This is a genomic window from Paraburkholderia domus (genome assembly GCF_905220705.1).
GTDB lineage: Bacteria > Pseudomonadota > Gammaproteobacteria > Burkholderiales > Burkholderiaceae > Paraburkholderia > Paraburkholderia domus.
The window spans coordinates 114,385-172,055 of the sequence record NZ_CAJNAT010000008.1 but is presented as its reverse complement, the minus strand read 5'-3'; the positions used below and the strand labels follow the sequence as shown (position 1 = coordinate 172,055).

Sequence of the window (57,671 nt, the reverse complement as noted above, 5' to 3'; positions counted from 1 at the left end):
CGTCGCCACGCCGCAGTGCGCAGAAGTGGCCCGAAATCAAGAAGGACATACCGTGAAAAACTGTTCGTTCGCCGCCCCAACCACCGACGCTTTCTCTGCCTCCGTGACACCCATCGCATCCGTACGCGGCACGCTGCGCAAGCTCGTGCTCAGCGCAACCGTCGCCGTGCTCGCGCTCGGCAGCGCGTCGGCTTTCGCCTGGTCGCAGCACGGTACCGCGTACACCTCGCGCGGTACCTACAACGGCGCGCGTTACGGCTCGTGTGGCGGTGGCAGTTGTTCGCATGCGGGCGGCGTGGCCGGTCCCTACGGCGGCCTGGCGACCAACACCGGCACGGTGACCCGCAACGCACCGGGCCAGTTCTCGAATTCAGGCACCGCGACGGGACGCTACGGCAACCAGGTCCAGCACAACGGCGATACCAACTGTGCAGGCGGCACGTGTTCGCACACCGGCAACCTTACCGGACCGGACGGCAAAACAGCCACCACGTCGGGCGATGTGACCAAAACTGCGCCTGGCCAGTATTCGTCGTCCGGATCGATCACGGGCTCGAACGGCAATACGGTCAACCATTCAGCATCGACCAGTTGCGCGGGTGCTTCGTGCTCGCGTTCCGGTACGGTGACGGGGTCTGATGGTGGGACCGTCAATCATTCCGGCACGGCAACGCGTGTCGCACCGGGCGTCGTTACGACGTCGACGAGCGCGACAGGTACGTACGGCAACACGGTGACGACAAGCGGGACCGTCACGACCACCGGCGTCGTCACGACGGGCAGCACGACGGTCGTCGTCGCGCCAAAGCCAGTTGTTGTCGTGCCGCCTCCGGTTGTGTATGTGCCGCCGCCTCCGGTTGTCTACGTTCCGCCGCCCCCGCCGCCTGCTGTGTATGTTGCACCGCGCGTTGTCTATGTGACGCCTGCGCCGCGCCCTGCAGTGTGGGTGCCGGGACACTGGGTGGGGAATGTCTGGGTGCCGGCGCACTGGTCATGAGTAAAAACGTGCGGGCGAGAACGAGCGAGGCGGCCGGGCAAGCCGGTCCGGCCTGGATGAGCGAGCAGGGAAGTGCGAAGGCGGTCCGGTCACGTTTCAACGCGGTACGCACACGGACGTTATGCAAGGTAAGCGCGTTGGCAACGATGATCGTTGCTGCAGGCGTGGCGATTGCGGTGGGTGAGGGCATCACGAATATTGAAACGCACGCCGTGCACCGAGCGATTGAACCCGCACAGGACTGTTCGGCAAAATACGCGGCGTTGCTCGACCTCGCCGAATTGGCGAGACGTGATGGCAAATCGTCCGAGGTCGTGGTGCGCGGGTTGAGCGACCGCGGCGGCGCAATGAGCGGATGTTTGCGGGCGGCCGGGAACGCCGGGGCGAGATAGACGGGCGAATGGCCGGAGCGGCCATTCGCACCTGTCAAAGACGGTCTTCCGAAGAAGCAATGCCTTGACCAATCGCCAGTCGCTATCGCCCCTGCTGCTGCAGATACTGCCTGACGTCGCTCATGGTCACACTTCCTTTATGACTTGTATCGATCTGGTCGAAGTGCTTGGCGACATAGCCGAGTCCCTCGGTCTGGGCTTGAGCTTTCGTGACCGCCGCGCCATTGCTAAGGGCCGTGTTCGCTCCCAGCCGCGCTTCGAGCCGCTGTTGAGCTTCCTGCTGCAGTGCCGTGCCGGTCGACGGCGCGATGGGGGCGGCACGGTTTTGAGGAAAGAACGGACCGTCGACGCCCTTGGCCCCGCTTGGCGGCGTCGCGGGCGCCACCGCTTGCGGCGGTAACGCATGCGCGCTGCCAATAAAGCAGCCGAGGGCGATCAACGGGGAAACACGCCGCAACATATCGAAAAGAGACATGATGACTCGCATTGATTGAGTGAATAGAGTATCGCGAACGAGGCACATCGCGTCAGTTCAGTCAGGGTGCCGTGGCTTGCGCCGTGGCAGTGGCGGTTGGCTGACTGGCGGGGCTTTCGTCACGCCACGGCGCGGGCAGCGTCCAGAGCGCGAGTGCATCCGGAAGCGGCGTTCCCCGATAAAAGCGCACCAGATCCCGTTTCATCAGCGGGCGGGCAACGTCATCCAGGTAGATCATATGGCCGCCCTGGAAGAAGTTGACCTGCAAGTCCGGATTCAGACCGGGTACCGTTTGCAGCCGCGCCAGTTGCTTCTCGGTATTGAAGAACGGTGTGGCCAGATCATGAAAGCCGTTTTCCGAGAGCACCTTGAGTTGCGGGTTGAGCGTCAGCGCGCCTAGCAGATCCGGGATCGTGTCAGGCAGAGGCTGTCCGTCGTGCGAGAAATCCCAGACATTGATGATGTTGTCGTTCAGCGGCAAATAGGTCGCGTTCGGCGCCGTGTATCCCAGGTAGTCAGGCATCTGCGTCGCCAGCGCCGTGGTGAACGGCTGGGAGATCAGGATGTCGGATGGGTCCCCGTCGTTTTGCAGACGCGGATCCGAGTTCGGCAATGACACGCGTCCGTCGTACCGGCCGATCGTCGTGCCGGGCAGGAGGCTCGTCGAGAACGGGTTGGCGCCGAAGTAGCCTTGCAGCGCCTGCACGGTCAAACTGGATGGCAAGGTCCACGCCTGAAGCGTTTTGGCGTTGGGAAACACCGGTGTACCCAGCGCATCCGGTATGCCTAGCTGACTGAGCACCCACGATTGCGAATACCGCCTGAACCGGTTGTATTCGGCCGTGACGAACAGGCCCGCCTGGTACGCGTAAAGGTCCTGATTGAGCGGAGTGGGCGATACCTGGTTGAAATAAGCCGCAACCATGGCGTAGCCGGGGAAATAGCCGGCCAACGTATCCGTATCCAATGCCAGCGCGCTCGTCGAGTTCGTAATGGCGACGGCCTCGATCGCGTCTGCGAAATAGTTCAGGATTGAAGACTGAAGGACGATGCCGGTCAGATGCACGCCCGCCGATTCAAGCGCCAATGCGAGCATATCGGTGCGAGGCGTGCCGTACGATTCGCCGTACAGATAGATCGGCGAACTGCTGCGATTGTTGACCGTCAGATAGCGCTGGATGAAGTCGCGCATGATGTTGACGTCCGCGTCGGTCGTCCAGTACTTCTGGTTCGTATTCGGCAGAATCGCCTCGGAAAGACCTGTTCCGGGCGGGTCGATGAAGACCATGTCCGTGGTGTCGATCATGCTGTCCTTATTGTCGACGAGCGGATAATTCGGCCAGTTCCCGAACACAGGGTCAGGCGTGGCGACCCGCGTCGGCGCGAACGATCCGAGCCGCAGCCAGATCGACGAGGAACCGGGGCCGCCGTTGTAGACGAATGTGACAGGCCGCGGTGAGCCGTTCGTGCTCGGCGCGGTGTACGCCACATAGGACATTGTGGCTTCGGGGTTGCCACTCGAATCGGCGGCCGTCAAATGGCCTGTTGTCGTGGTGTAGTTGATCGGCGTTCTACCTAACGTCCACTGGTAGTGCATGACCGCCGCTTTTTCCGAGGCCTGAGCCGGTGCGAGGCCATCGGTGGCATTGCCCGAATAGGCGACCGGGTCGATATAGGTTTGATTGCCTGTTGGCGCTTGCGACTGCGCGGCCTGTTGCGCGGTGAGTTGTTGATTCGCTGCTGTCTGCTGCATGCTCACAGCCGTGCCGGAGGGCGAACTGCCATCCCCTCCGCCGCAACCTCCAAGCAGCATGATCGCGACCGCTAAAGTTCCCAGTCCCGGCAGCCTGCCCTGGCGATGTTGGCGATGAAGGCTATGGCCGGTAAGACGCTCGTCTCGTTTCATCTCTATCCTTGGTGGTGGGTTCAGATACCATTTCACAAAGGCCGCTCTCGCCGATGAAGATATATCGGAGTTCGAAATATTGATGATGCATTGTCGGCATGCAGCGGTTGAGACCAACTTACTTCAAAGCGCATAGATTCAGATCTCTATGCAAAATGCGTAGAATAACTAAATATCCGGTCTGGATATTCCGGTTCTTTTCGGGATATTTTTCCGCAAGCGGTTATTCCTATATTGGCGGCAGATGAAAAATAGGTGACGCCACCAGAGTTTGTCAAGGATGCAACGGATTTCCGTAATTGTGACTTCGGAAAACGCTGTATCCGTGCGGATGTCAACCCGTTCGGGAATAAGGCCCGTGTGAGTTAATCGATTATTTATTACGAAATAAAATGTTTTTGTTTGTTAATCGTAATAATTGGGCGCACCAACGAACGCATGTTTCCCGCTCGTGCTTGAAGCCGTGAGGTGCCAGCAGGCGTTTATTCGGTTTCAGCGAGCTCCAGCGGAAAGCGGATTTCGAACGTGGTCCCTACGCCTTCGCGTGACGCAAAATCGATCTGACCGCTCAACACGCGGCAAAGCTCCTTGACGATCGCGAGGCCGAGGCCGGTACCGGGAATATCTTCGCCCGCGGCGCGTTCGAATTCGTCGAATACCCGGTCCGTATCCGAAGGCGCAATGCCCACGCCGGTATCCGACACGCGAATCGACCAGTGCTTCGCACCCGCCGCTGCGAACGCAAGTTCGATCTCGCCGGACTTCGTGTACTTCGTTGCGTTGGAGAGGAGATTGACTGCAATCTGCTTGAGCTTGAGACGATTGGACGTGACAGTGGACAGCGCCGGATCGAACGTGGCGCGCAACTTCAGTCCTTTGGCTTCGATTGCCGGACGCGAGGAGGCGACGAGTTCATCGTAAAGTGCATGCACATCAACGGGCTCGCGCGTGAGCTGCGTACTCTCACCGAGCACGACGGAGTACTCGACCATCTGGTCGACGAGTTGTTTCATATCCGAGGCCTGCCGGTTGGCCAGCGTCAACGCCATATCGGCCTTTGAAGGCGCCCGTTCGATCAATTGCAGCGCAATGGAAAACGCGTTCAGAAAATTGCGCAGATCGTGGACCACGCTGCGGGTGATCTGCATGCGTGACTCGTAAAGATCGCCGACCAGCCGCTGCTTGAGTGTCAGTTCATGATTGGCGCGCTCGAGCCTGCCGGTGTACTCGTCGATCTTGCGGTCCCGTTCGCTGACAACTTCACGGATCGACGTGACCGTTACCATGCTGAATGTTTCGGCGACGAGGCGCCGCGCCCGGTTTTCATGGCGGCGCGTGAACGTGCTGTCCTGGCCTGCGAATTCTTCTAGCGCGTCGCTGAGCACCCGATGAAACAGATCGAGTTCGCGCACGAGTTCCTCGATCCGGTAGCCTTGACGCCAGCGGATCATGCCGTGTTTTCTGGCATTGCGTTCGATCGCCGGCTCGACGCGTTCGAGATCTTCGACGTCGAGCGCGCGGCATAGTCCTTCGAGAATTTCCGGCAGGTGATCGGCGAGCTGCTGATAGGTGAGCTTGTCCGCTTCGACGAGGTCGGTGTCGCCGAATACGGCTTTCATCCATTGCTCGGTCAGGCGGGTCCGTTGCTCGCGAACGAAATCGGCAAATTTGCGCAGCGGGCTAGGGCGTGTTTCGGTCATATTGGGTGCGTCGGGATGAAGGTTCTACCCCATTATCACCGCCATTTGCTGATGGTGGAACACCTCTTGCGTAACCAGGGCGAGACGGTCATGACGTTTGAGCCGGCGTCGCATCGACGACACTGTTATTTTGGCGCCACGCCAACTTATTTTTGACGCGCTATTTATATCAGGCGTCATATCATCGCACTCTTTATTTTTGGCGGCGCTTGCAAGACGCGCCTGCGTAACTCTATTGAAAACCATACTGTAGTCGGCATGCGCCATTGGCAAGTCATTGGAATACGCTGCACGCAATAATCAGCAAACAATATTGGACGTTCTCGCCATTCGCGCGCTACCGGCGCGCGAATGCGGTGCCTGTCCGTCCGTAGGTCCTGTTGGCGGTCAACGCGCTCGCCAGTGGGTATCGAACACACACAACTGATTACACCCTCACCGCTAAATCACGGAGCCAACAGGTATGAAAAAATCTTTACTCGCGGTCGCGCTTTCCGGCGCCTTTGCTATTTCGGCGCATGCGCAAAGCAGCGTGACGCTTTATGGTCTTATCGATGCGGGATTGATCTACACGAACAATCAGGGCGGCCATAGCAACTGGCAGGAAGTGACCAGTTCGACGCAAAACACGGTCTTCGGTCTCAAGGGTTCGGAGGATCTCGGTGGCGGCTTGCATGCGGTCTTCAAGCTGGAGCAGGGGTTCCTGCTGAATAACGGCGCTCAGGCTTTCTCCGGCGACGGTTTTGGTTCTCAGGCGTGGGTCGGTTTGCAAAGCGATCCATACGGCACCTTGACGTTCGGCCGCCAGTTTGACGTGATGAACGACCTGGTCGGTCCGCTCACGGCAGGGTCCAACACGTGGGGCGGCAACATGGCCGCGCATCCGTTCGAAAACGACAACCTTGCTGCGGACTCAGTCGTTGTCAACAACACGGTCAAGTACGCGAGCCCGACCTACCACGGCGTCACTTTCGAAACCATGTATGCCTTCAGCAACAAGGCAGGCAGCTTTGCGAACAACCGCTCATACGGCTTCGGCGTTTCGTACACACAAGGGCCTGTCAATCTTGCCGCCGGATACCTGCAATTCAACAACGCGGGTAACGCGGGCGGTGCCGTTACCACGGGCGATACCAGCGCGAACTTCCTCGCGCAGCGCCAGCGTATCTGGTCGCTTGGCGGTAACTACACGTTCGGACCGGCTACCGTTGGCCTGGTCTGGAGCCATACGCAGCTGGACAATGCGTCGGGCGTCTTCTCTTTCGGAACCGGCACGTACCTCGGTGCAAACGACTCTTCCGCCGGAACCCTGAGTGGCTCGTTGCGTCTCGACAACTACGAAGCGAACGTCAAGTATGCGCTTACCCCTGCGTTGAGCGTATCGGGCGCGTATACCTACACGCATGGTGCGTACAACGGCTCGTCGCCGGGATGGAATACGGCGATGCTTCAGACCGATTATTCGATCAGCAAGCGCACCGACTTCTATCTTGAAGGCGTCTATCAGAACGTACACGGTGCGCCTGCGGACTCCGTGCTCGCGCACGCCATGATCAACACGCTTTCGCCGTCGTCGTCGAACTCGCAAGTGGCGGTTACCGTGGGGATGCGTCACGCATTCTGACCTGTCTCGCGTTACGATCCGCAATGACGTATGCCTGCACCTTGTCAGGCATACGTCGCGGCGCGTAGGCTTGCGGCTGACGGCCGGCGTATCCGCTTAAGCACCCGCCTTCAGGAAATCGACAAAGACGCGCAACGGTGCCGGCAAGTGACGACGGCCCGGATAGTAAAGAAACGGCCCCGAAAAACGCTGCCACCACGGCTCCAGGATCGGCTCCAACGCACCGCTATCGAGATGCTGGCGCAGCATGTCCTCGAACAGGTGAATCACCCCCACTCCCGCGACAGCGGTACTGACTGCAAGGTCGATTGCCGCGCCGGGTCTGACAAGGAGCGGTCCCGACGGATTCAACTGCACTACCTCGCCATCACGCTCGAAATACCAGGTCGGCGTGGTGCCGCCGGCAAATTGGCCACGTAAGCACGCATGAGAGAGCAGGTCGCGCGGATGCTCGGGTCTGCCATGCGTGTCGAGATAGTCCGGCGCCGCGGCCGTTGCGAAACGCTGCACGCGTGGCCCGATTGGAAGCGCGATCATGTCCTGCTCGAGCCGCTCGTCATAGCGAATGCCTGCATCGCAACCGATCGACAGCACATCGACAAAGCCATCCTCCACCACGACCTCCACACGTATGTCGGGATAGGCTTTCAGGAACTGGGGGATGATGGTCGGCAATACGATGCGTGCGGCGCTTGACGGGACGTTGAGTTTGAGCGTGCCGGTCGGCTTGTCCCTGAACCGGTTCAGGACGTCCAGCGCGGCTTCCATCTCGCTGAACAATGGCGTCAGTTTTTCGATCAGACGTAGTCCAGCTTCGGTCGGGGCCACGCTGCGCGTGGTTCGATTGAGCAGGCGCATACCGAGCTTCGACTCGAGACGGCGCACAGCAATGCTCAGGCTGGAGGCGGAGACACCGCTGACGCGCGCGGCGTCGCGAAAGCCGCCAGCGCGCGCGACAGAAACGAATGCGGCGAGATCGTTGAATTCCATGGCCGTTGTTCAAAATGTTTAACAACCCGTGCAATTTAGGCTGGATTATCGAACAACGCAATCCCCGCCATACTCCGCTCAACACCTCACATCAAGGAGCGCGCTATGTCGAACTTCACCCCCGTGAACACATTTCCGCTGGCTGGCCACGCCGTGCAACGCATGGGCTATGGCGCCATGCAACTGGCCGGACCCGGCGTATTCGGACCGCCGAAAGACCGTGACGCAGCGATCGCCGTACTGCGCGAAGCGGTGGCGTCGGGTGTCAATCACATCGATACGAGCGACTTCTACGGTCCTCACATCACCAACCAGCTGATTCGCGAAGCGCTGCATTCTTATCCGGATGACCTCGTGATCGTCACCAAGGTGGGGGCGGTCCGTGGCAACGATGGATCGTGGCTGCCGGCGCTCGAGCCGGAAGATATCGAGCGCGGCGTTCACGACAACCTTCGCAATCTTGGTGTCGACGTGATCGACGTCGTCAATATGCGAATCATGGGCAGCGTGCATGCGCCTGCTGAAGGATCGCTTGAAAAGCAGGTCGCGGCGCTTGCCGAACTTCAACAGCGGGGGCTCGTTCGCCATATCGGGTTGAGCAACGTGACCGCGACCCAGGTCGCCGAGGCACAGGGCATCGCGGAGATCGTCTGCGTGCAGAATCATTACAACCTGGTTCACCGGGAAGACGATGCACTGGTCGATGAACTGGCGAGCCAGGGGATCGCCTATGTCCCATTCTTCCCGCTTGGCGGATTCACGCCGATCCAATCGTCAGCGATGTCCACGATCGCGCAAACGATCGGCGCGACGCCCATGCAGGTGGCGCTCGCCTGGCTCCTGTATCGCGCGCCTAACATTTTGCTGATCCCGGGCACTTCGTCGCTCGGGCATCTGCGTGAAAACATGCAGGCAGCACGCTTGAGCTTGACCGACGAGGTGCGCGCTGAACTGGATGCGATCGGCAGAGGGAATGCGCAAGGCTGATGGCCCCTGTTGGATTGCGAACAGCACGCGCATCGGATCGGTGCTATCGATGTCGTTGCGCGGATGGGCCAGCCCGGAAGCGCAGCGCATCGATCAGCACAGCCAAAGCCCGCGAAGATTGACGACGGCTCGGGTGATAAAGATGGTAGCCCGGAAAGGTCGGGCACCAGTCCTTGAGAACCTGCTTGAGTTGTCCAGCGGCGATATGCGGTCGTGCCAGGTCCTCCGGGACATAGGCAAGACCGCATCCGGCCAGCGCGGCATTGAGCATCTGGTTCGTTCCGTTGAACACAAGTTGGCCTTCCACACGAACGTTCAGTTCATGACCGGACTTTTCGAACTCCCAGGCATATAAGCCGCCGTGAGTCGGTAGACGAAGATTGATGCAGTTGTGATCGGTCAGGTCCTGAGGCGCTTTGGGGCGCGAACGTTTCGCGAAGTAGGCGGGCGCGCCGACGACTGCCATGCGCATGTCAGGCGCAATACGTACCGCGATCATGTCTTTCGCCACCTGATCGCCGAGACGTATGCCAACGTCGTATTGCTGCGCGACGATATCGGTCAAGCCAAAGTCGATAACGACCTCGACCTTGATGTCCGGATACTCGGACAAAAGTTGCGTCAGCTTCGGTTGAAGTATCGAGCTCGCCGCGTGTTCGTCCGTGGTGATGCGGATGGTGCCGGCGGGCTTATCCCGAAGCTCGCTCAACGCCGCGAGCTCTTCGTCGATCTCATCGAACCTTGGTCCCACGGTGGCCAGCAGCCGCTCGCCGGCTGGGGTGGGCGCGACGCTTCGCGTGGTCCGGGTCAGCAGACGGATACCCAGCCTCGATTCGAGCCCACGAATGGTGTGGCTTAGCGCCGATTGCGACACCCCCAGCTTCGCCGCAGCTTTGGTAAAGCTGCGTTCGCGTGCGACCGCGAGGAATGCAAGGAGATCGTTAAGGTTTTCGCGTGCCATTCATGAATCTCGCTCATAGGTGTTTGCCGATTCTACCGTCTAGTCACCGGCCTCCGCAGCCAGTAAATTTAGCGTCCTGGGCGATCGAGCCGGCATGGGTTGATGGCGTCCTTGTGCGGCAGATCGCAACCTGGATCTGACCCGGAGATGACTTCATGGCTAATGAACCCACCGCTGCACGCAAGGCATTCGGCGATTTTCGGCCAACACGGCGCTGCCGATCGCACGGCGCGTTTTCGAAAGCCGTGACGCTTGATCGGCCGGTTCGAGTCTTTCAGCAATTTCACTCTCAGGCGCGGCCTGAACGGAGTACACGTAATGGACTATCGGTATCTGGGCCGCAGTGCCCTGAAGGTTTCGCCCCTGTGTCTCGGCGCGATGATGTTCGGTGGCGAGACTGACGAGGCTAGCTCGAAGCGGATCATCGACAAAGCATTCGACCAGGGTGTCAATTTCATCGACACGGCCGACGTCTATCATGCCGGTCGTTCGGAAGAAATCGTTGGGCGGGCCATCGCAGAGCGTCGCGACAACTGGGTGGTGGCCACCAAGTTCGGTTATCCGACTGCGCAGGGGCCGAACGAACAAGGCCAGTCGCGCAAGTGGATCATCCAGTCTGTCGAAGCGAGCCTGAAGCGGCTCGGCACCGACTACATCGACATCCTCTATTTTCACCGGGCGCTGGCCGATGCGCCGCTGGAAGAGGGCGTGCGCGCCATCGGCGATCTGATCCGTCAGGGCAAGATCCGCTACTTCGGCGTGTCCAACTTCCGGGGCTGGCGCATTGCCGAAATCGCGCGTCTTGCCGACCAGCTCGGAATCGACCGGCCGGTCGCCAGCGAGCCGCTTTACAACATCGTCGACCGCACGGCAGAAGTCGAGCAACTGCCGGCGGCGGAACACTACGGTTTGGGTGTCGTCCCGTATAGCCCGCTCGCACGCGGGGTGCTCAGCGGAAAATATGCAGTCGACGCTACGCCGCCGGCCGATTCGCGTGCGGGCCGCGGCGATAAGCGAATCCAGCAAACCGAGTGGCGGCCGGAGTCGCTCAGAATCGCCCAGACGATCGCCGAGCATGCAGCACAGCGCGGCACAACTTCGATTGCGCTCGCTCTCGCGTGGGTTCTCAAGAACCGGCTCGTCAGCAGCACCATTGCCGGACCGCGGACCGAAGCGCAGTGGGACAGTTATGTCGACGCGTTGACATTGCAACTCGGACCGGAGGACGAGAAACTGGTCGATAGCCTCGTTGCGCCTGGCCATGCTTCCACACCGGGCTATACCGATCCTGGATACCCGGTTGAAGGGCGGCGCGTTGCCGGGTCGACTCAGGTCTCGCGATAGAATCGGGCGATACCACGCTGAACTGACGCAGGAAACCGGCAAGTGAGAGCCGATTGAAAACAGTGCGCAAAGCACGTCGGCCGCGTGTGGCGTCATGACGTTGCGTTGACGTCGACCTAGACCTCGGAACTTTTACGCGTTTTCACATCGCCGCCGAGTCGGCGATGCACTCTCGCAGCCATTGATGTGCCGGGTCGCGATGAGAGCGCTCATGCCAGAGCATCGCCATTTCATAACCCGGTACCTCAACCGGCGCCTCGACGATCCTGAGCGCGCTGTTGTTGCGCACCAAGCGCGCTGGCGACATCGCCACGAGGTCGGTGTTCGCGAGGACAGACATCATGAACAGGAAGTGCGGGACCGACAGCACGACCCTGCGCGTGAGACCCACCTCAGCCAGCGCGTCATCCGTGACGCCGCTGAACCCGCCACCATCCGGCGAGACGATCACGTGCTCCAGTTTGCAGAACTGCGCAAGCGTTGGCCGTCGCTTCAGGCGCGGGTGATTCGCGCGGCCCACCAGTACATATCGCTCCTTGAAAAGCACCCGCCGGCGCAATCCGGGCGGCGCACCTTCGCTGGTATGGAATGCCAGATCGATGTCCCCCTGTTCCGCTTGCTTCGCGATGCGTGGTGGGGCAGCTTCCACGATCGCGAGCCGGGTGCCGGGCGCCGCCGCGCGCAAACCGGCCAGCATGGGCAGCAGGATTGTCGATTCGGCGTAGTCGGTCGCAGCAACGCGCCACGTATGCGTCGCTTCGGCTGGATTAAACGGGCTGGCCGGCGACACGGCGTGCTCAAGTGCGTCGAGCGCCTGGCGCAAAGGCTCGCGCAATTCCTCAGCCCTTGCCGTGGGGCGCATGCCTCGTGGCCCCGGCAGCAAAAGCGGATCGCCAAAGACGTCCCGAAGCTTGGCAAGATGCACGCTTACTGAAGGTTGAGAGAAGTTCAAGCGTTCCGCCGCGCGGGTCACGTTGTGCTCCGAGAGCAGGACATCAAGTGTCACCAGCAGGTTGAGGTCCAGTCTTCTGAGATTATTCATTGCAATACCTGACATGTTGGCAATTCATTTCCAATATACCGGATGGAGACCTATCGTGTTCTTTTCTTGCAATGGAGGTCAGGTCATGAAAGTTCTTCTCGTCTACGCGCACCCGGAACCCCGGTCATTGAACGGGTCGCTTAAGAATTTTTCGATCAAGCGTCTCGAGGATGCCGGGCACGTCGTCCAGGTATCCGATCTGTATGCGATGAACTGGAAGGCATCGCTCGATGCAAACGACAGCCTGGATAGGCAAACCGGCGCGCGCTTCGATCCTTCTCTCGACTCAAAGCGTGCTTTCAAGGACGGCCGGCAAAGTCCGGACATCGCACTCGAACAGGAGAAGCTGAGGTGGGCGGATGCGGTGATTCTGCAGTTTCCGCTGTGGTGGTTTTCGATGCCGGCGATCCTGAAAGGGTGGGTGGAGCGCGTCTATGCATATGGCTTCGCGTATGGCGTAGGCGAGCACTCCGACGCGCGCTGGGGGGACCGTTACGGGGAAGGCAACATGGCGGGCAAGCGGGCGATGCTGATCGTGACAACCGGGGGATGGGAGTCTCATTACAGCCCGAGGGGTATCAACGGGCCGATCGACGAGGTGTTGTTCCCTATTCAGCACGGGGTTCTGTATTACCCTGGCTTCGACGTGTTGCCACCGTTTGTGGTCCATCGGACAAGCCGGGTCGACGAAGCCCGGTTCTCTGAGGTTTGCGACGCGCTTGGACAACGTCTCGATGACCTGTGGAAGACTGCGCCGATACCGTTTCGCCCGCAGAACGCCGGGGCGTACGACATCCCGGAACTTACGTTGCGACCTGATGTTGCGCCGGACCGGATCGGCTTTTCAGCACACATTGAATAAACGCATGGCCGTTCCTGCATTCACCTGCGGGGCGCAACCGTTGAATAGATGTCTGGCTTGGGCCGGTCCGGCTCCCCCTCGGAGCGGCGCCAAGCTGACGAGACCGTATGCTTCGCTGAAATTTGGTTGTAAGTCGCCATTGCTAGAGTCGTCCTCAGAATTTTGCCGCCAGATGCCGGACAGTGTTCTTCGGACACATAGAAAGGGAGAGCGACAAACCATGAAAACGAATCGCGTGTTCTGGCTCATTCTGACGCTGCTTTTCACGAACCCGGTCTGGGCGTTTCAGTCCAGGGTCGTCACCATTCCCAGCGCCGCCATGCATAAGTCGCTCGAGGCGACTGTGGTGCTGCCCGACCAATACGCGCACGGCAAAGCGGCCGATCGCTTCCCCGTTGTCTACTTGCTGCACGGCTCAGGCGGTGACTACACCGATTGGACCGCGAATTCGCACATCGGCAAACTGGCCGACCGCTATCACGTGATCCTCGTCATGCCGGATGGCGGTCACGAGAGCTGGTATATCGACAGCCCTGTCGATCCGCGCAGCCGTTACGAAACCTATGTGGGGACGGAAGTCGTCGGCTATATCGATACGCATTTCCGGACGATTGCAACGAAGCAGGGACGTGCGATTACGGGATTGAGCATGGGCGGGTTCGGGGCGTTGCATATCGCGCTGGACCGGCCGGACGAATTCGGTGCTGCCGGAAGTATTAGCGGCGCGGTCGATCCGCGCGGCTGCGAGGATGAGCCCGGGATCGATCAGGTGTTTGGGGATCCGACTCGTCACGCCGATTTCTGGAACAACGAGGCGATCGTTGAGCACGCGCGTAGTTTTGGAAATGCGCATATTGCGCTGACGATCGATTGCGGGGTGAACGACTCGCTCGTTCAATCCAATCGGATGCTTCATGCACGGCTTGTCGAGCTTGGCGTGCCGCATGATTATGCGGAGCGGCCCGGCGGGCATACGTGGAAGTATTGGGACAATGCCGTGCAGTATCAGGTGCTCTTCTTTGCCGGTTCGTTCAAGCGGAGTGGGGGAGCGGCACAGACGTGAGACGTGAATGGGTTGATTCGCCCGTGGCGGATTGACGGGGCATCACGAGACGGCGGAATGTGCGCCTAGAAACTGGCAGACAGTGTGATGCAGCGCCTTTACACCGGGACTCGATTCGAGCGCGCGCCAGCACCCATGTACGAGCCCGGTTCCAATCCACAACCGGGCCTGTCCACCGGCTGCATTGACGCGTTCGACAAATACCCTCGCATCGTCCCGTAACGGATCGTGTTCAACACCTATGGCCAGCGTCGGCGGGAGTCTGTCGAAGCGCGCCGCATCGAGCGGTACCGTCCACGCTGGATAGGGTGCGCGTTCGCCCCAATACAGATCGCGAAACGCGTGGACATCGGCAAGCGTCAGCATCGGCGCGTGCGCTTCGGTTTCGCGCGCAGGCATTTGTGGCTCGGTGCCGAGCATCGGATAGACCAGCGCAAGTCCGCGTACGCCCTGAACACCGCCATCGCGCAAGCGCATAGCGATGCTGGCAGCGAGATTGGCGCCGGCGCTATCGCCCGCCAATTGCAGCGCACTTTTCGCTAGTGAATCAAACGGTAATCGGTCGTCCAATGCCGCGAGCGTGACCTCCAGACAATCGTCATGGGCGGCTGGAGCGCGGTGTTCAGGCGCAAGCCGGTAATCGACGGCAATCACATCGAGGCCGGTATCCGCGGCAATACGTGCCGTCACGATCTGATGACTTTCTAGTGACCCGAGCACGAAGCCGCCGCCGTGAAAATACAAGACGGTGCCGCCGTGTGTCCCGCTCGCCTTGCTACGATTCCGATAAAGCCGCAGCCTGATCGGATGCCCGGCGCTCGCCTGGAACATAGCGTCTTCGGCTGTCACGCCTGCAGGTAAGGGCGGCGTGAGTGCAGCTGCATAGCGATCGTAAATCGCGCGCTGCTCGCTCGGCGGCAATGACGTCGAATGCCCGGAATAGATGGCGGCCGTCCGTTCGATGAACGCAGCGATCTCAGGCTCAAGCATGCTCGCTTCCCTCATTTTCCTTGCGCGGCGTCCTGACAGGCAATCCGATCACGCGGCCAGCAAACCTGGCCGCCGGCAATCCAGTCTGCGCTTCTGCCAACGCCCTGACGTGCGCCTCGACATCTGGGTCGAAGGCAACAGCGCGCGGGCCACTGGTATCGACATGCAGCAGCATCTGTTCGCCTGCAGCCACCGGTTCGACGCCGTTATCGGCAAACATCTCGAGGTAAAGATGCAACCGTTTCGCGTCATGCCCAAGCACGCGCATATCGATGCGAACCTGCGCGCCTTCCTTGATTTCATGCAGGTAGTTGATATGCGCTTCGAGCGTATAAATCGAGCGGCGACGTTCTTTGCGCACTGAATCAGGCAGACCGATTTCGTCAATCAACGCATCGGTCGCAAAGCTAAAAATCAGCATGTAGAACGCGTCGCGCAAGTGGCCGTTATAGTCGACCCACTCGGCGCGCACGGTGTCGTGATAGCAGGGCACCGAAGCATGGTGCGGCATGTGCATATGCAATCGTCTCCTTCATTCCTATGAATGGCACTGACCGCGGCGATCATGTGCCGCCGACGCATCCTGCGGGGCGGCGCGTCTTCCAGCACGCAGCATCACTCCGACGGAAGCAACCCGTGCCGCGCCTTGGCTTCCCCAATCGCCGCCAGCACACTCGTAATGCAATCGTCCCGATACCGTTCGAGCTGCTTGATCGAGCGCGGCCCGACCTGTTCAGACGTTCCGTTCACAACCCGATCGATCAATTCGTCAGTCAGCTGCGGTGCTACCAGTTTAGTCCACGGCAGTTCCAAAGCCGGTCCAAACTGCTGCATGAAGTGGCGCATACCCGCATCGCCGCCCGCCAGTGTGTAGGTCAGGAACGTGCCCATGAACGACCAGCGGATTCCCGCGCCGAAGCGGATAGCATCGTCGATTTCGCCCGTGGTCGCCACACCTTCGTTGACCAGATGCAGCGCTTCGCGCCACAGCGCTTCGAGCAAACGGTCGGCGATAAAGCCGGGCACTTCCTTGCGCACGAGAAGCGGCCGCATCGACAGCGAGCGATAGATCTGCATCGCGGCATCGATGGTTGCCGGTGCGGTACGTTCGCCGCCGAGCACTTCGACGAGCGGCAGGAGATACACCGGGTTGAACGGATGCCCGACGATGCAGCGCTGCGGATTTACCGCCCTTGCGTAGAAATCGCTGGGCAGCAGGCCGGACGTGGATGACGCAATGATCGCGTCTGGCTTCGCCGCACGGCTGATCTGCTCGTGCAGGGCGAGCTTCAATTCTTCGCGCTCGGGTGCGCTCTCCTGAATGAAATCCGCCTGTTCGACACAGGCTTCAATCGTATCGACGAAACGTAATCTGTCGGGCGTAGCGCCCTCGGCGAGGCCGACGCGCTCGAGTGCCGGCCACGCGTTCGCGATGTTCTCGCGCAACTGTTTCTCCGCGCCAGGAGCCGGGTCCCACGCGACGACGTCGAGCCCGTGCGCGAGCGCGCGCGCCACCCAGCCGCTGCCGATTACGCCTGCGCCGATGGCCGCAAATGTTTTGATATCGACGATCACTGCCATTGCTGATGTTTCCTATACCGATGAGTTCTCAGGTTCCGAAGCGCGCTGTAACAAGCGCGACGGGTACGCGGCCTATTCATGCGTACTGTCCAGCCACACGCCGCTCCAACTGCCGCTCGCCACGCGCGGGCAAGCCGAGTTTGCGGCGGCCTTCTGCAGGTGTCAGCGTGCGGCCACCGAGCCGTTCGATGATCTCGACCGCGCGTTGCACCAGCGTGCCGTTCGTTGCATGCACACCTTTATCGAGCCAGATGTTGTCTTCGAGGCCGACACGCACGTGGCCGCCGAGGAGCATTGCCTGCGCGACCATCGGCATCTGCATGCGGCCGATGCCGAAACCAGCCCATTGCGCGCCAGGCGGCAGGTTGTCGGCCATTGCTTTCATCGTCGTGGTATCGGCGGGTGCACCCCATGGAATGCCGAGGCAAATCTGAAACAGCGGCGGCGCGTCCAGCAAACCCTCCGCGAGCAATTGCTTCGCGAACCACAGATGCCCGGTATCGAAGATCTCCAGCTCCGGCTTCACGCCGAGTTCCTGGATGCGCTGCGCGCCGGCCCGCAATTGCGCGGGCGTCGACACATAGATGTAGTCGCCATCGCCGAAATTGAGCGTGCCGCAATCGAGCGTGCAGATTTCCGGCAGCAGTTCCTCGACGTGCGCGAGCCGCGTCAGTCCGCCGACGAGGTCGGTTCCCGCACCGAAGCGCATCGGGTCTTCGCCCGGACCGATCTCCAGATCGCCGCCCATGCCCGCCGTCAGATTGATGATCACGTCGGTGCCAGACGAGCGGATCCGGTCGACGACCTCGCGATATAACTGCGGATCGCGGCTGCCGCGGCCGGTCTTCGGATCGCGCACGTGGCAATGCGCGACGGTGGCGCCGGCCTTCGCGGCTTCGATAGCGGCTTCGGCGATCTGCTTCGGGGTGACGGGAATGGCCGGATGCCTGCCGACCGTATCGCCTGCGCCGGTGACCGCGCAGGTCACAATGACTTCATGATTCATGCGTGCTAGTTCCTGTGGATTGAAATGCGCGACTCGATGGATGCAAGTCGGACCGCGTCATAGCCGCTGTCAAAGCCCGAGATAGGCTTTCACTGCCGGCAAGCCGTCTTTACCGTCATAGGTCTTCACGCCCGCGAGCCACGCATCCAGTACTTGCGGGTTCTTCTTCAGATACGTTCTGGCGGCGTCGGTGGGCTTCTCCTTGTTCATCACCGATTGCATCACCACGTTCTCCAGTTGCGTCGAAAAGCGCAGATTGCTCACCAGCTTGCCCGCGTTCGGGCAACGCGTCAGAAAGTCGGGGGACGTCAGCGTATAAACGCGTGCTTCGCCGTCGTTCGGACCGAATACGCCTTCGCTGCCAGTGAGGTATTTCATGTCGATCTGGATATTCATCGGATGAGGTTCCCAGCCCAGAAACACCACCCATTTTTTCTCGCGAATGGCGCGATCCACCGAAACCAGCATGCCCGCTTCACTCGATTCGATCAGCTTGAAACCGCCGAGGCCGAACTGATTGTTGGCGATCATTTTCTGAATGGCCGCGTTTGCGCTGCTGCCGGGTTCGATGCCATAGATCTTGCCGTCGAGCTGATCGCGGTGTTTGGCGATGTCGGCGAACGTCTTGAGGCCCGCGTCATATTCGTAATTCGGCACGGCGAAGGTCGCTTTAGCGCCGGTCAGGTTAGGCGGTTGCAGCACCTGAATCGATTTCGACTCGACGAACGGCGCAATCGCTTTCTCTTGCACGGGCCACCAGTAGCCGAGCGACACGTCGAGTTGTTTACTCCTCAGACCTGCGAACGAAATCGGCACTGAGGCGACGGTCGTGACAGGCTGATAGCCGAGTCCCTCGAATACGGTCGATGCGAGCGCAGTGGTCGAGGTGATGTCTGTCCAGCCGATGTCGGCAAAATGCACTGCGCGGCAAGTGGCGGGATCCTGGGCGAATGTCGGCGGTGCAGCGATGGCGGCCGCCAGACAGGCAAGATGGGCAAGCAAGGCTTTGACGCGTAACTTCATGACGTTCCCCCTTCGGACACGTTAAACAGCGCGTTTCGAACCGGGCCGCGGCGAGAAGAACAGGGTGGCTCCCGAACCTGCGCGCTACGGCTTGAGTCATGCTTGAGCTGCATGGATGGCGTAACGTTAATGCCCCATATTCCTGCCAAAGCGACCGCCAGCGACCCGTTCTTGCTCCCACGCGACAACGAGGGAAAACCAGCATCGTTCGTCATTGCGGTGCAGCATCGATTTGTGCAGTGAATTTTGGTGCGCCTTGCCGGCTCGCGCGCTGCTTGCTACGCTCGCCGGGAATCCCGCGTCCGCCTGCGGCTTGTGTCCCTGAGTGTCCTTGATCGAGTTTGCGCAAGATGCCCGAAGATATGTCGTTCCTGCTGCTGCCGGGCTTTTCGGCGATCGGCTTCATGTCGGCGGTCGAGCCTTTGCGCGTGGCGAACCGCTTTCACGACGATCTCTACCGCTGGCGCATTCTGAGTCTCGACGGCGCGCCGGTCGCGGCCAGCAACGGCATTTCGATTAATGCGGAGGCAGCCGTCGTCGATGTCCATGAGGCGCAGACGGTGTTCGTCGTCGCGGGCTTCGAACCGCTAGCCTGCTATACGCGCGCGCTCGGCGATTGCCTGAAGCGACTCGAGCGCGCCGGTGCGACGCTCGGCGGCATCGATACGGGCAGCTTCGTCCTCGCGGAAGCAGGGCTCCTCCGTGGCTCGGACAGCGTGACCGTGCATTGGGAAGCGTTATCGGCGTTTCGCGAGCGATTTCCCTCGCTGAACGCAAGCCAGGAGTTGTTCGAAATCGGCGCGCGGCGCATTACCTGTGCGGGCGGCACGGCATCGATCGACATGATGCTCGACCTGATCGGCCGCAAGCACGGTGCAGCGCTGGCCTCGGCGGTATCGGAACAATTCGTCGTGAGCCGGATCCGGCAGCGTTCGGACCATCAGCGGATGGAAATTGCGGCGCGCTACGGTGTGCATAACCGCAAGCTGATTCAGGTGATCGGCGCAATGGAGCAGCATATGGAAGAGCCGCTCACGCCCGACCAACTCGCACAGGAGATCAGCGTGACGCGGCGGCAACTGGAGCGGCTGTTCTGTGCGTCGCTGAAGGACACGCCGACGCATTTCTATCTGCAACTGCGCCTCACCCGGGCGCGCGAGTTGCTGCAACAGACCGACATGTCGATCACATCGATTTGTGTCGCATGCGGATTCGAGTCTCCTTCGCATTTTTCGCGGACGTATCGCGCGCGGTTCGGCGTGAGTCCGAGAAGCGACCGGCAGGTGATGGGCGGCCGAAATGGCGGCGCTGTTTTGTCATCAGGCGAGGCAACGCAGGTATCGGTTCCTGCATTGTCGGAAAGCTGATTTCGCTGCGCACAAGCAGTTACGCTCGCGCTCGTCCAGGGCAGTCGGTGCGTTACGCGCGAGGCCTCGAACTTCTAGAGCCGGCTTTATCACCGTGCTTTCAATGACCTTTCGTGATGATTGTGCCGATTCCAACAACAGTGAATTCACTTGTTAGGGGTTTACCCTAAATTCGCTGACTCCTAGACTGTGTCTACTGGCTGCGAACAAACAGGTTTGCGGCACGGCAAAAAACAATCTCTGGAGGTAGTCGTCATGAAATCCCTAATCGAAGCTGTTGTCATCGCCGCTCTCATCACTGCGCCGCTCGCCGCTTTTGCCCAATCCAACCAGCCGGTGACCCGCGCCCAGGTGCGCGCTGAGTTGGTTCAGCTGGAAAAGGCCGGCTACAACCCGTCGACAGCGAATATGGACGACTACCCGGCAAACCTTCAGGCAGCCGAAGCGCGCGTGTCAGCACAAAACGGCACCGCTCAAGCCAGCGGTTATGGCTCGGCTACGAACGGTTCGTCGCAAGCAGGCAGCCACACCGAAACGACGTCGAGCTCCTATTCGGTTCCGGTCGCCAACTTCGGTCATTGATCGGCGGCGGTGCAAGCGATAGCTTGGCACCCGCCTGATTCACATCCTTGCACAGCGGCCTTGCTTTCACGTTGAAGTGAAAGCAAGGCCGCTGTGCATTTGAGCCATGAACGATGTAGTTGGCGCTCTTAGCCTCGCGCAGGCACTTAGAGTTAGTCGGAGCATGTGAGGCCGCATCGGAACTCGGTCGTTCTGCACGCTCAACGTTGCAGGCCACGTGAGTTACCGCCCGCGAAATCGGGTGTTTTTGAGGTGTTAATGGTAACGCAGCCGTCCGCGGGAGGGCTATTGTTGTCGTAAGAACAGAAGGAGACACCATGAACGCCCCTGAATCGCGCCGTGACGCCCGGTTGCGCCACTGGTACCGGGAGCAGGACTGCTCCCTCCGGGACTTTGTCGCTGCCCTTCGGCCGCCTCGAGATGACGACGGCCTGAGGTTTGCCGCTCAGACTGTCGACCGCGTTCCGGTGTACGACTGCCAAAAGCTCGTTGATACCCTTGGCGATGCAACGCAGCGTGCAGACCTGGCGGTCGAGTGGGCGAGTGTGTTGGATGTGGGTGCGGGTGTGCTGGTGCTGAAGCGCGTTTATGCCGACACAGCACCGCTCGATGAAGCGACCAGGGTCTTTGAGTCGGTCATTCGGGATGAGCGTGAAGCCGGCGCCGCCGCTGCAGACCATTTCGCCAAGGCAGGCGCGAATGACCGTATCTGGAATGCGCAGGAAAAGCTATGCCTGCGTGCCCCATCGGTGTTCGCTCGCTACTTTGCGTGCCCGCCACTGTGCGCGATAGCCGAGGCGTGGCTGGGTCCTCACTTCCAGATGACGTCGCAGGTCAACGTCGTACGCCCCGGCGGGCAGGCGCAACAGGCGCACAGGGATTACCACCTTGGATTTCAGTCTGTCCCGGAGGTCGAGCGTTATCCGGCGCATGTTCATGCGATGTCCCGCTTTCTGACGCTGCAAGGGGCCATTGCGCACAGTGACATGCCAGTGGAGAGCGGGCCGACCAAGCTGCTGCCCTTCTCGCAGCGCTATGCAGAGGGGTATCTCGCATGGCGTCGCCAGGACTTCCGCGACTACTTTGAAACTCACTACGTCCAGCTTCCTCTCGAAAGGGGCGATGCGCTGTTCTTCAATCCCGCGCTCTTTCATGCGGCCGGTTCCAACCGGACCACCTCTGTTCAACGTATGGCCAACCTCCTGCAGATTTCCTCGGCCTACGGGCGTGCGATGGAGTCGCTGAATCGCACGAAGATGTGCGAAGTGCTGTATCCGGTCCTGCTTGACCGAATGCGTACGGCGAGCATCACGTCGGAGGAGGCTGACGCGGTGATTGCGTCGTGCGCCGAAGGTTATCCGTTTCCGACGAACCTCGACAGGGACCCGCCGCGGGGTGGGCTCGCGCCGATGAGCCAGCAGGGACTATTCCGACAGGCGCTAACAGAGCATTGGAGCGTAGAGAGCTTCATAGCCGCCATCCGGGAGCAGGCTGCGCGTCGCGAAGCGTAGGGCCTTCTGGCCTGAGTTTCATCTTCGGGCAGCGAGTGCAGCGCGCGTGGGTAGGTGCAAGACCGTCCGCGTCAGTGTAGCGAGCAGGCGGCCGCATCTTTTGTTAGCGCTTGCACCCAGGTACCTGAGGCTACGCGCAACAGGATTTCTGTCAGCGTAGCTTCCGGTGTAAGTCAAATATTCGAGCCGTTACAGCAAAGGCTCAGATCCCGCCGACGCACATGTACTTGATGACGACATAGTCGTCGATGCCGTAATGCGAGCCTTCGCGGCCAAGACCGGATTGCTTGACGCCACCGAACGGCGCGACTTCGTTGGAAATCAGCCCGGTGTTGATACCCACCATGCCATATTCGAGCGCTTCGGCGACACGCCAGACGCGGCCGATATCGCGGCTATAGAAGTACGACGCGAGGCCGAATTCCGTATCGTTGGCGAGGTGGATCACTTCTTCATCCGACGAGAAGCGGAACAGCGGCGCGAGCGGCCCGAAGGTTTCGTCGCGCGCGACCTTCATGGCCGGCGTGACATCCGCGAGCACGGTCGGCTCGAAGAAACCGTGACCGAGCGCATGGCGCTTGCCGCCGGTGACGATGCGTGCACCTTTGGCGAGGGCGTCTTCGATATGCGATTCGACCTTGAGCACGGCGGCTTCGTTGATCAGCGGACCTTGCGTGACGCCATCTTCGGTGCCGCGGCCAACCTTGAGTTGCTCGACGGCGACGCGCAGTTTTTCGGCGAATGCATCGTAGACTTTATCGTGCACGTAGAAGCGATTCGTGCAAACGCAGGTCTGGCCGCTATTGCGATATTTCGATGCGATGGCGCCGGCTACGGCCGCATCCAGATCCGCGTCTTCGAAGACGATGAACGGTGCGTTGCCGCCGAGCTCGAGCGACACTTTCTTGACCGTCGGCGCGCACTGCGCCATCAGCAGACGGCCTACCGGCGTCGAGCCGGTGAAGGACAGTTTGCGCACGATCGGATTGCCCGTCATTTCCGCGCCGATGGCTTTCGGCTCGCCGGTGACGACGTTGAACACACCGCGCGGCACGCCGGCGCGTTCGGCCAGCACGGCGAGGGCGAGGGCCGACAGCGGCGTGGCTTCCGCCGGTTTGACGATGATCGGGCAGCCTGCTGCGAGCGCTGGGCCGACCTTGCGGGTGATCATTGCTGCCGGGAAGTTCCACGGCGTGATGGCTGCGCAGACACCGATCGGTTCTTTCGTCACGACGATGCGTTTGTCGCCTGCCGGTGTGGGGATGGTGTCGCCGTTGACGCGTTTGCCTTCTTCCGCGAACCATTCCAGGAACGAGGCGGCGTAGAGGATTTCGCCTTTGGCTTCGGCTAGGGGCTTGCCTTGTTCGGTGGTCAGGATCTTTGCCAGATCGTCGGCATTTTCCAGCATGAGGTCATGCCATTTGCGCAGGATCGTGGCGCGGTGTTTGGCGGTGGTTGCGCGCCATGCCGGCCATGCGGCGTTTGCCGTGTCGATTGCACGGCGGGTTTCGGTTGTGCCCATGCGGGGCACAGTGGCGATTGTTTCGCCTGTGGCTGGGTTTTTTACTTCGAAGGTCGCGCCGTCGGCGGCGGGTTGCCATTCGCCTGCTATGTAGGCGTTTGTTTTTAGAAGGGAGGGGTCTTTTAGGACTAGCGTCGGCATTTTGGGGTTTGCTCCTAGGTCTTTAAATGTGGGGGGGTTGCCCGCGCGGCGCTTTTGTCTGTTTGCCTACGGTGTTGGCCTTTCCTTGAATTGTTAGTGGTCTATTAGTGTTGCCCCTGTGCGGGGCGGCACTTACTTTCTTTGCCGCCGCAAAGAAAGATAAGCAAAGAAAGCGGCTCACACCGCCAGCTCATAAGCGGGTCCCCTGGCTTGGAGGGGGCAGTGGTGCATCTGGAATCCGTGCTCTCGCACATTCAGCGTGAGTGACAAGGCAGTCATACTTTCGGCGGCGCTACGCGCGCCGCACCCAACCGAAGCGCATGGTTTCCCATGCAGACCCGTCCGCGACGCGCGCAGTGCGGAGTGGGAGCTGACGAGCCCTTTGTCACTGACGCGAAATGCGCGCGGGCACGGATTCCAGATGCACCACTACCCCCTCCAAGCCAGGGGACCCACTTAAGAATTAGCGGTTTGAGCCGCTTTCTTTTGCCTACTTTTCTTTGCGGCATGCAAAGAAAAGTAGGTGCCGCCCCGCACAGGGGCGACACTAATAGACCACTAACAAAACAAGGAAAGGCCAACGCCACAGGCAACCAGACAAAATAGCGCCGAGCAGTCAAACAGTTCAAGGAAAGGCCAACGCCGCAGGCAAACAACAAGCGCCGCGCAGGCCAAAAAAAACCATCAAACAGCTACAGCAACACTTTCCTTAAGCACCGCTTCAAGAATCCCCATCGCCTCATCAAAGACAGAATCCTGAATCGTAAGCGGGAACAGGAACCGAACCACGTTCGAATAAACACCACAAACCAGCAGCAACAACCCGCGCTCAAGCGCCCGAGTCTGCACCCGCTTGGTGAAGTCAGCATCCGGCTCCGTCCCACCTGCCTTGCAGAACTCAACAGCAACCATCCCGCCCGGCCCGCGCACATCGGCGATCTGCGGAACTTCGCTCTGAAGCGCGATCAGCTTCGCCTTGACACGGTCGCCCAAAACCGTGGCCCGCTCGCAGAGCTTCTCTTCATCGATGATATCGAGCACAGCATGTGCGGAAGCAACCGCCAGCGGGTTACCCGCATACGTGCCACCCAAACCGCCAGGCGCGGCAGCGTCCATCAAATCAGCACGCCCAACCACACCCGACAGCGGCATGCCGCCCGCCAGGCTCTTGGCCATCGTCATCAGATCAGGCACCACATCATAGTGATGCATCGCAAACAACTTCCCGGTACGGGCAAACCCGGTCTGTACTTCATCGGCAATCAGCAAAATGCCATGCTCATTGCACAGCTTGCGCAAGGCGCGCACGAAGTCGGCCGGCGCTGCGTAGAAACCGCCTTCGCCCTGAACCGGTTCGAAAATAATCGCCGCGACACGCTTCGGATCGATGTCGGCCTTGAACAGAAACTCGATCGCCTTCAGCGAGTCGGCGGTCGTCACGCCGTGCAGCGGATTCGGGAACGGGGCGTGGAATACGTCCGCCGGGAACGGACCAAAGCCGATCTTGTACGGCGCAACCTTGCCGGTCAGTGCCATGCCCATCATCGTGCGGCCATGGAAACCGCCCGTGAACGCGATCACGCCCGGACGGCCGGTCGCGGCACGCGCAATCTTGATCGCGTTTTCGACGGCTTCGGCGCCGGTCGTGAAGAAGGCAGTCTTCTTCGGATAGTCGCCCGGCGCGCGCTGGTTGATCTTCTCAGCCAGTTCGACGTACGACGCGTACGGCACGATCTGATACGCCGTGTGCGTGAAATGATCGAGCTGGTCGCGGATCGCGGCCAGAATCTTCGGGTGGCGGTGGCCGGTGTTGCACACGGCGATACCCGCAGCGAAATCGATGAAACGGCGGCCTTCAACGTCCCACAACTCGGCGTTTTCAGCGCGCTCGGCATAGAAATCGCACATCACCCCGACGCCGCGCGGCGTGGCGGCGTCTTTGCGGCTCTTCAGTTCAGCATTCTTCATGGTTATCTCCTTCGCTCCTCGGTTTGTGGAGTGCCGCCGGCCGACGTCGCGCGCTCAGCGCAGCACATGTAGCGACTATAATGAGATTTGGCTCTTAACTTCAGAGCCATTTCAATAAAAATGTAGGAGCCAATCATGCGCGCGAGCGTTTTGTCAGACTGGCTGGCGCAGCGCCTCGACCGTGGCAATGGCCAGCCGATCTATCGTCAGCTGCATCGGCTGTTGCAGCAGGCGATCCTGTCGCGCGAATTGCCGGCGGGCAGCAAGGTGCCGTCATCGCGTCTGCTGGCGCAAGAGTTGGGCATCGGGCGCAATACCGTCACGCAGGTGTACGAGCAGTTGGTGCTGGAAGGCTATGTGAGCTCGGCGACCGGTCGCGGCACATTCGTCGCAGAAAGCGCGCCGGACGAGATCGTCGGCGCGCCCGAGGCCGAGGCGCCGGCTGCGCCGCTTGAATCTTTGCCGCCGCCGTTGCAGGGTAACCGGGCGCTGTCGACGCGTGGCGCGCGGCTCATCGCGGGTGCGGGCGTGTCGAAGCGGCAATGGGGCGCGTTCATGCCCGGGGTGCCGGATGTCACGAAGTTTCCGGCGCGCGTGTGGAGCCGCCTGCACAACAAGTATTGGCGCCGGCTGCGCCCGGACCTGCTGACCTACGCGCCGGGTGGCGGGTTGGCCTTGCTGCGGCACGCGTTGGCCGACTATTTGCGGACTTCGCGCTCGGTGCGTTGCACGCCCGAGCAAATCATCATCACGACAGGGATCCATCAGTCGGTCGACCTGGCTGTGCGTCTGCTGTCCGATCCGGGCGACCTGATCTGGACCGAAGATCCCTGCTATTGGGGCGTGCGCAGCGTGCTGCACGTGTCCGGCCTGCAATCGCGGCCGATAGCAGTCGACGAAGAAGGCATCAATCCTTCCGTCGACGATCTCGCGCAGCCGCCGAAGCTGATGCTCGTCACGCCGTCGCATCAATATCCGCTCGGCATGGTGATGAGCCTCGCGCGGCGCCGCATGTTGCTCGAGTACGCGCGGCAGAACCAGTGCTGGATCATCGAGGACGATTACGACAGCGAATACCGCTACGGCAGTCGGCCGCTGGCGTCGCTGCAAGGTCTGGATACGTCCGGGCAGGTGATTTACGTGGGGAGCTTCGGCAAGACGCTGTTTCCGGGGTTGCGCATCGGCTACCTGGTTGTGCCCGAGGCGCTGGCCGAGAGCTTCGCGACCGCAAGCGCGGAGTTGTATCGGGAAGGGCAGTTGTTGCAGCAGGCGATGCTCGCGGAGTTCATCGCGGAAGGGCATTTCACGTCGCATATCCGTAAGATGCGCACGCTTTACGGGCAGCGTCGGCAGACCCTGCTGGATGCCGCCGCGCACCGTTATGGCGATGCGCTGCCGGCCGTGGGCGGCGATGCCGGTTTGCATCTCGTGATGCAATTGCCCGAGGGCAGCGACGACCGCGCGGTGGCGGCCGCTGCGCTGGAGCGCAATATCGTCGTGCGGCCTTTGTCGGGATATTACGCACAACCGTCGCTGGCGCCGTCGGGTTTGCTGATCGGCTATGCGTGCGTACCGGACGAGGAGATCGCGCCGGCGTTCAATACGCTGGCGGACGCGATCGACGCGACGCTTGTGCAGTTTGCGTGAGCGGGAGACTCGGGCGTGGATGAAGGCGTTTTTTTCAGATCGCCACGCTGTATGGGCGAACCATAGAAACTGTTTGCGTGAGACCCAGACTGGCAAGTGTGTCGAGGTATTCTTCGACAGACTTGGGCGGGTTTTTCAGCGATTTTCTGTGCTCAGCCATCGCTTCGAGAACCTTAGCCTGATTCAGATCGAAGAGATCGGTGTTGAAGTCGTCGGGATGCTGAGCGGCCACATTGAAGGTGCTTAAAGTATCGGCCGGGAAGTCCTTCAGGTTAAACGTGACGATGAGTTCGGCGCCACAATGCAAGGCGGCGGCGACGACATGAGCATCATCAGGGTCCGGCAAATCGATGGCCGGGATCAGGTGCTCATAGTTGTCGACCAAGGCGTCCCGAACGTGCGCGTCCATGAGATCGCGCACGCGATAGATCTTGCCGGGGTCAAGGTCAGGACGGTTTGCAATCAGATTGCGTGTCCACTCGTCGTGAATAGCCGGGGTCCAGCGCGCCCGGTAAAGGTCGGTTAGCGCCAGACGCATCAGCAGGTTTCGTAATGGTTTGGAGTACAGAACGCAAGCGTCGTAGATCGCTGAGAAATGTGACGACATCGATTATTCCAGACCCATTTCCTGCGACAACGCCGCGAGTTCGTCCAGCGCCTTGCGGCGTTCCGAATCGATCCGATTCTTATAAGCCATCACGTCTTCATAGCGCACGCGCCGATGCGTGTTTACCTTCCGGAAGGGGATTTCCTTCTTCTCCAGCAGTTGCACGAAGTATGGTCGCGATACATTAAGCAGGTCGGCCGCTTCCTGCGTGGTCAGTTCGGCATGAATAGGGATGATCGACACAGCATTGCCTTGGCCGATTTCCGCGAGGACATCGACCATTAGACGGACGACCGATGTCGGCAACTCCACGCTGCGCGTTTCACCCTTGCTGTCCTTGAAGTCGAACTGTTGCGTTTCGGCGCGGCTTGAAAGCACGACCGACAGGTTCCGGCCGGAGACACGGGCGAGCTCAGCCTCTTGCGCTGACGGGAGCGGCGTGGGGTGGATCGAGGTGTTCATGGCACGGTTCCTTTGGAATACGGCATTGTAAATCGAAATAAACGAAATCGCAATAAACGAAACGACCTCGGACGTGTGCTTCAGGGGTTCAAATCCGAATCAACACCGCCCCGAGCGTAACCAGTGCGCACGCCACGATCCGTCGCGTGGTCAGCTTCTCGCGCATGAACAGCCAGCCGATCAGCACCGCGAAGATCGAACTCAGCTCGCGCAGCGCGGAGACCATCGCGATCGGCAGATAGCGGTAGGCCTCGATGATCAGGCAATAGGCGGTCAACGCCAGTGCGCCGGACGCGATGCCCTTGAGCACCACCGCGCGGCCAATGAAAAGGCCCTTGGCGCCGCCGCGCCAATGCCAGGCGAGCAGAAACTGCGGGATATTCCAGATCAGATAGACCCACATGATGTAGCTCAGGCCGTTGCCCGCCACGCGCGCGCCGATTCCGTCGACCACCGAATACGTTGCGATGAAGAAGCCAGTCAGCAGCGCAAACGGCACGCTTTCGCCGGAGAACCGCATGCCGCGGCGGAACGCCAGCGAGACGATGCCGAGCGACACCAGCGCTACGCCGGTCGCCGCCAACGGTTTGAGCGATTCGTGCGCGAACACCAGTGCGCCGACGAACACGAGCATCGGCGAAAGGCCGCGCGCGATCGGATAGATTTGTCCGAAGTCGCCGCTCTTGTACGCGCGAATCAGCGCCAGCAGGTAGCCGAACTCGAGTACTACCGACGCGAAGATGTAAGGCCAGGCCGCCGGTTCGGGTAGCGGCAGCACGATCACACCGACCGCACTCACGGCGATATACGGAATCGCCATCATGCCGAGCAGCCATACGCGGTCTTCGGATAGATGCAGAAACGCGTTCCAGGTGGCGTGAAGCAGCGCGGAGAACAGCACCAGCAAAACGACAAAGGTGTCCATCGGAGATCAGGGAGGGGATAAAGAAGGCCAGAGACCGGCCGCAAGCACGTGATTATTCCAGCAGAACACCGGAATGGTGGGGTGGACGACTAAAGTGAAGGGGCTTTATGTGGCAAAAAAGTGAGTTGTGTGGCAAAAGGAATCCGCATCTCAACCTCGATACAGGAACGCACGCCGGCGCATTCGCACCTTGGCCCACAGCATCGAAGCGACCTGAATGAGGGTTGGCGAAGCGCGTTTCGCCAACCCCTTGGCGTTCAGGAATCGTGAAGCGGTCACGTCACGCGTTCGCGCAACCACGCCGACGCCAGATCGATCACCGTCACGACCACGATGACCATGATCATCACCGCGGCCGTCTGCGCGTAATCGAACGAGCGGATCGCCTCGTACAGCACCACACCGATCCCGCCTGCGCCGACCATGCCGACTACCATCGCCGAGCGTACGTTCGATTCGAAGCGATATAACGCGTACGAGATCCACAACGGCAGCACCTGCGGCAGCACACCGTAAATGATTTCGTCGAGACTGGTCGCGCCGGTGGCGCGCACGCCTTCGGCCGGACGCGGATCGATTGCCTCGACCGCTTCGGCGAAGAGCTTGGCGAGCACGCCGGTGGTATGCACCCACAACGCCAGCACGCCGGCGAACGGACCGAGTCCCACCGCGACGATGAACAGCATCGCGAAGACCATTTCATTGATCGCGCGGCACGCGTCCATCATGCGGCGCATCGGCTGCACGACCCACATCGGCGCCATGTTGTGCGCGGACATCAGTCCACACGGCACCGCGCACACCAGCGAGAGAGCCGTGCCCCACACCGCCACCGACAGCGTCACGTACATCTCGTGCAAATAGCTGCGCCATTCGGTGAAGTCCGGCGGGAAGAAGTCCTTGGCGAACTGGCCCATGTTGCCGGAGTCGGAGAGCAGGTCCAGCGGACGCATATCGGCGCCGTGCCATGCGCCACCCAGCACGGCAAGCACGGCGATCCAGCCGATGAGCGACAGCCAGCTGCGCTTGCCCGCAGTGGTGGCGGCAGGGCTCGCCGCCCGTGCGGCGAGCGCTTCGCTCGCACGCGTTGGCGACGTGATCAGATCAACCGTGTTCATTGCTTGGCTACGGCGGTGTTGAGCGCGCTCAGCTTTGCGTCGAGTGCGGCCAGCTGGGTCTTGCGGTCGTCGTCGGAAAGATGCGTGTCGCTCTCGATCTTCTGCTTCTGCTGGAACAACGCGACCTGGCGGATCGGCAGCAACTGCGCATCCGACGATGCCGCGAAGCCGGCGTAGCCCGTAATCGCAGCCATCACCGCTTTTTCATGCGGATCGGTCTTCCCGTAGTTCACGAAGAAGTTGCGGATCTTGTCCTTGGTGGCTTGCGGCAGGTCCTTGCGCCATACCAGCGGGTCCGACGGAATCAGCGGCGACGTCCACAGCACGCGTACTTGTGCAAACTTGTCCGGATGCTGCTGTTTCAGCGAGTCGAGCTCCTCGGTGTTGTTGGTCGCGATGTCGATCTTGTTGTTTACAACCGCCAGCAGATTCGCTTCGTGGCTCGACGGCAGCACGGCCTTGAACGACGTGTTGACCGGTGCGTTGTGCTGGGCGAACAGGTAATAACCGGGGATCAGCGTGCCCGAAGTGGAGTTCGGATCGCCGAAGCCGAGCGTGACGTCCTTGGTGTTTTTGAAGACATCGTCGAGCGTCTTGAAGCGGCTGTTCACGTTGGTGATCAGCACCGACTTGTAACCGGCGTCACCATTCGCATACAGGACCTTCGCGAACACTTCGCCTTGCGCGCGATCCACCGCTTCGATCGCAGACGCATTACCGAAATAGCCGACTTGAACCTTGTTAAAGCGCATTCCTTCGATGATGCCGGCGTAGTCGGTCGCGAAGAACGCTTTGACGTTCAGGCCAGTTTGCTTGTTCATGTCCGCGATCAGCGGCGCCCAGCGCTCTTTCAGCACGGAGGAGGAGTCGGTCGAGATGATGCCGAGGTTGAGGTCTTCGGCTTGTGCACTGGCGACGCAGGCGAATGCGGCCGCGCCGACGGTCAGCGTGATGAGTGAACGCAGGAATTTCATCGCTTTGAGGTCCGGTTGAGTGAACAGAATGGGTGGACGCGCTCAGTTCGAGTGCGCCGGATTGAGGGCGAACGCATAGCGCGTCGAGGTGGGCGCGGCATCTTGCGCCGGTGCGCTGGTGCCGCCCTCGTTCGTGTTGTTGTCCGCATGATGGGTTGTGCTATCGGCGCTGGCCTCGTCAAGCAGTTCGCGGGCGTCGTCGCCGTAGAGTTTCTTGAGCAGGGCAGGGCTCAGCGCGGCAGAGGGGCCGTCGTAGACCACCATGCCGCGACGCAGTGCAACGGTGCGCGGGCAAAACTGCATGGCGATGTCGACCTGATGCAGCGACACCAGCACCGTCAGTTGATGCTCGCGGTTGAGCGTGCGCAGCATCTCCATCACGCGGCGCGACGACTCGGGATCGAGTGATGCGATCGGTTCGTCGGCGAGCACGATGCGAGCGCGTTGCACCAGTGCTCGCGCCAAGGCCGCGCGTTGCTGCTGGCCGCCGGAGAGGTTGGCGGCGCGTTCGCGCGCGTGGTCGCCGATACCGACTTCATTGAGCGCTTCCAGTGAGCGCGCCCGCTCGGCACCCGGAAAGCGCCCGGTGAGGCGGCGCCACAATGGCAGCCGCGCGAGCGCGCCGATCAGCACATTGCTCTCCACGGAAAGCCGGTTCACCAGATTGAATTGCTGGAACACGAAGCCGATATCGCGGCGAATGCTGCGCACTTCTCGCACAATGCGGCCGTTCTGCTGGATCGGCCGGCCGAGAATCGAGATCTGCGACGGCTGCGCATCCGAGGCGGTGAAGCCCGCGATATGCCGCAGCAGCGTCGACTTGCCCGAGCCCGAGGCGCCGATCAATGCAACCATTTCGCCCGGCTCGACCCGCAGATCGACTTCGTCCAGCGCCTTGCGGCCGTTGCTGAACGTCTTGCTCAACCGCTCGATACGAATTGCTTCCCGAATTGCTTCCATAAGTACCCCTTGATGCATCCGGCCATTGCCGGGATGTGTGGGGCTCATTCTAGGAAGCGTCTGTGACGGTTGAGTGAAGGCATCGCAACGTCTAGACGACTATATCTTTTTATGTCTTTTTTGCGTCGCCAGGAAGGCAATTAAAAGTCACTCGTTCGAATTAAAAGTGACACCCGTATGACACGATTTGCATTGGGCGGCGCCGGATGCGCATGATCGCCGGCAGCCAGGCTATATTGAGCCATTCGGTGTGCCGTCCCCAATAACCTTGCAGTTCCTTTCGATGTCGTCATGCAGCCTTTGAGCTTTCTTCCCGACAGTTTTGCGGAGTACGAAGATCTCAAGACGATCCTCGACCAGGGCAGCGCCAGCTTCGAGATCCGCACCGTCTGCGAGACGACGGTGCGTGGCCGGCAATTCTGCGTGCACACCGCGAGTATCGGTTCGACCGATCCGCTCGCGCCGGCGATAGGTTTTTTTGGCGGCATTCACGGGCTCGAACGGATTGGTTCGCAACTCGTGCTCGATTACATGCGCGCGCTGCTCGCGCGCCTGGAATGGGACGAACTGCTGGTGCGGCAATTGCAGTCGATTCGTCTGATCTTTATGCCGATCGTCAATCCGGGCGGTATGTGGGCTTCCACGCGCGCCAATCCCAACGGTGTCGATCTGATGCGCAATGCGCCGCAGAATGCCGACGAACGCGTGCCGCTGCTCGCCGGCGGCCAGCGGGTTGGCGCTTGGCTGCCCTGGTATCGCGGCCGGCAAGGGGAACCGATGGAGCCGGAAGCGGCGGCGCTCCTGCGGGTGGTCGAAACGGAAATGGCCGGGCGGCCCCTGAGCATCGCGCTCGACTGCCACTCGGGTTACGGCTGGCGCGACAGCATCTGGTTTCCCTACGCGCGCACGCGCAAGCTGATGCCGCATCTGCCGGAAATGTACGTGCTGAAAACCATGTTCGAGCGCGCGCATCCGCATCATGGCTACGCTTTCGAACCGCAGAGCCACCAGTATCTGTTGCACGGCGATCTGTGGGACTTCGCGTATGACCGCACGCCGGCGCCGAACATCTTTCTGCCGATGACGCTCGAACTCGGTTCGTGGCTGTGGATCAAGAAGAATCCGCGCCAACTGTTTTCGCGTCAGGGCATGTTCAATCCGGTGAAGGAGCATCGCACCGCACGCGTGCTGCGGCGCCATGCGAATCTGCTCGATTTCCTCGCGCGCGCCGCGTACTCGTCGCAACGCTGGCTGCCGCAAGGCAATCGTCGCGAGCAATTGCTGCAAAGCGCGATCGACCATTGGTATAAACCGGAAGCTTCATGAGCACGTGGATCCTGTTGCGTGGACTGACGCGCGAAACACGCCATTGGGGCCGTTTTCCCGGCTTGCTGCGCGAGGCGATCGGCGCGGATCGCCTGTTGCTACTCGATCTGCCGGGCAACGGTGAGTTCGCGAACTTGCGCGCGCCGTCTGCGGTCGAGGATATGGTGGGCTTCGTGCGGATTGCTGCATTGCAAACCGGCGCAACCGGTCCCTATCGCGTGCTGGCGATGTCGCTTGGCGGCATGGTGGCGACCGACTGGGCGCAACGGCATCCCGGCGAGATCGAGCGGCTCGTGCTGATCAATACCAGTATGCGGCCGTTCAGCCGGATGCACGAGCGCTTGCGGCCGTCGGCATGGCCGGGGCTCCTGGGCGTCGCATCGCACTGGCGCAATGCGCCGCGCCCGGAAAGCGGCATTCATCGACTGACGTGCAATAACGTTGAAACGCTGGGCGCCGATCTCGATGCATGGAGCGAAATTCGCCGAAGCGCGCCAGTGAGCCGGGGTAATGCGTTACGCCAGCTTTGGGCCGCCGCGCGCTTTAGTGCAGCGGCTGCGAAGCCGCGGTGCCCGCTGCTGATTCTTTCTTCGCGCGCCGACAAGCTGGTCAACCCGGTGTGTTCGGCGAAGCTCGCGGCGGCGTGGGGCGCAACGCATCTAGAGCATCAATGGGCCGGTCATGACTTGCCGCACGACGACCCGGAGTGGACCAGTGAACAGGTTCGCGAGTGGCTGATGCAAGAGGTCGGCGAGCCGAAGACCGTGCTTTAAACAAACCGCGGGGCCGAGCACGGCACGTCGACTGGCAGCGGGTATAACCTAAGGCCACTCGCGCATCGCTTTTCTGGTGGCAGGCGCATAATCCCCGTTCAGACGATGCATGCGAATCAAGCGATACTCGCTATTGCCGCCCGCCAGGGGAGTTGATCATGCAAGCAAAGAATGAAGAAGCCGTCACGCACCTCCTGAACGATGTCATCGAATTTGCGCGTGGGCGGCTGCCGGAGCCGACCTTCAAAGTCGTCGAGCCTTTCCTGCGTCACTACTACGATTTCGTCGACGCCGACGACCTGCAAAGCCGTTCGATTGCCGATCTTTACGGCGCGGCGCTCGCGCACTGGCAGACTGCACAGCGCTTCGTGCCCGGCAGCGAGCGGCTGCGCGTCTATAACCCGATACTCGAGCAGCATGGCTGGCATTCCGATCACACCGTGGTCGAGATCGTCAACGACGACATGCCGTTTCTGGTCGATTCGGTGTCGATGGCGGTCAACCGTCTTGGGCTCGCACTGCATTCAGTCGTGCATCCCGTGTTTCGCATCTGGCGCGGGCCTGATGGCAGCATCGTGCGCGTGGGCCAAGGCGCTGAAGATGCAGCCGATACGCGCTCGCAGCTTGCCTCGTTCATTCACTTCGAAGTCGACCGTTGCGGCGACGCAGCGAAGCTCGACGAATTGCGTGACGAGATCGCCAGGGTGCTGCACGACGTGCGCGCCGCAGTGGAAGACTGGCCGAAGATCGTTGAACTCGCGCGCGCTACGGTCAAAGGCATGAAGGCCGGCGAGGCGGGGCCGGAAGGTATCGAGGCCCGAGCGTTCCTCGAATGGATGGTGGCCGATCATTTCACGTTTCTTGGCCAGTGCGACTATGAATTGGTGCAGCACGATATCGGCTTTGGCTTGCGCGCGATACCGGGCTCCGGACTCGGCATCCTGCGTGACGCGATGCGTCCCGCAGGCGCGCTCGAAGTCACGCCGTTGTCACCGGCGGCCGCCGACATCATCTCCGGCGCGTGGCCCATTTTCCTGACCAAGGCCAACTCGCGCGCGACGGTGCATCGGCCGGGCTATCTGGATTACGTCGGCATCAAGCTGACCGGTGCGGACGGCAAGGTGAGCGGCGAACGGCGTTTTATCGGCCTGTATACGTCTACCGCGTACCTGGTTTCGACCTCGGAAATTCCGATCGTGCGGCGCAAATGCGCGAACATCGTGCGGCGGGCCGGTTTCCTGCCGAAGGGCCACCTGGCCAAATCACTGGTGACGGTACTCGAAACCTATCCGCGCGACGAACTCTTTCAGGCCGACGAAGACCAGCTCTACGATATCGCGCTGGGCGTGCTGCGATTGCAGGAGCATCAGCGCACGCGTCTATTCGTGCGGCGCGACCGTTTCGACCGCTTCGTGTCGTGTCTCGCGTTCGTGCCGCGTGACAAGTACAACACCGATCTGCGGCGACGCATTGCCAACCTGCTGACCGACGCATTCAACGGGGAAAGTGTCGAATTCACGCCGCTGTTATCGGAGTCGGCCATCGCGCGCATTCACTTCGTCGTGCGTGCGAAACCGGGTGGCATGCCCAAAGTCGATACGCGCGAACTCGAAGCGCGGCTCGTTCAGGTCACGCGCCGCTGGCAGGACGATCTCGCTGACGCATTGCTCGACACATTCGGCGAGGAACAGGGCAACCGTCTCCTGCAACACTACGCGGATTCGTTTCCCCCCGGCTATCGTGACGATTATCCGGCCCGCACCGCGGTGCGCGATATCGAGTTGATAGAACGCGTGCAGGGCACCGAGCGGCTCGCCATGAACCTGTACCGCCCGATCGAAGCGGGGCCACGCGCGTTTCGTTTCAAGGTTTATCGTGCGGGTTTGCCGATTGCTTTGTCGCGCAGCTTGCCGATGCTCGAACATCTCGGCGTGCGTGTCGATGAAGAGCGGCCTTATCTGATCGAAGCGCTCGACGCCACGCCTGCGTGGATTCACGACTTCGGCCTCGAACTCGCGGACGATGCGGAGTTCGATATCGAACGGGTGAAGGATCTTTTCGAAGATGCATTCGAACAGGTGTGGACCGGTGGAATCGAAAGCGACGATTTCAACCGCCTTGTGTTGCGCGCGCAACTGAGTGCGCGCGAGGTGACGATTCTGCGTGCTTACGCCAAGTACCTGAGGCAAGTGGGTTCGACGTTCAGCGACGCTTATATCGAACGCGCGGTCACCGGCAATCCGGCGATCGCCCGCATGCTGGTGGAGTTGTTCATTGCACGTTTCGATCCGGTGCTCGGCGATACGCGCGAGGCTCGCGTCGACGGCTGGTTGAAGACGATCGATAGTGCGCTCGATCAGGTGCCGAACCTCGACGAGGATCGAATACTCCGGCAATTCCTCGGCGTCATCAAGGCCACGCAGCGCACGAACTACTATCGCTTCGACGCCGACGGCCATCCGAAACCGTATCTGTCGTTCAAGTTCAATCCTGCGCAAGTGCCCGGTTTGCCCGAACCGAAGCCGATGTTCGAAATCTGGGTGTACTCGCCGCGCGTGGAAGGCGTGCATTTGCGCGGCGGCCGTGTCGCGCGCGGCGGGCTGCGCTGGTCGGATCGGCGTGAGGACTTCCGCACTGAAGTGCTCGGCTTGATGAAGGCGCAGATGGTGAAAAACGTGGTGATCGTGCCGGTCGGCTCCAAAGGCGGCTTCGTCGTGAAGAATCCGCCGCCGCAGACCGACCGCGACGCGTGGATGCGCGAAGGGATCGCCTGCTATCAGACGTTCCTGCGTGGCCTGCTCGATCTGACCGATAACCTCGCGAGCACGGCGGTGGTGCCGCCGCCGGATGTGGTGCGTCACGATCCCGACGATCCCTATCTGGTGGTCGCCGCCGACAAGGGCACCGCCACGTTCTCCGACTACGCGAACGCTATCTCGCAGGAATACGGTTTCTGGCTCGACGACGCTTTTGCGTCGGGCGGTTCGGTCGGCTATGACCACAAGAAAATGGCGATTACCGCGCGCGGCGCCTGGGAGTCAGTCAAGCGGCACTTCCGCGAAATGGGCGTCGATACGCAAACGACCGACTTCACGGTGGTCGGCGTCGGCGATATGTCGGGCGATGTCTTTGGCAACGGCATGCTGCTGTCGCCGCATATCAAGCTGCTGGCCGCGTTCGATCATCGGCATATCTTTCTCGATCCGAATCCGGATCCTGCGGTAAGCCTTGCCGAGCGTGGACGCCTTTTCATGCTCGACCGGTCGAGTTGGGCGGATTACGATCCGTCGCTGATCTCTGCCGGAGGGGGCGTGTTTCCGCGTACCGCCAAGACGATTCCGTTGTCTCCGGCGGTACAGTCGGTGCTTGGCATCAGCGCGCCGGCGCTCGCGCCCACTGAACTCATGCGCGCGATTTTTCAGGCGCCTGTCGACTTGCTCTACAACGGGGGCATCGGCACCTATGTGAAGGCGAGCCGCGAAACGCATCTGCAGGTCGGCGACCGCGCCAATGATGCGATCCGCGTCAACGGCGCCGATCTGCGCTGCAAGGTCGTAGCGGAAGGCGGCAATCTCGGTCTCACGCAATTCGGACGTATTGAATTCGCGCAGCGCGGCGGCCGCATCAATACCGATGCGATCGACAACTCCGCCGGTGTCGACTGTTCGGACCACGAGGTCAACATCAAGATTCTGCTGGGACTGGTCGTCTCCGACGGCGAAATGACCGAAAAACAGCGCAATGCGCTGCTCGCAGAGATGACCGATGAAGTCGGCTTGCTCGTCTTGCAGGACAATTATTACCAGACCCAGGCACTCTCGATTGCGGGCCGCTACGGCGTCGAATTGCTCGACGCTGAAGCACGTTTGATGCGTTACCTCGAACGTGCGGGCCGACTCAATCGCGTGATCGAGTTCTTGCCGACCGATGAGGAAGTCGCCGAACGCCAGGCCGCGAAACAAGGCTTGGCCACGCCCGAGCGCGCGGTGCTGCTTGCCTATAGCAAGATGTGGCTGTACGACGCATTGCTCGAATCGTCGATGCCGGAAGATCCGCTCGTCAGCGATATGCTGATCGAATACTTTCCGAAGCCGTTGCGGCAGCGCTTCAGCGAACCGATGCAACGTCACCCGTTGCGGCGCGAAATTCTCGCAACGCATTTGACCAATGCCTTGGTGAATCGCGTGGGCTGCGAGTTCGTGCATCGCCTGATGGAAGAGACCGATGCGCAGCCTGGCGACATCGTACGGGCCTGCATCATGGCGCGCGACGTGTTCGATCTCGACGACGTGTGGCGCAGTATCGACGCCCTCGATAACCGTGTCGCCGACGATGTGCAGGCGCGCATGTTCGTCGAAGTGGCGCGGCTCGTCGAACGCTCGGCGTTGTGGTTCCTGCGGCAGTTGCAATCGGGGGCGGTCAGCGACGGCGATGTCGCCGGCTTGCTCGCACGTTGCCGCGACGCGGCGCAACGCCTCGCGCCGCAATGGCCCGCGCTGCTGCCGATCGCCGATCTGGAAGCGCTGTCCGAACGGCAACGCGTGCTGGTGGACGCGGGTGTCGATGGCGAACTGGCGGTGCGAATCGCCAGCGGCGAAATCTCGGCGGCTTTGCTCGACATCGCCGAGGTCGCGGCGACTTGCGGGCGCAGTCTCGAACTCGTGGCGGGCGTCTACTTCGCGCTTGGCACGCTGCTCAACTACAGCTGGATCAGCGAGCGCGCGTCCTCGCTGCCGGCGCCGACGCACTGGGACATGCTGGCGCGCGCCACGGCGCTGGCCGAACTCGCACGCCTGAAACGCGCGTTGACCACGAGCGCGCTGGCCGACGCAGATGAGGCGTCGACGCCGGATGCGTTGGTTCAGACGTGGCGTGAGAAGCGCGCCGCGCAACTGGAGCGTTATGCGCGTCTGCTAGCCGATCTGCGGGCCACCGGCGGCGCGAGCCTGTCGATGTTGCTGGTGATCGTGCGTGAGATGGCCGCGCTCGAAAGGGCATAGCACGACAGACCGCGAGAGAGGATAGCGGCGCGGCATACGTCATGAACCCCGGCGCAAAACAGCGCCGGGGTTGGACGCATGCCGCCTGGCATGTCCATAATGCGGACTCTTGCCAACCGAAAGCGCTTTGCAAACTCACGGACCCTCTCCACGACGATGAAAGAAGAATCGCCGAAAGCCATTTTCTATGCGCTCGCCGCCAACCTCGGCATCGCCATCTGCAAGTTCGCTGCTGCCACGTTCACCGGGTCCGGCTCGATGTTCGCCGAAGCCATTCACTCGACCGCCGACTGCGGTAACCAGTTGCTGCTGCTATTCGGCTTGCGTGAAGCACGCAAGCCCGCGAGTCCGCTGCATCCCATGGGCAGTGGCCGCGAGATCAATTTCTATTCGCTGCTGGTGGCGTTGCTGCTGTTCTTTGTCGGCGGCGCGTTTTCGGTGTACGAGGGCGTGCATCGCTTATTTGCGCGTGAGCCTTTGCAATATGCGTATGTGGCGCTTGTCGTACTCGGCGTTTCGGTGGTGCTCGAAGCCCTTTCGTTGTGGGGCGCGGTTAAGGAAATCCGCAAGACGCATCCGGACAAAGGCCTGTGGCGCTGGTTTCGCGAAACACGCGAGTCCGAACTGCTGGTGGTGGCCGGCGAGGACATTGCCGCGTTAGCGGGTCTTGCGATGGCCTTCGTCGCCGTGCTGCTGACGATGGTGACCGGCAATCCCGTCTACGACGCATTGGGCTCCATCGGCGTGGGTGTGTTGCTGATGGTGATCGCGTGGCTGGTGGCGCGCGAAGTGAAGTCGATGATCGTCGGCGAATCGGCAAGCCCGGAAGTGCGCCGCGCGATCGAAGCGCATCTGCGCGCCCGCTCCGAGATTCGCAGCATCATCAATATGATTACGCTGCAATGGGGGCGTCACGTGGTGGTGGCGGTGCAGGCCGAAATGATCGAGTACGCGAGCGGCCGCGCGATGGTCGACGCGATCAACGTGATTGAAGCGGACCTGCAGGCGGTGTTTCCGCAGGTGCGCTGGGTGTTTTTTGAACCGGACGTGCCGCGGGTTTGATGCGTTGTCCCGCTTGCGGGGCACGTCCCGGCCATCAGGGGGGGCGGCGGATTCCACGCAGGTCTCCGCTCAGGCGCCTCTTTCTGCGGCCGCAGGCCGGTGCATTTGCCGCTTATTTGAATCCGGTTACCGCATGCGGCACATACAGTTCTTCCAGTTGACGGATTTCATCCGCGCTCAGATTCAGCGACAGTGCCGCGACCGCATCGTCCAGATGATGCAGCTTGGTCGCACCGACGATGGGCACCGTGATCGGTTTCTTCTGCAATACCCAGGCTAGCGCGACTTGCGCACGCGGCACGCCGCCTTCCGTGGCAATCTGGCTGACCCGCTCCACGATCCGGCGATCCGCGTCTTCGGTATGCGCGTACAGTGTGCGACCGAATTCGTCGGTTTCCGAGCGTGCGCTTTCAGTGTTCCAGTCGCGCGTCAGGCGTCCGCGTGCCAGCGGGCTCCACGGAATGACGCCGATGCCTTCGCTCTCGCACAGCGGCAGCATCTCGCGCTCTTCTTCGCGATACAGCAGGTTCACGTAGTTCTGCATCGTCACGAAGCGCGCCCAGCCGTTGCGTTCAGCCACGTGCAAGGCCTTGGCGAACTGCCACGCATACATCGACGATGCACCGATATAGCGCGCCTTGCCCGCTTTCACGACATCGTGCAGCGCTTCCATGGTTTCTTCGATCGGTGTGTCGTAATCCCAGCGGTGGATCTGGTACAGATCGACGTAATCCGTCCCGAGGCGTCTCAGGCTGTTGTCGATTTCCGCCATGATCGCCTTGCGCGAGAGGCCTGCACCGTTCGGACCCGGATGCATGCGGCTATTCACCTTGGTAGCCAGCACAATCTCGTCGCGCTTCGCAAAGTCCTTCAGCGCGCGGCCGACGATTTCTTCGCTGGTGCCGTCCGAGTAAACGTTGGCGGTGTCAAAAAAATTGATGCCGTGGTCGAGCGCCTGCTTGATAAAGGGGCGTGCCGCTTCATCGCCGAGCGACCAGGGGTGGGTGCCACGAGCGGGCACGCCGTAGCTCATGCAACCGAGACAAAGACGCGATACATCGAGGCCGGTGCGGCCGAGTTTCACATAATCCATCGTGGTGCTCCTGTGTTGAAGTGCGCAACCGCTGTGCATGCTGACGGCTCTCCATTATAGGAAGGGACGCATTGACGTGCAGAGGGCCGGCCGAACGCGCGGGTCGGCAGGGACCAATAGGGCTTAGTGAAATACCGCAACATGTAGTGGAAAATAATTTCGTCACATCTATACTTCTTTCGGCTTGCAAGCAGCCCCTCTCCCAATCTGCATCAAAGGCAAAAAGGAAGGACCACGATGCTGACTCGCACACTTGGCGCAATCTCTGTCATTGCACTCGCGGCATGCGCCGCCTTTACACCCGGCCCCGCCAGCGCGGACGACAACGATGGCTTTTCGCAGGGCGACGGCGGCTCGCACGGGCGGCCGGTCAAGGTGATGATCATTTCGATGTTCGGGCCGGAGGGGCAGGTGTGGCTTGATCGGCTCGGGCCGTGGCGCGAGATTACGGTCGACGGCTTATCGCCTGACTACCCGACGGTTCATTGCAATAAGCAGGACGTGTGCGTCATGACCACCGGCATGGGGCATAGCAACGCTGCCGCGTCGATCATGGCGTTGATCTTCTCGCCGCGCTTCGATTTGCGGCATACGTACTTTATGGTTGCCGGCATTGCGGGGATCGATCCGCAGCAGGGCACCGTCGGGTCCGCCGCGTGGGCGAAGTATCTGGTCGACTTTGGGATTCAGTGGGAGATCGATGGGCGGGAGATTCCGCCTGGCTGGAATACCGGGTACCTTGGGATCAATACCAAGAGCCCTACGGATAAGCCGCCGCTCGACTATCGAACGGAGGTGTTTCAGTTGAATACTCAGCTGGCCGATACGGCGTTTGCTCTGTCGCGTAGCGTTGTGCTTTCCGATAATGCGCAAGCGCAGGCTGCGCGGGCCAAATATTCCTATGCACCGGCGAATCGGCCGCCTACCGTCATTCAATGCGATACGCTCGCGGGCGATACCTGGTGGTCAGGGACGTTGCTCGGGCAGCGGGCGCGGGATTGGACCAAAATTCTGACCGATGGCAACGGTGTCTATTGCACAACGCAGCAGGAGGATAACGCGACGTATGAGGCGCTTAAGCGCGCGGCCTCTGTTCATAAGGTCGATTTGAATCGTGTTGCGGTGCTGCGGGCGGGGTCCGATTTCGATCGGCCATACGATGGGCAGACTAGTGCGGATAATTTGCTTAACTATGCTGCGCAAGGGGGTTTTACGATTGCTATTGAGAACCTGTACAGGTCTGGGAATCCGCTTGTGCAGGATATTGCCACGCATTGGAGTGAGTGGCGGGAGGGGGTGCCTAAGAGGTAGCGGTTTTTTTGCCCGCGCAGCGCTTGGTGTCTGTGTGCCTACGGCGTTGGCCTTTCCTTGGTTTCTTATTGGTCTATTAGTGTCGCCCCTGTGCGGGGCGGCACCTACTTTTCTTTGCATGCCGCAAAGAAAAGTAGGCAAAAGAAAGCGGCTCAAACCGCCAGCTCATAAGCGGGTCCCCTGGCTTGGAGGGGCTAATGGTGCATCTGGAATCTGTGTCCTCGCACATTCGGCCCTGGTGACAAAGCCGTCATACTTCCGGCGGCGCTGCGCGCGCCGAAGCGGTGGTTCTTAAACCGCTCACCGTTTTTACGTTCGGCGGTGGCTCTCAAACTACTAACCGTTTACGCTCGGTGGTAGTTCACAAATCTGTCTGCCATTTTGGATGCGCGTGCGACTTCGCCGCGCTGGCTGCTGTGCTCCTTGCCCGCCATACTTCAAAAAGCCGCTTGCCGTCTTCGGCGCCCAGCCGTACTTCGTATGCCGCTGGCCACGTTCGGCGCGGGTACATTTCCGAAGCACTAGCTCAGCTAGCGCTTCGCTGAGAAGAAGCCGATGGTTCCCACCACGTCTAAACAAAAGCCATGGTTTTGCACGATTGACCCTTCCGGCGAGCACGAAGTGCGAGGCGGGAAGCATGACTGCTTTGTCACGAGCGTCGAATGTGCGAGAGCACAGATTCCAGATGCACCACTATCCCCTCCGAGCCAGGGGACCCGCTTATGAGCTGGCGGTTTGAGCCGCTTTCTTTTGCCTATTTTTCTTTGCGGCATGCAAAGAAAAGTAGGTGCCGCCCCGCACAGGGGCGACGCTAATAGACCACTAACAAAACAAGGAAAGGCCAACACCACAGGCAAACAAAATCAAGCGCCGCCAAGGCAAAAAAACCCAAACCTTTATTGCTGCGGCGCCCGATACGGCGCCCACACAGGCGCATCCACATCCCAATGATCAAGTTCAGACGGTGTCATGACATGCTCCTTTGTAAAGAGTCCAAATATCCAGCCGCGATGGAAAAAGTCATTTCGGAACCCGAACCATCACGGCGTAGCCAGAATTACTGCCCATTGGCAACGCGTGTCACGTCGCCACTCCTGTCTTCCTGCAATGCAATGCGCGCAGCCTGCGTCTGACCGATCAGGCCTTTATTCGGATACGAAGTACGATTCAGTGCAGGCAGCGAGCCATCGCGATACGCCGCGACCAGCTCGGCCTGAACCTCAGCACGGGTTTTGCCGCCAGTGGTCGGCGCCGGTTGCGTGTCGTATGTGCCTGCACGCCCAATGCCTCCGCCGTTGCTTTGAGCAAAGGCCGGTGCGCTGGCAAGCAGCGAAAGAACCAGAGCTGCTAAGAGATTGCGTTTCATGATCCACTCCTGTCGATTCATTTGCAGCGCAAGCAGCGCTGCGACAGGGTGAAATGTAGACTTCGAGGCGATTCGGATAAATCGCACTTTCGCGAAATGAATTGTCGCGATTCCAGAACAATCGCGATAACGCGCGCGGCAATCAGGCAACTGGCGGGCATCTGCCGCGCAACCGCGGCATTAGAGCCGCGGTTGGAATTCACTGTTCCAGTTTCTGTACTTCAACTCGCGAGCTCGCGAGAATCAGGCAACCCACTCCGTTATCACCGGCGTATCGAGCATCGGAGCAGATTCGCGCTCTTCGAAAGTCCGCTTGGTGCATGTCGCGTCGAGACTGCCGCGTCCGCTAAGCAACGGGCAGCGGTCGAACAGCTCGGCAATCCAGTCTACGAAAACACGGACTTTAGGCGACAGATGGCGACTGTGCGGATAGACTGCGGAAATTGGCATCGGCAAAGGTTTCAGCTCCGGCAGCACTTCAACCAGCTGACCCGAACGCAGATGCGGCAGCACCATGAAGAGCGCCGGCTGAATCAGGCCGAAGCCTTCCAGTCCGCAAGTCACGTAGGCATCGGCGTCGTTCACCGACACAATGCCCTTCATCTTCACTTCGATTTCTTTGCCATCAACCATAAAGGCCCAATCGATCGTGCGCCCCGTGCGGCTCGAAAAATAATTGACTGCTTTGTGATTCTCGAGGTCTTCGAGCGAAGTCGGCATGCCCGCGCGCTCGATGTAGTCGGGGGCCGCGCATGTCACACCCTCGAACAGACCGATACGCCGCGCCACGAGCGACGAATCCTGTAGCGCGCCCACTCGTACCACGCAATCAACGCCTTCCTGCAACAGGTCGACGGGTCTGTCCGTCAAGCCGAGTTGCAGGTCGATGTCCGGGTAGCGCGTGTGGAATTCACACAGCGAAGGGATCACCAGCAGGCGCCCGATCGATCCGGGCATGTCGATGCGCAGCTTGCCGTGCGGCTTCTTGTTGCCGCTTTGGAAACTGGCCTCGGTCTCTTCGACGTCCGCAAGGATGCGCACGCAGCGCTCGTAATACGCAGCGCCGTCCGGCGTCAGCGACAAACGCCGCGTGGTTCGGTGCATCAGACGTGTGCCGAGGAACGCTTCGAGGTTCTGAATGATGGTAGTAACCGATGCGCGCGGCAGGTCGAGCGTCTCCGCCGCACGGGTAAAGCTGTTGGTGTCGACGACGCGCGTGAACACTTGCATGGCCTGAAGCCGGTCCATTGCAAACCTCCTAAAAGGGGCGGGCGCTCTGAGCAGGGATCGAATCTGCAGCGAATCCGCAGAGCAATCGCATTCGATTGTTCAGGGGCGCCGAATTGTGTTGCCGGATTATAGGCATTTATTTACGAGTCTGCCGAACCCACAATTCGCACCATTGAAGTTCTATGCGCATTGCGCGGCTCGACATGGATGCATTTAAACCGCCGTACTCCTTTGTGCCCGCCAACAGCGGCCCGGCACAGCCAGACAGCACGGCACTCGACGTCACTGACGTGCAGATCGAAGGGCACGCGCAGGACATTACGTTGCGTTTGTACCGGCAGTCACAGAAAACCGCACTGCCGGTATTGCTTTATTTCCACGGTGGCGGTTTTACGAAGGGCTCGATCAATCAGGCCGACTACGCCGCGCGGTATTTCGCAGAACACTTACCGGCTCTCGTCGTCTCGGTCGGCTATTCGCTGGCGCCGCAGTTTCCGTTTCCGGCGGCGCCTGAAGATGCACATCGCGCGGCGCTGTGGGTGCAGACAAGAGCCCGCGCGTTTGGCGGGAATAGCAAGAAGATCGGCGTGGCGGGCCACGATGCGGGCGGGCAGTTGGCCAATTGCCTCGCTTTCATCGCGCGCGATCGCGGCGACGTGCGCATCGCCGCACAAGCGCTGTTCGGACCGATGCTCGATCCGAGCCTTACGCGCCTGGGCGACGAACAGCGCCTGGGTTCGGACATCACCGCGAAGGAATGCGCGGCGTGTTATCGCGCGTATCTGCCGCAAGCGTCGCAACGCATGCATCCGTATGCCGCGCCGCTTGAATCGTCGCGCCTCGCGGGCCTGCCGGCCACGCTGATCGCGACGGCGCAAAACGACGTGCTGCATGTGGAAGCGGAGAAATACGCGAGCAGTCTGATCGACGCGGGTGTGCTGACCCAGGTGGTGCGCTATCCCAGCGTCTCGCACGCCGCGTTGGCCGATCATCCGCCGGCATTGCAGGAAGCGGTGCGATTTTTTCAGTGGCGCTTCGATGCGCGCGCCCATCGCTGAGACACCAATAAGCAGAACTTTGATCAACGATACCGGGAGCTTCACATGACTATCCTTCCTCTTTCCCGTCGCCGTGTGGCGATTGCCGCTCTAGTCGTCATCGTGGTGGCCGGGCTGGGCACGTTCGGCGCGATTCGCGTCGACGCAAGCTCGCCCGCCGCGCCGACCATCGTGCCGGAGGTCGATGTGGCCACCGTGGTGCAAAAAACCATCACAGACTGGCAGAGCTATTCGGGCCGCCTTGAAGCGGTCGAAAAAGTGGACGTCCGTTCGCAGGTGCCGGGCACGATCGTGTCAGTCAACTTCAAGGACGGCGCGCTCGTGAAGAAAGGCGACACGCTGTTCGTGATCGATCCGCGTCCGTACGCAGCGGAAGTCGATCGCGCCGAAGCACAACTCGCCGCAGCGCAAGCGCGTACGGGCTACACGCAAAGCGATTGGGAACGCGCGCAACGTCTGATCGCCGACAACGCGATCGCCAAGCGCGATTACGACGAGAAGCAGAACGCTGCGCGTGAAGCGAGTGCCAACCTGAAGGCCGCGCAAGCCGCCGTCGAGACCGCGCGCATCAATCTCGGCTACACGAACGTCGTCGCGCCGGTAGCGGGCCGTGTGTCGCGTGCGGAAATCACGGTGGGCAACGTGGTGGCGGCGGGCGCGAGTTCCGCGCCGCTCACCACGCTGGTGTCGGTTTCGCCGATTTATGCATCATTCGACGTCGACGAACAAACCTACCTGCAGTTTCTGAGCCGCGCGAAGGATGGCAGCAAGGTGCCGGTTGACCTGGGTCTGGCGGATGAAAGCGGCTACTCACGCAGCGGCACGATTGAATCTGTCGACAACCGCCTGGATACGTCGTCCGGCACGATCCGGGTGCGCGCGCGTTTCGATAACCAGGATGGTGCATTGATTCCAGGTCTGTATGCACGCGTGAAGGTGGGCGGCAGCGCGCCGCATCCGGCACTGCTGATCGACGATGCAGCGGTGGGCACCGATCAGGACAAGAAATTCGTGCTGGTGGTCGACCAGAGCAACCACGTCGTGTATCGCGAGGTGTCGGTCGGCAGCATGCAGGGCAATCTGCGCGTCGTCAAAGACGGTTTGCAGGCAACCGACCGGATTGTCGTGAACGGCATCCAACGCGTGCGTCCGGGCGATGCAGTGCGCGCTCATATGGTGCCGATGACCGCTGATCAGGATCCGAACGGCGCGCCGCTCGCGCAGACGCGTGCGAAAGCGGCAGACAAGAATTCGTGAGCCTCGTACGCCGCGCTTACGTAACCGTGTTACGTAGCCGTCGTGTACGCCTGCTCCAACGTTAAGAGCTTCCTATGAACATATCCAAATTCTTCATCGATCGGCCTATCTTTGCCGGCGTGCTATCGGTATTGATCCTGCTGGGGGGCATCATTTCGCTCTTCAAGCTGCCGATTTCGGAATACCCGGAAGTGGTGCCGCCTTCGGTGGTGGTGCACGCGCAATATCCGGGCGCCAATCCGAAAGTGATCGCGGAGGCCGTTGCGGCGCCGCTCGAAGAGCAGATCAACGGCGTCGAGAACATGCTGTACATGCAGTCGCAAGCCAATAGCGACGGCAATCTCACGCTGACGGTGACCTTCAAGCTCGGCACGAATCCGGATCTCGCGACGCAACTGGTGCAGAACCGCGTCAACCAGGCGCTGCCGCGCCTGCCGGAAGACGTGCAGCGGCTTGGCATCACGACCATCAAGAGTTCGCCCACGCTGACCATGGTGGTCCACCTGATCTCGCCGAACAACCGCTACGACATGACGTATCTGCGCAATTACGCGCTACTCAACGTCAAGGACCGGCTTGCGCGGATTCAGGGCGTGGGCGAAGTGCAGTTGTGGGGTTCGGGCGACTACGCAATGCGTGTCTGGCTCGATCCGCAGAAAGTCGCACAGCGCGGGTTGACGGCGACCGAAGTGGTCAACGCAATCCGTGAGCAGAACATTCAGGTGGCAGCCGGTGTGATCGGCGCATCGCCTTCGGTGCCGGGCACGCAATTGCAGTTGTCGGTGAATGCGCGTGGCCGTTTGAAGACTGAGGGCGAATTCGGCGACATCATCGTCAAGACCGCGCCGGATGGTGGTGTGACGTATCTGCGCGATATCGCACGTGTCGAACTGGCAGCGTCGGAATACGGCCTGCGTTCGCTGCTCGACAACAAGCCGGCAGTCGCGCTCGCCATCAATCAGGCGCCGGGTGCGAACTCGCTGGCGATTTCCGATCAGGTTCGCGCGGCGATGAAGGAGCTGGCGGAAGACATGCCGGCGGGCGTCGAATACAAGATCGTCTATGACCCCACGCAGTTCGTGCGCTCGAGTATCGAGGCGGTGATCCACACGCTGCTTGAAGCAATTGCGCTGGTGGTGATCGTGGTGATCGTGTTCCTGCAGACGTGGCGCGCGTCGATCATTCCGTTGATTGCGGTACCGGTGTCGATTGTCGGTACGTTCTCGTTGCTGCTTGCATTCGGCTTTTCCATCAATGCGTTGTCATTGTTCGGGATGGTGCTTGCCATCGGGATCGTGGTGGACGATGCGATCGTGGTGGTGGAGAACGTCGAACGGAACATCGAAAGCGGGCTCAGTGCGCGCGATGCGACCTATAAGGCCATGCAGGAAGTGAGTGGGCCGATTATCGCCATCGCGCTGACGCTGGTCGCCGTGTTCGTGCCGCTCGCGTTCATGACCGGTCTGACGGGCCAGTTCTACAAGCAGTTCGCGATGACCATCGCGATCTCGACGGTGATCTCCGCGTTCAACTCGCTGACCTTGTCGCCGGCTTTGTCCGCGATGCTGTTGCGCGGCCATGGCGCCAAGGAAGACTTCCTGACGCGTGTGATGAATCGCGTGCTGGGCCGCTTCTTCAAGGGCTTCAACAAGGTATTCCATCGTGGTTCGACGGAATACAGCCGTGGCGTGACAGGCGTGCTGCGCCGCAAGGGCGCGATGCTCGCGGTCTACGCGATCCTGTTGTGCGCAACGGTGTTGATGTCGCGTGTCGTGCCGGGTGGCTTCGTGCCGGCGCAGGACAAGGAATACCTGATTGCGTTTGCGCAATTGCCGAACGGTGCATCGCTGGACCGCACGGAAAAAGTGATCCGCGATATGAGCGCGATCGCGCTGAAGCAGCCGGGCGTGGAAAGCGCGGTGGCATTCCCGGGTTTGTCGGTGAACGGTTTCACCAATAGCTCGAGCGCGGGCATCGTGTTCGTCACGCTGAAGCCTTTCAAGGAGCGCGGCAGCAAGAAGCTCTCGGCCGGTGCGATTGCCGGCGCGTTGAACCAGCAGTACGGCGCGATCAAGGATTCGTTCGTGGCAGTGTTCCCGCCGCCTCCGGTGCTGGGTCTCGGCACGCTCGGCGGCTTCAAGATGCAGTTGGAGGACCACGGCGCGGTGGGTTACGCGGAGTTGAACAAGGCAGCGGAGGCCTTCGTGAAGAAGGCGGCGCAAACGCCTGAACTCGGGCCGACCTTCTCCAGCTATCAGATCAACGTGCCGCAGTTGAATGTCGATCTGGATCGCGTGAAGGCCAAGCAACTCGGTGTGCCGGTCACTGACGTCTTCAACACGATGCAGATCTATCTGGGCTCGCTGTATGTGAACGACTTCAACCGCTTTGGTCGCGTGTATCAGGTACGGGTGCAAGCAGATGCGCCGTTCCGTCAACGTGCTGACGACATCCTGCAACTGAAGACGCGCAATGCCGCGGGCGACATGGTGCCGCTGTCGTCGCTGGTGACGGTGACGCCTACGTACGGTCCGGAAATGGTGGTGCGTTACAACGGCTATACGGCTGCCGACATTAACGGTGGACCGGCGCCGGGCTACTCGTCGGGCCAGGCGCAAGCCGCGGCCGAACGCGTAGCAGCGGAAACCTTGCCGCATGGTGTGAAGCTCGAATGGACCGACCTGACGTATCAGCAGATCATCGCCGGCAATGCGGGCTTGTGGGTGTTCCCGATCAGCGTGCTGCTCGTGTTCCTCGTGTTGGCTGCGTTGTATGAAAGCCTGACACTGCCGCTCGCGGTGATCCTGATCGTGCCGATGAGCGTGCTGTCCGCGCTGACCGGTGTGTGGCTCACGGGCGGCGACAACAACATCTTCACGCAGATCGGTTTGATGGTGCTGGTGGGGTTGTCGGCGAAGAACGCGATTCTGATCGTCGAGTTCGCCCGGGAGTTGGAGCATGACGGGCGTACGCCGCTGGCGGCGGCGATCGAAGCGAGCCGTTTGCGTCTGCGTCCGATTCTGATGACGTCGATTGCCTTCATCATGGGTGTGGTGCCGCTGGTGCTCTCGAGCGGAGCGGGTTCGGAGATGCGTCACGCGATGGGTATCGCGGTGTTTTTCGGCATGCTCGGCGTGACGCTGTTCGGCCTGATGCTGACCCCTGTGTTCTATGTGGTGTTGCGTACGTTGGCGGGCGGGACGATTCACGTCGCGCAGAAAGACGCGCCGCACCTTGGGGCGCCGGCGACGGAAGCCTGAGGAGAAAATAAAAATGAATCGTTTTGAATCTTTAAGCGGGTGGGGCAGAGCGGCTGCCAGCGGTTTGCTGCTGGCGTTGCTCGCGGCCTGCTCCGTGGAGCCGACGTATAAGCGGGCGGAGGTGGATACGCCGGTTGCATTCAAGGAAGCGCCCGCTGCTGCATCGGGTGCGTCCGCTACATCGGCTACGTCCGCCGCATCGCCGCAGGACACGGGGACCTGGAAGCAGGCCCAACCCGCCGACGACGCGCATCGCGGCGAATGGTGGACGATTTTCGGCGACCCGCAGCTCAACACGCTGGAAGAGCAGGCTGCTGCCGCGAATCAGGATCTGAAGGCGGCTGCGGCGCGCGTGCAACAGGCGCGTTCGGTCACGCAGGCGGCGACGTCGGACTGGTTCCCGAAATTCGACGCGGGCTTCGGGCCGACGCGTGAACGTGCGTCAGCGGCGTCGCAATTCCAGCCGGATAGCGCGGGCGGCACGACGGGCACGATCTGGCGCGCACAGGTGGGGGCGTCGTATGAAACCGATCTGTTCGGGCGAGTCGGTTCGAATGTGAACGCGACGCGTGCGGACGAGCAGCAAAGTGAAGCGCTGTTCCGGTCGGTGCAGTTGTCGCTGCAGGCTGACGTCGCGCAGAACTACTTCCAGTTGCGCGAGCTCGATACGGATCAGGATCTGTACCGCCGTACCGTGGCGTTGCGCGAGGATACGCTAAAGCTGGTGGAGCGCCGGTTCAAGGAAGGCGATATCGGTGAGCTGGATGTTTCGCGCGCTCGCAACGAACTGGCGAGTGCGCGTGCGGATGCCGTGGGCGTGGCGCGCCAGCGCGCGGCTTCTGAGCACAGTCTGGCAATTCTGCTCGGCAAGCCGCCGGCGGATTTCTCGTTCGCGGAAGCGCCGCTTGTGCCGGTGACGGCGCGTGTGCCGGCAGGTTTGCCTTCGGCGCTGCTCGAACGTCGGCCGGACATTTCGGCGGCGGAGCGGGCGATGATGGCGGCGAATGCGCGGGTCGGTCTGGCCAAGTCGGCGTTTTTCCCGAAGCTCGATATCACGGGCGGGGCTGGCTTTGAATCGGCGACGCTCGGCGATCTGTTCAAGTGGTCGAGCCGCGCATTCCTTCTCGGGCCGATCGCCGGCACTGCGCTGACGGTGCCTTTGTTCGACGGTGGCCGCCGCAAGGCGAACCTTGCGCAAGCTCGCTCGAAGTACGACGAGGACGTGGCGCAATATCGTCAGCAGGTGCTGGTGGCGTTCCGTGAGGTTGAAGACAACCTGGCCGATCTGCGTTTGCTCGACGATCAGATTCGCGAGCAGAACGATGCGGTCGTGGCCTCGCAGCGCGCGGCGCACCTGTCGCGCACGCAGTACACGGAAGGCGCGGTCAGCTATCTGGATGTGATCGACGGCGAACGGCAGGTGCTGATATCCCAACTGCAGGCGAGTCATCTGTCGGGTACGCAAGCGGTGGCGACGGTCAATCTGATTCGCGCGCTGGGCGGCGGCTGGGGCGATGTGAAGCCTGCGGGCGATGAAGCAGTGGGCGCGGTCGCGCCGGCTTCGGGTCCGGCTGCTGCATCTGCATCTGCTTCTGCTTCGGTGTCGGTGGATCAGGTGGCGAAGCGCTAGAGTTGGCTGCCCGCTTGCTGGGGCATTGCTGTAGAACGCCGGATCGCGCGAAAGCGCATCCGGCGTTTCTCGTTAACGCTGTGTTGATCGCGCTCGGCGTGGTCGACGGTTTTCGCTTGTTTCAGGATTTTGCGGTGTTCAAGTCCAACTGGCGATCCTGGCACCTCCAAATCATTTTTCCCGCTTTCCTTCCCAAAATCCGTTCGTAGACCGCTGGTTTACCGCCGTCTATCATGATTCGCACCTCATCTGGAGAGAGGCGATGACCTGTCCGACCTGTCGCTGTCCGCGCTGATCCGCTCGCCTTGAAACAAACCACGCCCCAATCCTAACGAGTTCATCATGCGTATTTCTCTGAACACTGCACGGCGCTTTTTCAAGGCGCGAACGCTGACCTTCTTCGGCGCGTTCGGCCTTGCGCTGGCGTTGATTGCTGCGCCCGCATCCGCGGCAGACACGCCCACGTTGAAAATCGGTATCGCCACTAGCCCGCAAATCGAGGCGCTCAAAGTGGCCGCGCGCGAAGCGAAGCAGCAAGGGCTCGACGTGAAGATCATCGAGTTCACCGACTGGAATACGCCGAACGCGGCGCTCGCCAACAAGGATATCGACGTCAACTATTTCCAGCACATTCCGTTTCTCGAGAATGCAAAGAAGCAGGGCGGCTATAACTTCGTCGCGATCGCGCCGGGCACGATCATGAAGATCGGTCTGTACTCGAAAAAGATCAAACGCTTCGACGAATTGAAAGACGGCGCCACGGTCGCCATTGCTAACGATCCCGTCAACGGAGGGCGCGGTCTGCTGTTGCTGCAGCGTGCTGGTCTCATCAAGCTGACGCCGGGCATCGACTATCGCGCCACCACGCTTAACATCATCGACAACCCTAAGCATCTGAAAATTGTCCAGCTCGAGGCATCGCAATTGGCCCGCTCGCTGGATGACGTCGATCTCGCGCAAGGCTACCCGAGCTTCATCAAGCTCGCGGGCACCACCGATCCGAATAGCGCATTGCTGTTCGACGGTGTGGAAAACAAGAACTACGCGATCCAGTGGGTCGTACGCCCGGAAAGCGTCAACGACCCGCGTATCCGCAAGTTCATCTCGATCTATCAGCATTCGCCGGCTGTGCGCGCCGCGCTCGACGATGCCTTTGGCAATCTCTACGCGGTCGCCTGGTAAGTTACGCAATCAAGCCACACAGCAAGCAACGTTGTAAAAGGCGAGGAGCCGCACGATGGCGAAGAAAAAGATCCTGCTGAACGCGTTCAACATGAATGCGGTCGGCCATATCAATCATGGCCTGTGGACGCATCCGCGCGACCGTTCGGCGCATTACACCGACCTCGGCTACTGGACGAGCCTCGCGCAAACGCTCGAGCGCGGCAAGTTCGACGGGATCTTTCTCGCGGATATCGTCGGTGTGTACGACGTCTATCAGGGTGGCCCGGAAACCCCGCTACGCGAATCGGTGCAGATTCCAATCAACGATCCTTCGCTGATCGTGCCCGCGATGGCGCATGTGACGAAGCACATCGGGTTCGGTGTCACGTCGAATCTGACTTACGAGCCGCCGTATCTGTTCGCGCGCCGCATGTCGACGCTGGATCATCTGACGAAGGGCCGGGTGGGCTGGAACATCGTCACCGGTTATCTGGACAGCGCCGCGCGCGGCATGGGTCTCGCGCAACAGATCAGCCACGACGATCGCTACGATCGCGCGGACGATTACATGGATGTGGTCTACAAGCTATGGGAGCAGAGCTGGGAAGACGACGCGGTGGTGCGCGATCGCGCGGCACGGATCTTCTCGCATCCTGACAAGGTGCATCGTGTGAAACACGACGGTCCGTACTATTCGATCGACGCCATTCATTTGAGCGAGCCGTCGCCGCAACGCACGCCGGTGCTGTATCAGGCGGGTTCGTCGAGCCGGGGTGTCGATTTCGCGGCACGTCACGCGGAATGCGTGTTTGTCGGCGGGCAGAACAAGCAGCTCACGCGCTCCATTGTCGACGACATTCGAACACGGGCGGTGAGCTTTGGCCGCGCGCCTGACGATATCAAGATCTTCGCCGGCATCACCGTTGTAGTCGGCGAAACAGAGCGCGCCGCACAGGAAAAACTCGAAGAGTACCGGCTTTATGCGAGCGCCGAAGGTGGGATCGCGCATTTCTCCAGTTCGACCGGCATTGACTTCTCGCAGTACGAGCTGGATGAACCGATTTCGTATGTGAAGACCGAGTCGATGCAATCGGCGGTCGAAGCGATTTCGAAGAAGAGCGTGAGCGGCGTATGGACCAAACGCAAGGTGCTCGAACAGATGACGCTCGGCGGTCGCGCGAAGCCCGTAGTCGGTTCGCCGCAGCAGATCGCGGACGAACTGGTGTCGTGGATCGAAGAGGCCGGCGTCGACGGATTCAATCTGACGCGTACTGTCATGCCCGAGTCGTTCGAAGACTTCGTCGATCTGGTGGTGCCGGAATTGCAAAATCGCGGCGTCTATAAGGAAGACTATGATCCGGCGCCGACGCTGCGCGAAAAGCTATTTGGAGGCGGCCGCGCGCGACTGCCTGAGGTGCATGCCGGCGCGCAGCATCGGCATCACGCCCAAAGCGGCGCGCAATCCACTGTGGAAGCATGAGAGGAGCGAAGCATGGCTAATCTTTTCGACGTGCCGCAGTTCATTGAAGACGCACCGTCCCTCGCCTTGAATCACGTTTCGGCCGATGCCGCGCAAGACGCCGTCGTATTCGACGACGTGAGCAAAGTGTTCGCCAACACCCGCGGTGTGTCGACCGCGGCGCTGGCGAACGTGACGGTGAAGGTGGCGCGCGGCGAAGTGTTCGGCATCATCGGTCGCAGCGGCGCAGGAAAATCGACGCTGTTGCGGCTTGTCAACGGTCTGGAAAAACCAAGTTCCGGCGCTGTGCGCGTGAATGGCGTGAGCGTCGGCGAACTCGACGAACGCGGGCTGGTCACGCTGCGGCGGCGCATTGGCATGGTGTTTCAGCATTTCAATCTGCTCTCCGCGAAGACGGTGCGCGAAAACATCGCGTTGCCGCTGAAAATCGCCGGGGTGCCTAAAGCGGTAATCGACAAAAAAGTCGACGCATTGCTCAAATTGGTCGGCCTGTCGATCAAGCGCGACGCCTATCCGGCGAGCTTGTCCGGCGGCCAGAAGCAGCGCGTCGGGATCGCACGCGCGCTGGTGACCGACCCGGATATTCTGCTGTGCGACGAGGCAACGTCCGCACTCGATCCTGAAACGACGCAAGCGATTCTCGCGTTGCTGCGCGATATCAATCAGCGGCTCAACCTGACCATCGTGCTGATTACGCACGAGATGCAGGTGATTCGCGAAGTCTGCGATACGGTGGCGGTGATCGAGCGCGGTGAAGTGGTGGAGACAGGTCCGGTGTGGCAGGTGTTCGGCGACCCGCGGCACGACTCGACGCGCGCATTGCTGCGTACTTTGGTGCATGACCTGCCTGCGGATCTGGCCGCGCGCGTCAAACCGTTGCCGGAGATTGCGCAAGTGGATGCACGAATTCTGCTCGACGTGCGCTTTACCGGCAGCGATGCGGGCGAACCGGATTTAAGCGGGTTGACATCTGCATTGAGCGCTGACGGTGGCCGGGTGAGTTTCGTGCATGGCGGCATCGACCGGATTCAGGGGCGTGCGCAAGGGCGTCTGGTGGTGTCGGCAGACGTGCGCGCGAATGCGGACAGCACGGTGCAAAAGCAGGTCGCGACGCTCCTTGAGCGCGCGCGTCGGTACGCCAATCATGTCGAGGTGCTCGGCTATGTCTGATCTCTGGCTCTCGGAGCTTGCCGACGCCATTCGCGACACGATCGTCATGGTCGGCGTATCCGCCTTTGTTGCGGCCCTGGTCGGCATTCCGCTCGCACTGGTGCTGGTTACCACGACACGCGGCGGCATCTTTGAAAAACGTGTGGTGAACAGCACGCTCGGCGCACTCGTCAATGTATTCCGCTCCACGCCGTTCATCATTCTGCTGGTCGCGCTGCTGCCGCTCACGCGTTTGCTGATCGGCACGACGATCGGCGTATGGGCGGCGATCGTGCCGCTCAGTATCGCGGCGATTCCTTTTTTTGCACGGGTGGCCGAAGTGAGCTTGCGGGAAGTGGACCGCGGTTTGATCGAAGCCGCGCAGGCTATGGGCGCACAACGCCGGCACATCATCTGGCACGTGCTGCTGCCTGAAGCGCTGCCGGGCATTCTGGGCGGCTTCACGATCACCGTGGTGGCGATGATCGGTTCTTCAGCGATGGCGGGCGCGGTTGGCGCCGGCGGCCTCGGCGATCTGGCGATCCGCTACGGCTATCAGCGTTTCGATACCACCGTGATGGTGACGGTGATCGTGCTGCTGATCGTGATCGTCACGGCGGTGCAGTTCGCCGGCGATCGCTTCGTACGACGGCTTGCACAACGCGCATGATGGCGACGCGAGATTCTCACAAGCCCGATCGAACGCGAGCCAGCCACGCTGATAAGCCACGCTCCGCTCGCTGAACCCTATCTCGTGGATATTGAATGAACGAATCTCGCCACCC

Annotated in this window: 48 protein-coding genes (2 of these 48 only partly in view); 26 read left to right on the top strand and 22 right to left on the bottom strand. The window is 60.9% G+C overall.

The window, feature by feature from the left end:
* The 3 genes in view from KHO31_RS16970 to KHO31_RS16960 are tightly spaced (each overlapping or abutting the next) and all read left to right on the top strand, a layout consistent with a single transcriptional unit that may run on beyond the window.
* Positions 1-56 carry the end of a hypothetical protein gene (locus KHO31_RS16970; RefSeq protein ID WP_211623767.1) on the top strand. It extends 226 nt beyond the left edge of the window, so only the last 56 of its 282 coding nucleotides appear in the window; its start codon lies beyond the left edge, outside the window; the stop codon is at positions 54-56.
* Positions 53-997, top strand: coding sequence for a hypothetical protein (locus KHO31_RS16965; RefSeq protein WP_211623766.1), 945 nt, complete (start codon positions 53-55; stop codon positions 995-997). The genes KHO31_RS16970 and KHO31_RS16965 overlap by 4 nt, the downstream gene beginning before the upstream one ends.
* Positions 994-1,389 (top strand): hypothetical protein, encoded by a 396-nt coding sequence (locus KHO31_RS16960; protein WP_236060783.1) that lies wholly within the window; start codon positions 994-996, stop codon positions 1,387-1,389. The genes KHO31_RS16965 and KHO31_RS16960 overlap by 4 nt, the downstream gene beginning before the upstream one ends.
* An 82-nt stretch (positions 1,390-1,471) precedes the next feature.
* On the opposite strand, the gene KHO31_RS16955 is transcribed toward KHO31_RS16960, so the two are convergent.
* From KHO31_RS16955 to KHO31_RS16945, 3 genes are all read right to left on the bottom strand, one after another.
* Entirely contained in the window at positions 1,472-1,864 is a 393-nt protein-coding gene (locus KHO31_RS16955) for a 2-oxoglutarate dehydrogenase (protein WP_236060785.1), read from the bottom strand.
* A 61-nt stretch (positions 1,865-1,925) separates the two neighbouring features.
* Positions 1,926-3,770, bottom strand: a complete 1,845-nt coding sequence (locus tag KHO31_RS16950) for a S10 family serine carboxypeptidase-like protein (protein ID WP_201085740.1) — start codon at positions 3,768-3,770, stop codon at positions 1,926-1,928.
* Between the two features lie 482 nt (positions 3,771-4,252).
* Positions 4,253-5,470: a sensor histidine kinase gene (locus KHO31_RS16945; protein ID WP_201075854.1), complete on the bottom strand. Its 1,218-nt coding sequence runs from the start codon at positions 5,468-5,470 to the stop codon at positions 4,253-4,255.
* Positions 5,471-5,933: 463 nt separating this feature from the next.
* On the opposite strand from KHO31_RS16945, the gene KHO31_RS16940 reads away from it, so the two are divergent.
* Entirely contained in the window at positions 5,934-7,094 is a 1,161-nt protein-coding gene (locus KHO31_RS16940; RefSeq protein WP_201085739.1) for a porin, read from the top strand.
* 96 nt (positions 7,095-7,190) lie between these two features.
* On the opposite strand, the gene KHO31_RS16935 is transcribed toward KHO31_RS16940, so the two are convergent.
* The gene (locus tag KHO31_RS16935; RefSeq protein ID WP_201108117.1) at positions 7,191-8,084 is read right to left on the bottom strand and encodes a LysR family transcriptional regulator; all 894 of its coding nucleotides are present in this window, start codon (positions 8,082-8,084) and stop codon (positions 7,191-7,193) included.
* 105 nt (positions 8,085-8,189) lie between these two features.
* On the opposite strand from KHO31_RS16935, the gene KHO31_RS16930 reads away from it, so the two are divergent.
* On the top strand, positions 8,190-9,071 hold the full coding sequence (locus KHO31_RS16930) for an aldo/keto reductase family oxidoreductase (protein ID WP_211623765.1): 882 nt from the start codon (positions 8,190-8,192) through the stop codon (positions 9,069-9,071).
* A gap of 43 nt (positions 9,072-9,114) precedes the next feature.
* Here KHO31_RS16930 and KHO31_RS16925 read toward each other — a convergent pair whose 3' ends face one another.
* Positions 9,115-10,032 carry a LysR family transcriptional regulator gene (locus KHO31_RS16925; protein WP_211623764.1) on the bottom strand — a complete coding sequence of 306 codons (918 nt, stop codon included), beginning with the start codon at positions 10,030-10,032 and terminating at the stop codon, positions 9,115-9,117.
* A 318-nt stretch (positions 10,033-10,350) separates the two neighbouring features.
* Here KHO31_RS16925 and KHO31_RS16920 point away from each other — a divergent pair, with 318 nt between their 5' ends.
* Positions 10,351-11,376: an aldo/keto reductase gene (locus KHO31_RS16920; RefSeq protein WP_211623762.1), complete on the top strand. Its 1,026-nt coding sequence runs from the start codon at positions 10,351-10,353 to the stop codon at positions 11,374-11,376.
* Between the two features lie 142 nt (positions 11,377-11,518).
* Here the strand turns inward: KHO31_RS16920 and KHO31_RS16915 are convergent, their stop codons facing one another.
* Positions 11,519-12,433 (bottom strand): LysR family transcriptional regulator, encoded by a 915-nt coding sequence (locus tag KHO31_RS16915; RefSeq protein WP_201075861.1) that lies wholly within the window; start codon positions 12,431-12,433, stop codon positions 11,519-11,521.
* 70 nt (positions 12,434-12,503) lie between these two features.
* On the opposite strand from KHO31_RS16915, the gene KHO31_RS16910 reads away from it, so the two are divergent.
* Together KHO31_RS16910 and KHO31_RS16905 are read left to right on the top strand one after the other, a co-directional pair.
* The gene (locus KHO31_RS16910) at positions 12,504-13,280 is read left to right on the top strand and encodes an NAD(P)H-dependent oxidoreductase (RefSeq protein ID WP_211623760.1); all 777 of its coding nucleotides are present in this window, start codon (positions 12,504-12,506) and stop codon (positions 13,278-13,280) included.
* Positions 13,281-13,500: 220 nt separating this feature from the next.
* Positions 13,501-14,343, top strand: a complete 843-nt coding sequence (locus KHO31_RS16905) for an alpha/beta hydrolase (RefSeq protein ID WP_201075865.1) — start codon at positions 13,501-13,503, stop codon at positions 14,341-14,343.
* A 42-nt stretch (positions 14,344-14,385) separates the two neighbouring features.
* Here KHO31_RS16905 and KHO31_RS16900 read toward each other — a convergent pair whose 3' ends face one another.
* From KHO31_RS16900 to KHO31_RS16880, 5 genes are all read right to left on the bottom strand, one after another.
* Entirely contained in the window at positions 14,386-15,333 is a 948-nt protein-coding gene (locus KHO31_RS16900) for an alpha/beta hydrolase (RefSeq protein WP_201085738.1), read from the bottom strand.
* The gene (locus KHO31_RS16895) at positions 15,326-15,844 is read right to left on the bottom strand and encodes a thioesterase family protein (RefSeq protein ID WP_201085766.1); all 519 of its coding nucleotides are present in this window, start codon (positions 15,842-15,844) and stop codon (positions 15,326-15,328) included. The genes KHO31_RS16900 and KHO31_RS16895 overlap by 8 nt, the downstream gene beginning before the upstream one ends.
* A gap of 104 nt (positions 15,845-15,948) precedes the next feature.
* Positions 15,949-16,914: an L-carnitine dehydrogenase gene (locus KHO31_RS16890; RefSeq protein ID WP_201075870.1), complete on the bottom strand. Its 966-nt coding sequence runs from the start codon at positions 16,912-16,914 to the stop codon at positions 15,949-15,951.
* A 76-nt stretch (positions 16,915-16,990) separates the two neighbouring features.
* Positions 16,991-17,920 carry a BKACE family enzyme gene (locus tag KHO31_RS16885; RefSeq protein ID WP_201141060.1) on the bottom strand — a complete coding sequence of 310 codons (930 nt, stop codon included), beginning with the start codon at positions 17,918-17,920 and terminating at the stop codon, positions 16,991-16,993.
* Between the two features lie 69 nt (positions 17,921-17,989).
* On the bottom strand, positions 17,990-18,943 hold the full coding sequence (locus tag KHO31_RS16880) for a choline ABC transporter substrate-binding protein (RefSeq protein WP_211623758.1): 954 nt from the start codon (positions 18,941-18,943) through the stop codon (positions 17,990-17,992).
* A 350-nt stretch (positions 18,944-19,293) separates the two neighbouring features.
* Here KHO31_RS16880 and KHO31_RS16875 point away from each other — a divergent pair, with 350 nt between their 5' ends.
* The 3 genes from KHO31_RS16875 (at position 19,294) to KHO31_RS16865 (ending at position 22,403) form a co-directional block, all read left to right on the top strand.
* Entirely contained in the window at positions 19,294-20,310 is a 1,017-nt protein-coding gene (locus KHO31_RS16875; RefSeq protein WP_236060787.1) for a GlxA family transcriptional regulator, read from the top strand.
* A 255-nt stretch (positions 20,311-20,565) separates the two neighbouring features.
* A complete protein-coding gene (locus KHO31_RS16870) occupies positions 20,566-20,892 on the top strand; it encodes a DUF4148 domain-containing protein (protein WP_201075876.1) in 327 nt (108 codons plus the stop codon).
* A 317-nt stretch (positions 20,893-21,209) separates the two neighbouring features.
* Positions 21,210-22,403, top strand: coding sequence for a phytanoyl-CoA dioxygenase family protein (locus KHO31_RS16865; protein ID WP_201075882.1), 1,194 nt, complete (start codon positions 21,210-21,212; stop codon positions 22,401-22,403).
* Positions 22,404-22,605: 202 nt separating this feature from the next.
* Here the strand turns inward: KHO31_RS16865 and KHO31_RS16860 are convergent, their stop codons facing one another.
* A complete protein-coding gene (locus KHO31_RS16860; protein WP_201075883.1) occupies positions 22,606-24,066 on the bottom strand; it encodes an NAD-dependent succinate-semialdehyde dehydrogenase in 1,461 nt (486 codons plus the stop codon).
* Positions 24,067-24,750: 684 nt separating this feature from the next.
* Positions 24,751-26,034 carry a 4-aminobutyrate--2-oxoglutarate transaminase gene (locus tag KHO31_RS16855; protein ID WP_201075884.1) on the bottom strand — a complete coding sequence of 428 codons (1,284 nt, stop codon included), beginning with the start codon at positions 26,032-26,034 and terminating at the stop codon, positions 24,751-24,753.
* A gap of 135 nt (positions 26,035-26,169) precedes the next feature.
* Between KHO31_RS16855 and pdxR the strand changes: the two genes are divergently transcribed.
* The gene (gene pdxR / locus KHO31_RS16850) at positions 26,170-27,681 is read left to right on the top strand and encodes a MocR-like pyridoxine biosynthesis transcription factor PdxR (protein WP_201075885.1); all 1,512 of its coding nucleotides are present in this window, start codon (positions 26,170-26,172) and stop codon (positions 27,679-27,681) included.
* Positions 27,682-27,715: 34 nt separating this feature from the next.
* On the opposite strand, the gene KHO31_RS16845 is transcribed toward pdxR, so the two are convergent.
* From KHO31_RS16845 to phnC, 6 genes are all read right to left on the bottom strand, one after another.
* Entirely contained in the window at positions 27,716-28,288 is a 573-nt protein-coding gene (locus KHO31_RS16845; RefSeq protein ID WP_211623756.1) for a PIN domain-containing protein, read from the bottom strand.
* A gap of 3 nt (positions 28,289-28,291) precedes the next feature.
* Complete coding sequence (locus tag KHO31_RS16840; RefSeq protein WP_201075887.1) at positions 28,292-28,750, bottom strand: helix-turn-helix domain-containing protein; 459 nt, start codon at positions 28,748-28,750, stop codon at positions 28,292-28,294.
* A gap of 88 nt (positions 28,751-28,838) precedes the next feature.
* Entirely contained in the window at positions 28,839-29,675 is an 837-nt protein-coding gene (locus tag KHO31_RS16835) for a DMT family transporter (protein WP_201075889.1), read from the bottom strand.
* A 275-nt stretch (positions 29,676-29,950) separates the two neighbouring features.
* Complete coding sequence (phnE, locus tag KHO31_RS16830; protein WP_201085735.1) at positions 29,951-30,793, bottom strand: phosphonate ABC transporter, permease protein PhnE; 843 nt, start codon at positions 30,791-30,793, stop codon at positions 29,951-29,953.
* The gene (gene phnD / locus KHO31_RS16825) at positions 30,790-31,767 is read right to left on the bottom strand and encodes a phosphonate ABC transporter substrate-binding protein (RefSeq protein WP_201075892.1); all 978 of its coding nucleotides are present in this window, start codon (positions 31,765-31,767) and stop codon (positions 30,790-30,792) included. Before phnD ends, phnE begins: the two co-directional genes overlap by 4 nt.
* 42 nt (positions 31,768-31,809) lie before the next feature.
* Positions 31,810-32,727, bottom strand: a complete 918-nt coding sequence (gene phnC / locus KHO31_RS16820) for a phosphonate ABC transporter ATP-binding protein (protein ID WP_211623754.1) — start codon at positions 32,725-32,727, stop codon at positions 31,810-31,812.
* Between the two features lie 291 nt (positions 32,728-33,018).
* Between phnC and KHO31_RS16815 the strand changes: the two genes are divergently transcribed.
* The 4 genes from KHO31_RS16815 (at position 33,019) to KHO31_RS16800 (ending at position 40,888) form a co-directional block, all read left to right on the top strand.
* On the top strand, positions 33,019-34,053 hold the full coding sequence (locus tag KHO31_RS16815) for a M14 family zinc carboxypeptidase (RefSeq protein WP_201075894.1): 1,035 nt from the start codon (positions 33,019-33,021) through the stop codon (positions 34,051-34,053).
* The gene (locus KHO31_RS16810; protein ID WP_201075895.1) at positions 34,050-34,826 is read left to right on the top strand and encodes an alpha/beta fold hydrolase; all 777 of its coding nucleotides are present in this window, start codon (positions 34,050-34,052) and stop codon (positions 34,824-34,826) included. Before KHO31_RS16815 ends, KHO31_RS16810 begins: the two co-directional genes overlap by 4 nt.
* Positions 34,827-34,984: 158 nt before the next feature.
* The gene (locus tag KHO31_RS16805) at positions 34,985-39,826 is read left to right on the top strand and encodes an NAD-glutamate dehydrogenase (protein ID WP_201075897.1); all 4,842 of its coding nucleotides are present in this window, start codon (positions 34,985-34,987) and stop codon (positions 39,824-39,826) included.
* Between the two features lie 156 nt (positions 39,827-39,982).
* A complete protein-coding gene (locus KHO31_RS16800) occupies positions 39,983-40,888 on the top strand; it encodes a cation diffusion facilitator family transporter (RefSeq protein ID WP_201085730.1) in 906 nt (301 codons plus the stop codon).
* Positions 40,889-41,000: 112 nt separating this feature from the next.
* Here the strand turns inward: KHO31_RS16800 and KHO31_RS16795 are convergent, their stop codons facing one another.
* On the bottom strand, positions 41,001-41,981 hold the full coding sequence (locus KHO31_RS16795) for an aldo/keto reductase (protein WP_211623752.1): 981 nt from the start codon (positions 41,979-41,981) through the stop codon (positions 41,001-41,003).
* A gap of 237 nt (positions 41,982-42,218) precedes the next feature.
* On the opposite strand from KHO31_RS16795, the gene KHO31_RS16790 reads away from it, so the two are divergent.
* On the top strand, positions 42,219-43,292 hold the full coding sequence (locus KHO31_RS16790; RefSeq protein WP_211623751.1) for a purine-nucleoside phosphorylase: 1,074 nt from the start codon (positions 42,219-42,221) through the stop codon (positions 43,290-43,292).
* A gap of 1,057 nt (positions 43,293-44,349) precedes the next feature.
* Here the strand turns inward: KHO31_RS16790 and KHO31_RS16785 are convergent.
* Together KHO31_RS16785 and KHO31_RS16780 are read right to left on the bottom strand one after the other, a co-directional pair.
* Entirely contained in the window at positions 44,350-44,658 is a 309-nt protein-coding gene (locus KHO31_RS16785) for a DUF4148 domain-containing protein (protein ID WP_201075905.1), read from the bottom strand.
* A 243-nt stretch (positions 44,659-44,901) separates the two neighbouring features.
* A complete protein-coding gene (locus KHO31_RS16780) occupies positions 44,902-45,906 on the bottom strand; it encodes a LysR family transcriptional regulator (RefSeq protein ID WP_201075907.1) in 1,005 nt (334 codons plus the stop codon).
* 185 nt (positions 45,907-46,091) lie between these two features.
* Between KHO31_RS16780 and KHO31_RS16775 the strand changes: the two genes are divergently transcribed.
* From KHO31_RS16775 to KHO31_RS16735, 9 genes are all read left to right on the top strand, one after another.
* The gene (locus KHO31_RS16775) at positions 46,092-46,946 is read left to right on the top strand and encodes an alpha/beta hydrolase (protein ID WP_201075909.1); all 855 of its coding nucleotides are present in this window, start codon (positions 46,092-46,094) and stop codon (positions 46,944-46,946) included.
* Positions 46,947-46,991: 45 nt separating this feature from the next.
* Complete coding sequence (locus tag KHO31_RS16770) at positions 46,992-48,203, top strand: efflux RND transporter periplasmic adaptor subunit (RefSeq protein ID WP_201075911.1); 1,212 nt, start codon at positions 46,992-46,994, stop codon at positions 48,201-48,203.
* A 74-nt stretch (positions 48,204-48,277) separates the two neighbouring features.
* Positions 48,278-51,463, top strand: coding sequence for an efflux RND transporter permease subunit (locus KHO31_RS16765; RefSeq protein WP_201075913.1), 3,186 nt, complete (start codon positions 48,278-48,280; stop codon positions 51,461-51,463).
* 13 nt (positions 51,464-51,476) lie between these two features.
* A complete protein-coding gene (locus KHO31_RS16760; protein ID WP_201085728.1) occupies positions 51,477-53,093 on the top strand; it encodes an efflux transporter outer membrane subunit in 1,617 nt (538 codons plus the stop codon).
* A 342-nt stretch (positions 53,094-53,435) separates the two neighbouring features.
* Positions 53,436-54,275, top strand: coding sequence for a MetQ/NlpA family ABC transporter substrate-binding protein (locus KHO31_RS16755; RefSeq protein WP_236060791.1), 840 nt, complete (start codon positions 53,436-53,438; stop codon positions 54,273-54,275).
* Positions 54,276-54,330: 55 nt separating this feature from the next.
* On the top strand, positions 54,331-55,737 hold the full coding sequence (locus KHO31_RS16750; RefSeq protein WP_211623750.1) for an LLM class flavin-dependent oxidoreductase: 1,407 nt from the start codon (positions 54,331-54,333) through the stop codon (positions 55,735-55,737).
* A gap of 12 nt (positions 55,738-55,749) precedes the next feature.
* Positions 55,750-56,907, top strand: a complete 1,158-nt coding sequence (locus KHO31_RS16745) for a methionine ABC transporter ATP-binding protein (protein WP_211623749.1) — start codon at positions 55,750-55,752, stop codon at positions 56,905-56,907.
* Complete coding sequence (locus KHO31_RS16740; protein WP_201075922.1) at positions 56,900-57,556, top strand: methionine ABC transporter permease; 657 nt, start codon at positions 56,900-56,902, stop codon at positions 57,554-57,556. Before KHO31_RS16745 ends, KHO31_RS16740 begins: the two co-directional genes overlap by 8 nt.
* Before the next feature lie 95 nt (positions 57,557-57,651).
* On the top strand, positions 57,652-57,671 hold the 5' portion of the coding sequence (locus KHO31_RS16735) for an acyl-CoA dehydrogenase family protein (RefSeq protein ID WP_201075924.1). It continues 1,183 nt past the right edge of the window; the window shows 20 of its 1,203 coding nt (coding positions 1-20); its start codon is at positions 57,652-57,654; its stop codon lies beyond the right edge, outside the window.

Excerpts from the sequence above, each read along its gene's own strand:
- KHO31_RS16960 (WP_236060783.1), top strand. The coding sequence starts at position 994 with ATGAGTAAAAACGTGCGGGCGAGAACGAGCGAGGCGGCCGGGCAAGCC.
- KHO31_RS16955 (WP_236060785.1), bottom strand. The coding sequence starts at position 1,864 with ATGTCTCTTTTCGATATGTTGCGGCGTGTTTCCCCGTTGATCGCCCTC.
- KHO31_RS16950 (WP_201085740.1), bottom strand. The coding sequence starts at position 3,770 with ATGAAACGAGACGAGCGTCTTACCGGCCATAGCCTTCATCGCCAACAT.
- KHO31_RS16945 (WP_201075854.1), bottom strand. The coding sequence starts at position 5,470 with ATGACCGAAACACGCCCTAGCCCGCTGCGCAAATTTGCCGATTTCGTT.
- KHO31_RS16940 (WP_201085739.1), top strand. The coding sequence starts at position 5,934 with ATGAAAAAATCTTTACTCGCGGTCGCGCTTTCCGGCGCCTTTGCTATT.
- KHO31_RS16935 (WP_201108117.1), bottom strand. The coding sequence starts at position 8,084 with ATGGAATTCAACGATCTCGCCGCATTCGTTTCTGTCGCGCGCGCTGGC.
- KHO31_RS16930 (WP_211623765.1), top strand. The coding sequence starts at position 8,190 with ATGTCGAACTTCACCCCCGTGAACACATTTCCGCTGGCTGGCCACGCC.
- KHO31_RS16925 (WP_211623764.1), bottom strand. The coding sequence starts at position 10,032 with ATGGCACGCGAAAACCTTAACGATCTCCTTGCATTCCTCGCGGTCGCA.
- KHO31_RS16920 (WP_211623762.1), top strand. The coding sequence starts at position 10,351 with ATGGACTATCGGTATCTGGGCCGCAGTGCCCTGAAGGTTTCGCCCCTG.
- KHO31_RS16915 (WP_201075861.1), bottom strand. The coding sequence starts at position 12,433 with ATGTCAGGTATTGCAATGAATAATCTCAGAAGACTGGACCTCAACCTG.
- KHO31_RS16910 (WP_211623760.1), top strand. The coding sequence starts at position 12,504 with ATGAAAGTTCTTCTCGTCTACGCGCACCCGGAACCCCGGTCATTGAAC.
- KHO31_RS16905 (WP_201075865.1), top strand. The coding sequence starts at position 13,501 with ATGAAAACGAATCGCGTGTTCTGGCTCATTCTGACGCTGCTTTTCACG.
- KHO31_RS16900 (WP_201085738.1), bottom strand. The coding sequence starts at position 15,333 with ATGCTTGAGCCTGAGATCGCTGCGTTCATCGAACGGACGGCCGCCATC.
- KHO31_RS16895 (WP_201085766.1), bottom strand. The coding sequence starts at position 15,844 with ATGCCGCACCATGCTTCGGTGCCCTGCTATCACGACACCGTGCGCGCC.
- KHO31_RS16890 (WP_201075870.1), bottom strand. The coding sequence starts at position 16,914 with ATGGCAGTGATCGTCGATATCAAAACATTTGCGGCCATCGGCGCAGGC.
- KHO31_RS16885 (WP_201141060.1), bottom strand. The coding sequence starts at position 17,920 with ATGAATCATGAAGTCATTGTGACCTGCGCGGTCACCGGCGCAGGCGAT.
- KHO31_RS16880 (WP_211623758.1), bottom strand. The coding sequence starts at position 18,943 with ATGAAGTTACGCGTCAAAGCCTTGCTTGCCCATCTTGCCTGTCTGGCG.
- KHO31_RS16875 (WP_236060787.1), top strand. The coding sequence starts at position 19,294 with ATGCCCGAAGATATGTCGTTCCTGCTGCTGCCGGGCTTTTCGGCGATC.
- KHO31_RS16870 (WP_201075876.1), top strand. The coding sequence starts at position 20,566 with ATGAAATCCCTAATCGAAGCTGTTGTCATCGCCGCTCTCATCACTGCG.
- KHO31_RS16865 (WP_201075882.1), top strand. The coding sequence starts at position 21,210 with ATGAACGCCCCTGAATCGCGCCGTGACGCCCGGTTGCGCCACTGGTAC.
- KHO31_RS16860 (WP_201075883.1), bottom strand. The coding sequence starts at position 24,066 with ATGCCGACGCTAGTCCTAAAAGACCCCTCCCTTCTAAAAACAAACGCC.
- KHO31_RS16855 (WP_201075884.1), bottom strand. The coding sequence starts at position 26,034 with ATGAAGAATGCTGAACTGAAGAGCCGCAAAGACGCCGCCACGCCGCGC.
- pdxR (WP_201075885.1), top strand. The coding sequence starts at position 26,170 with ATGCGCGCGAGCGTTTTGTCAGACTGGCTGGCGCAGCGCCTCGACCGT.
- KHO31_RS16845 (WP_211623756.1), bottom strand. The coding sequence starts at position 28,288 with ATGTCGTCACATTTCTCAGCGATCTACGACGCTTGCGTTCTGTACTCC.
- KHO31_RS16840 (WP_201075887.1), bottom strand. The coding sequence starts at position 28,750 with ATGAACACCTCGATCCACCCCACGCCGCTCCCGTCAGCGCAAGAGGCT.
- KHO31_RS16835 (WP_201075889.1), bottom strand. The coding sequence starts at position 29,675 with ATGGACACCTTTGTCGTTTTGCTGGTGCTGTTCTCCGCGCTGCTTCAC.
- phnE (WP_201085735.1), bottom strand. The coding sequence starts at position 30,793 with ATGAACACGGTTGATCTGATCACGTCGCCAACGCGTGCGAGCGAAGCG.
- phnD (WP_201075892.1), bottom strand. The coding sequence starts at position 31,767 with ATGAAATTCCTGCGTTCACTCATCACGCTGACCGTCGGCGCGGCCGCA.
- phnC (WP_211623754.1), bottom strand. The coding sequence starts at position 32,727 with ATGGAAGCAATTCGGGAAGCAATTCGTATCGAGCGGTTGAGCAAGACG.
- KHO31_RS16815 (WP_201075894.1), top strand. The coding sequence starts at position 33,019 with ATGCAGCCTTTGAGCTTTCTTCCCGACAGTTTTGCGGAGTACGAAGAT.
- KHO31_RS16810 (WP_201075895.1), top strand. The coding sequence starts at position 34,050 with ATGAGCACGTGGATCCTGTTGCGTGGACTGACGCGCGAAACACGCCAT.
- KHO31_RS16805 (WP_201075897.1), top strand. The coding sequence starts at position 34,985 with ATGCAAGCAAAGAATGAAGAAGCCGTCACGCACCTCCTGAACGATGTC.
- KHO31_RS16800 (WP_201085730.1), top strand. The coding sequence starts at position 39,983 with ATGAAAGAAGAATCGCCGAAAGCCATTTTCTATGCGCTCGCCGCCAAC.
- KHO31_RS16795 (WP_211623752.1), bottom strand. The coding sequence starts at position 41,981 with ATGGATTATGTGAAACTCGGCCGCACCGGCCTCGATGTATCGCGTCTT.
- KHO31_RS16790 (WP_211623751.1), top strand. The coding sequence starts at position 42,219 with ATGCTGACTCGCACACTTGGCGCAATCTCTGTCATTGCACTCGCGGCA.
- KHO31_RS16785 (WP_201075905.1), bottom strand. The coding sequence starts at position 44,658 with ATGAAACGCAATCTCTTAGCAGCTCTGGTTCTTTCGCTGCTTGCCAGC.
- KHO31_RS16780 (WP_201075907.1), bottom strand. The coding sequence starts at position 45,906 with ATGGACCGGCTTCAGGCCATGCAAGTGTTCACGCGCGTCGTCGACACC.
- KHO31_RS16775 (WP_201075909.1), top strand. The coding sequence starts at position 46,092 with ATGGATGCATTTAAACCGCCGTACTCCTTTGTGCCCGCCAACAGCGGC.
- KHO31_RS16770 (WP_201075911.1), top strand. The coding sequence starts at position 46,992 with ATGACTATCCTTCCTCTTTCCCGTCGCCGTGTGGCGATTGCCGCTCTA.
- KHO31_RS16765 (WP_201075913.1), top strand. The coding sequence starts at position 48,278 with ATGAACATATCCAAATTCTTCATCGATCGGCCTATCTTTGCCGGCGTG.
- KHO31_RS16760 (WP_201085728.1), top strand. The coding sequence starts at position 51,477 with ATGAATCGTTTTGAATCTTTAAGCGGGTGGGGCAGAGCGGCTGCCAGC.
- KHO31_RS16755 (WP_236060791.1), top strand. The coding sequence starts at position 53,436 with ATGCGTATTTCTCTGAACACTGCACGGCGCTTTTTCAAGGCGCGAACG.
- KHO31_RS16750 (WP_211623750.1), top strand. The coding sequence starts at position 54,331 with ATGGCGAAGAAAAAGATCCTGCTGAACGCGTTCAACATGAATGCGGTC.
- KHO31_RS16745 (WP_211623749.1), top strand. The coding sequence starts at position 55,750 with ATGGCTAATCTTTTCGACGTGCCGCAGTTCATTGAAGACGCACCGTCC.
- KHO31_RS16740 (WP_201075922.1), top strand. The coding sequence starts at position 56,900 with ATGTCTGATCTCTGGCTCTCGGAGCTTGCCGACGCCATTCGCGACACG.